The organism is Candidatus Eisenbacteria bacterium (assembly GCA_018831195.1).
In the GTDB taxonomy this organism is placed as follows: domain Bacteria; phylum Eisenbacteria; class RBG-16-71-46; order CAIMUX01; family JAHJDP01; genus JAHJDP01.
In genome coordinates, this window is record JAHJDP010000038.1 from 1 (window position 1) to 44,545 (window position 44,545).

The following is a 44,545-nucleotide window of genomic DNA, read 5'->3' on the forward strand; positions in this document are numbered from 1 at the left end:
AGATTCTTCTGGTTTAATGAAGTCACTCGAAATGCCCTCCTTGGCGGTTTGTTTGTTTCTTGTACAACCAATTTATCGCCTCTGGACGGGCATTTCGAGCTCTTTCTCTTACAAAACCTCCTAAATCGCGCTTATATTGGGCCTAGATAGCGTAATCAAACATCTCGCCCTTGGGGATTCAATCAAACAAAGCCTCCGCAGGTGGCAGAGCTACTTCGCTCGCGCCCGTGAGTCGCTCAAAAAGATCATCGACCTATATCGCAGCAAAGAGAATATCGATTCACGCTTGGAAGGATATGAGTTACTCGATGTCAATAATAATATTCACATCGATCCCATGCTTGCCGAGGCACTCCTTCAATACGGCGATAAAACAGATATTACTATATCAAGGCTTCATCGACCTGGACAGAATACCAACAATTCCCCACTCCATACTTTCCTAGAGGCCATTTCTCATGATGAGAAGGAAGGCTATCTATGCGTAGATATCGCCCGCAGCATCCTCTCGCCATTCGCAAGATATCGGGCATCTAGGTTCTTGCCTGTTGATTCAATTCGCATCAATCCAGCGGCAGTCCGGATACATTCGGGAGAAAAGCCAAATGCCAAGAATGAAATAGTGCCGGCAGGTCTTGATATCGTTATAACATATTGGTGGATCGAGAGTTGGGCCGATGAACTCTTCCGCCTCATTCGCTATCACAACGAAAAGGATTTTTATGATTTGGGATTTCTTGATGTCATTCGTTTTAACATTCCATTGTTTTTCTCAAAACTAAATACGCCCATCAAGCGAAATAAAGATCCAATCCCAGTTATCCGTTTCTTCTACAAGAAACATACTATAAAAAACAATGAAACCAATAACTTAGATAATATTGAAGCAATTGATTTCGTGATCGGCAAATTGAAAAGTGCATCTTCCCGTTTTCCATTCACATCGGAAAATATCAAAGCACTCCGCTCATGCTCTCCTTCTTCTATACACCAGAAGAAACTTGATCGGCCCCCGCAACCAGAATGCGCATTCTATGAAACCGCTGATGGGCTAATCCCAGGCAGTTTTGAGATCCTGGCGATCCTTAATACCTTTCTTGACCTGGAGTAAAACGCTATGTATTCGAACATGGAGCTGGCGCATTTAACAGGCATACCATTGGGCAGAGTTTCTGGATTATGTAATTTGCTTGTGAATAAGGGGATTTTGATCTTTGATGAAGCATCTGTTCAATATTCACTCTCCCCGGATCCCAAAACTCGTCAAATTCTTGAAATTTTGCGGGAACAGCTTCAGGACCCAGCGCAATCCATCGAAATACGATCCAAAATCGAGGATATTCTAGCGCTTGGTAAACCACTGGCTCTATCTCGCCTAATTCATGAAGATACATTTCGTGACATTGGTGTCCCGGGTTTGAATAAAATTCTTGGTCGCGATGACCCACAGATGATTTTTAATAAGGATTTCTCATTAATAGCGGAGGATGGTCTTCCTCGAGGACATTGCTATCTTGTTAAGGGGGCTCCAGGAACTGGAAAAACAACATTGGGTATTCAAATTGCACTCCGCCATGCAAATCGACGAGCCAGATTTCTGACATTTGAAGAGGATGTAACTCAGCTCCTGCACGATATGAAACCCTATATCGCTTCCAATGAAGACGTGAAGTCAGAAAAGGTGCCGATCGGGTGGAATCGACATGATCTTAAGAATATTATACGTCCACTTCGGAAAATTCGGGCTCCTCTTGTGTGGAAGGATCCAGAAGCCGTCATTGATGAGCTCACGGCACTACTCGACCGCGAATTGCCCAAGTTAATAATTGTCGACTCCATCAGCCGCTTTCGGGATCTTGCAGACAAGGAACGTGCGCGCCATGTTCTTCGTAGATTTATTCGTATTCTAAAAGCACGGCGTATTACAGCTATATTTTTAGGTGAAGACAGGGGCGAGGAAAATGCTTTTGAGGATTATGAGGTTGATGGGATTCTCGAACTTGAATGGATTGGAGATATTATCTATTTAACTGTCGCCAAACTTAGGGGTCAAAGATCTTTTAGGGGTCCCCATTCAGCAAAACTAATCAGTGCTGAAGAAATCAAGATGCAACCGCCTTTCCTCATATCTCGAGGCAATCATAATAATCATGGCCCCCACCTGACAGTTGGCTTCAATGTCTTCCCCGATATCTCGGTATATACAGAGCAGTTGAATAATGAGGAGGAAAAAGAAGTCCCCCTAAAGACCATAGATACCGACTGTAATGGCAATCAAAAGAGAAATATACTAGAAATGGTCGTTATTAGTAGCGGCACAGAGGGCCTTGATAAACTTCTACCGGTACGTGTCCCCAAAGGAGGGCCAGATAGTTCCAGGGACAAGAAATCAAATACGCGTCAGGCAAAGGCCACATTAAACCACCCGGAAAATAATAGCCCTGATATTGGAAAGAGTTTCGGTTTCAAGCGTGGTGAAATCGTCTTGCTTGTGGGAAGTGCCGGCTCGGGTAAAACCCTTCTCGGCCTCAACTTCCTCATTTCCAGACCCGACACGAAGAATATCGTGAACAAGATCAATGAAGGAAAGGGGGATATTAATCACAAATCCATCTGGCTCAATCTTGAAGGCAATATTGATACACTTCGATTCGCTGTGGCTGGTTTCGAAGGTCAAATTGGAGAAACTCTAAACAACGCACTCCATGGTGCAACAAATAGTGGCTCACTAGGGCCTTGTATAATTAGACACTATACTCCACTAAATCTGGATCTAAACCGTCTCATTTATGAACTAGAAATACTCACAAACCAAGATGATTACAAAATCGATCGTTTGGTTATTGACTCTGTAACTGAGCTTGAACGAAGTTCTGCCAAAGGCCAACCTGACATTAAAACCTTTCTATCCGGCTTGATTGCCTATCTTCGGGTCAAGAATATTACTACAGTCTTCATCAGCCGTTCCGACACATTTTTCCGATCTATAGACAAAATTGAAGAGCAGGTTTCTTCCTTGGTTGATCTGATTCTCTGTATCCGCAATTTTGATATCCATAATGAAATCCATAGAGGGATTTATGTGCAAAAAGCCAGAGGACGGGTACACACATCCAAGATTATGCGAATGACAATTGATGCACGGAGCGGAATTTCAATTGATGATAGCGGATGGGATCACGAGAATCTCCTTGCCGGAGATACACGTTCCATACAACGACCGGAAATATTCTTCAAACTATTCTATGAGAACAAAGCGGAAGAGAATGTTAATTCAGCGATTATTAAGGATTTTAGATATAATCGATATCCGGGAGGAGAACCCAAATTCACGCTTGTTCGAAAGCCAAGTATCTATACAGAATTCTGGTCCTTTCGCGGGCAATACAGCGCCGGGCATGCAAATACCAGGGTCCTTAGTATTGCAGATTATGTTCTGTCAGCCTTTCGAGACGCCGACCGGCTGGATGGTTTGAAGAACTATGTTAAGGGCGATTTGATCTATCGCATCAAAGGCCAGGATCACTTAAGGCGCCTCTACCTCCCTCCTACAGGCCAAGAAGCACCTCAGAAAGTATCCACTTCCAACACACATAATCCTGACGAATCACTCTTGATTGATGCGATCCCCTGTTATCGTGACTGTGGTTTCATGGCATATAAGAACCCAACATTTTCGGACAATAATCATAATTGCTCGACTAATATCAGAGATTCCATTCAAGAGCTAATCACATTACAGAGTAATATGGATGAAGTTTGCACAGAAATACACGCCCAAAAGAAAGCATCCTGGTACAATACTTCTTATAGTCCCGCAACACTAAAATATTACACCTGGCCGAAACTCCTTAAATGGATTAAAAGCTTTAATAGGTGTTTAAAGGAGATCGAAGGCGAACATGACGAATCAGACAAGACTATTGCCTTCGCTTTCCCACCCCTGGACCATCACTCTGAATTTGTGGCCTTTTTCATGGAACTATTATGGAGTTTTGGCGGCGACATCTTTGAAATCCAGATCAACAACGTTTTCCATAAAACCAATTTCCGAGAGAAATTTCGCAACAAAATCAGAGATACTATAATCATCGACCTTATTGATTACTACGCAAATAAATGCGAAGCAGCATTTAAAAGACCAGATTGCAATGCTAATGGTAGTGACAATAATAGATGGAAAAGCCAGTTATTAGAGACTTTTACGAAGATTCTACAAAATGAAGGAGACGATTCGAAATGCAACAATATGGATGTTTTAAACGATTTGAAGTCCAAATTTAAAGAATACGGATTTCTTGACCGGGGAATTGAATTTAAGGATGTGTGTCACTGGATCGCGACCTTCGTAGAAAGCATACGAGACAAGGAAGAGGAGGATGGCGTTCTAGATTGGGAAAAACTCGCGAACGCCCGTGTTCTAAAGCTTAATGATCCGCCCTTTGTTGAATCTCTCACCTTGATCCTCCAACTGATTGTCGATGCCGGAGTAAAAAATCCCTGCGGTGGGGATTTCCGCGACAGGGCGGTCCTAGCTCGCTACTGGTACAGCCTTCTGCCCAAAAGGGGGGTGCGCAGAGGACTTCGTCAACGAGATAAAAACTACCACATATTGCCCCTGCCATTAGCTCCTATCGATATGAGTCCAACAGTCAAGGAAATTGGAACAATTTACAGAAGTGTAACCTGTGTAACATACTGGTTCCTTGCTATGTTAAAGGGTGCTTTATCTCCTGAAATAGGTGGCAATTTCATCGAATCAATGAGTTCACCGGATTATTACAACCATCGTCTTAGAGAAAACACAGGAATCCCCATTCTCGACTGGGAACTAGAAAAGGAGGAGTATGTACGCCTTGATCCTGAAGCATACAATGTAACAAGAGGGATCATAGACACCGGAATGAGATACGAGGCAACGCTTGAGAATATTTCAAAACACATATTTATGCTGATGAACAAGAGAGATGCACAATCTTCTCCGGAAAATTCTCCTGTTGAAAACCCCATGCAAAATTCGGAGCAAAGTGACAATGATGAATCGAAATCTTACATGCATAAAGTCCTCGATAATGACCCTGCTTGTTTACCTCGCGAATTACGGGAAGCTTTCAGCAACAAGTCGGAGAAGAAACACAAAAAGAGTACGACGAATATCTTAAATTCTCGCAAATACTTCGCCAAGGCTCGGCAGACCAGAATAGCGTTTTATCAAATCGAGCAGGCTCTTCATCACGAGTTGCGCCAATTCTTAGATACAAGCAATCTCGAATCGATAAAAGCCAAGAATGAAAATGCCATCGAAAAGGAAAGTCCTCATAAAAGCAAATTGGAAGAGAAAAAGAGGGCGTTTGAAGGTTGCATAAGCAATCAGAAAAAGGACAATTCAGAGGGAAGGGATTCAGGCGAAGTCGCAAGACATTGGATATTGGATGGTATCGTAAAGGAAACCAGTGACAACTTCCGATTGCATATTATTTTTGAGCTGATTATTTACTTCTACCGCTGGGACCGAGATAAAAGTATAACATCCCCATATATCGGGGGAGATTAATTGAAGGCAGGTAGTGATTATCCAATGGATATAGTACCTTTTACTATTTTTACTTTTAGCAGCACCATTGTCGCTTTTGGAAATGGGGGAGAATCCATCCATCTTGAAGAAGGGACAGAGATGGATTTCTATTGCTGTGACATCTACGGAAACGAGGGTGGAGACTGGGTCGAATTGATTCTGGATTCCTATCTTCTCAACGGCAATATCTCTTACGATCCATTATTCTGCCATCCGGAGAGCGGCAATTTCACGCTTCAAGATTGCTCGCCCTGCCTACCGAATGCATTCCCAGAATCCGGTTGTTATGGATTTATAGGAGCTTGCCCCGAGACCGGGTGCAGCTGCTATGTTCCTGTGGCGCCGACAAGCTGGGGCCGAATCAAGTTGATGTACCAAGATTGAAATAGGACCCATCATGGAGGGCATAGGCCGCCGCAATTCCTGATCCGATCGCCATGGCCGATGCCTCAGTATTGGGATACAGTCCCGTCTCCCGCCCTCTAGAAATTCGATAAAACATCCTGGTCGTCGTCATCATCCAGAGGAATCTCTTCTTCTGGAGTTATTCGCGGCGGCCTACACCTCCGGCTCCTCTCTCTCTCCAGCGATTGGATCAACCGAAGAGGGGGCTGGTCCGTTTCCGGGAGGGTACCCGGGTAGATATTCGTTGTGAGAAAAGCATTGGTTTGGGATATCTCTTTTGTCAATTTATAGCCTTGCACCATCCTTTTCAGTTCTTCCGCTTGGGCCGCCAGCTCTTCAGAAGTACTCGCCGATTCTTCCGCATTGGTCACATTCTGCTGTGTCAGCTGATTCAGCTGATCAACAGCGGAGCTGACCTGTTCGATCCCCATCTTTTGCTGGTTTGAAGCTTCCGCGATTTCCGCAACCACCTCTGTGACTTTATCAATCTGCTCGTTAATCTCTTCGAGGTTTTTTGTGACCTCTTCATTGATCGTGACGCCTTCATCCGCATTCTTTACTGAATCCTCAATCAGCTGAGCCGTTGTCTTGGCCGCTTCGGCGCTGCGCAGAGCCAGATTCCGGACTTCATCAGCGACCACGGCGAAACCCCTTCCGGCATCGCCCGCCCTCGCCGCCTCAACCGCGGCATTGAGCGCCAGCAGATTGGTCTGAAAGGCGATCTCGTCGATGGTTTTCACAATCTTCGCTGTTTTATCGGCTGAACCCTTAATCTTAGCCATCGCACTGGAAAGGTTCTGCATATTGGTTTCTCCCCGTTTTGCCCGGGACCGCGCGCCATCGGCAAGATTGTGGGCTTCCTTGGTGTGGAGCGCGTTTTGTTTTGTGGCGGATGACATCTCTTGGAGGCTGCTGCTGATCTCCTCGAGCGAGCTGGCTTGTTCGGCCGCGCCCTGCGCCGACGCCTGGCTCCCCGCATTGATCTGAGCGGCCGCCGAGGTGACCTGGTCTGACGCCATGGCCACTTGGTACAAGCCCTCATTGAGGTTCTGAACCGCCGTATTCAACGCCTGTTTAATTTTTGCGTAATCACCCTTGTATCGTCCTTTGACGTAGGTGGATAAGTCTCTGGATGCGACCCTGGTTAAAACTTCCGCCGATTCATTAACCGGATTGATGACCGCGTCCAGAGTCTCGTTGATGCTCTGAATCATTTTCGCGTACTCACCTTTGAAATGTGTCGTATCCCCCCGAACATTCAATCGCCCTTCAACCCCCGCTTGAGCCAAGACCGCCATTTCTTGATTCATCATTTTCAGATTCTTAATCATTTCAGACATGGCCTTCCCCAGGCTATCCCGCGCCGACGTGATTGGAACCTCGACGGTCAGGTCACCTTCCGCAATGCGGCGCGCCACATCGGCTTTGCTCTGCAGGGAGGCGCTCATCTCGCGGAAGGCTTCCGCCAGACTCCCCACCTCATCATCCTGTTGAATATCGATTTGCTGCTGGAGATCCCCCTTTGCAATTTTCTGCGCCAAATCTCTTATTTTCGTGATCGGGCCGGAAACATTTGCGGCGATACCAAGGGCGAAAAGAATGAGAGCGCAAATTGTGACAATACCGACAATGACGACGGCGTTTCGGATTTTATGGATAGGTCTTTGAACTTCAGACAAATGAATTTCAGAGATGCTGGCCCATTTCGAGCCCATAATATCAATCGGACTGAAGCAGGTGAGATGGACCATGCCATCATGATGTGTGATGACGGCTTTCCCGGACCTTCCTTTATGGGCCGCCGAAATCGCCTCGGATTCCACTTTGTAGATACCGGCCTTTTCGAATGTCGAAACCTTTTCAGAATACTCCTCATCTTCGAAGTAGGAATTTGAGCGCAGCAACCCATCCGCGCCCACAAGATAGCTCGTTCCGGATTTCCCCATCCCGGTTCTTTCCCGCATGATCAAATCGATTTGTTCCATGGGAAGCTGCATACCGACAACCGCTGTGATCTCCCCGTTGGAATTCCTCAGTGGGGCCCCCATAAAGGCGACGGGTTTCCCTTCTCGCGGTGGATAGGGTCTGAAGTCGACGAAGGATAACTCTTCGGTCTCCAGAACCGTCCGCCAGAGTTCTCCCAATCCACTGCCTTTCAATGGGCCGGTTCGAAGGTTTTGACCGAGGTCGTCATCTCCCCGGGTTGTATACAATACATGGCCGTGTTCGGAACAAATGATAAAGGTGTCATCATAGTGGTAGGTTTCGTTGAAGACTTTTAGGTATTCACCGTAGGTCGTATAGAGGTAGTGATATTCATCCGACTGGATGGGATACGCATTCTCGTAGCCGGCATTCCCCCAATCCTTATGGGCCTCGAAGGCGCGATAGGCGGATTTCACATCGGGATTTCGCGCGAGGAGTGTGAGATCATTCCGGCAACGGTCAATATACTCCTCTATCTGAGCCGATTTGATCTTCTGCACCGTCTCCAGATGTTGGAAAGCCTGCGTCATCATTCCCTTTTCCGCGCGATCCAAACTGAACCACGCAACAACGATCAAGGGCAATAAACCCGCCAGTAGAAACGATCCGATGAGTTTCGGTCTCATCCGAAGATCCTTAAACCTCATCACCGACCTCCATTGATAGCCAAATCTGGGTGCCGACCCTGGCAGCCGACTTTGGCGGCCATACAGAGCAAAACGCACCAAATGAGTACTCTTGTAAACTCTCTTCTTCTCCTTGATCCAATCGGCTAAAGATCATTAGATCTTGAAACGATTCAAGATACCTGGACTTCTCGCGGCTGAGACGGCTGAGTTCGCAAGGCATCAATCCAGCAGGCCTGATTTTGGAAATACCCAAGAAAATCTAATATTCAAATCCTTGCGCCGCCGGGCCGATACTCCTATCGTGCCAAGCTGGTCGTGTGTTCAATCGGATGCCCTTCGCGGCCAACCGCAGGTGGTTTTGGGTCCGGATTTTAACCCGGAGTCGGTATGGAAGAGAAGAGCGGCGCACAAGAGATCCCCTCCGCTAAGGGGATCTATTCAGGCGGATTTCGCGATCTCGTGATCCGCTTTATCCTCTTTATGGCCCTGTGGCTGATCTTGTCCGGCCACTACGACGTGGAGCATATCAGTCTCGGTTTTCTATCCGTGGTCGCCGTGCTGGCGGTCAACGGCCCCGTCCGCCGCTGCCCGGTCGAAGTCGATATGGATGAAGACCGGTGGGAATTCGCACCCACCCTCGTTCACTGGGGCCATCTCCTACTCTATATCCCCTGGCTCATCAAAGAGATTGTCATGGCCAGCCTGCAAGTGGCCCAGCTCGTCCTCTCCCCCAAAATGCCGGTCGATCCGGTGCTGGTCGGGTTCCGTGTCGATCTCCGCAGTCCTCTTGCCCGGACGATGCTCGGCAATTCGATCACTTTAACGCCGGGCACTTTAACGTTGGAAATTCAGGAGGATTGGTTCCTCGTCCACGCGCTTGTGGAATCGTCCGCGGGGAGTCTGATCTCCGGAACGATGCAGAAGCGGGTTGCGGAGGTCTATGGATACGAAAAAGGAATGGTTGGTGAGGCGAAGATCTTTCGCACGATGAAGGAACTGGGCGGATGAACCACTTCTTCACTATTACCGCAATTATTCTCAGCATCGTTATGGTGCTTCCCTTCTACCGTCTTGTAGTGGGACCCACGGTTTTCGATCGTATGCTGGGCGCCGGCGCCATCGGTTCCAAGACACTCGTTCTTCTCACCATTGTGGGGATGCTCTACGGCCGCGTAGAGATGTTCATCGATATCGTCATCGCTTACAGCCTGCTCAACTTCATCGGTGTTCTTGCCGCCGCCAAATATCTCGAGAAAAAGGGAATTGAACCATGAACATTCTGGCGGTCATTCTGATTATCGGTGGTGTCTTCTTCTTGACGGTGGGAAGCCTCGGCGTCATCCGCCTCCCCGATTTTTATTCGCGGACGCATGCTGTCGGCAAATCCGACACATTGGGTCTTCTGCTGGCGATGGCCGGTCTCGCGATCTATCACGGATGGCACATTGACAGCCTAAAAATCCTCCTGGTGGCTGTCTTTGTCGGATTGAGCAATCCGACGGCCAGCCACGCCCTCGCGCGTGCGGCGTTGAGAAAAGGGCTGGCGCCTTGGACCCGGGGAGGCCGCACATGAGCTGGGTTGTCGATTTCGTGCTCTTGACGGCCACACTGGTCACCGGCTTCCTTGCCCTTCGGGTCAAAGATCTTCTGGCGGCGGTCGTGGCCCTCTCCGCCTACTCCTTCTTCATGGCTCTGCTGTACACCGTCTTTGGAGCGGTCGACGTGGGCTTCACGGAGGCCGTGATCGGCGCCGGTATCACCGGCGTTCTCTTCGTTGCGGCCATATTCGTTCTAGGTAGGAGAGCGGCGGATTGAAGATCCTATCCTACATCATCCTCATCGCCTTCGGGCTCCTCATGATCATTACGATCGCCGACATGCCGCCCCGCGGAGATATTCACTCACCGGCGGCGGAACATGTTTCCCCTGATTATATAAAGAATGCCGAGCATGACATGGCCACACCCAATATCGTCACCGCAATCCTGGCCGACTACAGAGGATATGACACGCTGGGTGAAACGACGGTTATTTTCGCGGCGGGCTTGGCCTGCATGCTGATCCTCTATCGGAAAGAGAGGACGATGCAAGAGGGCCGGAAGAAGTGATCAAGAGAACCGACAGCATCATCGTGGCCGTGATGGCCCGGGCCCTGGTTCCTCTGATCCAGCTCTACGCCCTTTATGTGCACTTTCACGGACACTCCAGCCCCGGCGGCGGTTTTCAGGGCGGCGCGCTGCTGGCAGCGAGCATCCTTCTGATCCGGATCACAATGAGCCCGCAATCATCTCATGAGCAATTCCCGGCGGACTGGGGTGTCCGCATGGGAGCCATCGGCACGCTGATCTATGCGGGGACCGGCATTCTCTGCCTCTTGGGCGGCGGCCACTTTCTCGATTACGCCCGAATGATCGGCTTCAGCGGCGAGGCGGCCTCCCTCCGTTCCCTTGGAATTACATTTATCGAAACGGGGGTTCTCTTCGCTGTCATGGGGACAATGGTCACCCTTTTTGACCGGATCATAGCGGAGGCGGAGTGATGAGCGAGGCCTTCTTGGGATACTACGCCTATGCAGCAACTGTCTTGCTGCTGCTGCTCGGCCTTTTTGGGATGCTCATGAAGCGCAATCTTGTCAAGAAGTTGATCGCCATGAACATTCTTCAGACAGCCGTCATCCTGTTTTACATTATCATTTCAACCAAATGGGGATCGACGATACCGATCCTCGAACATGCCGCTCACGGACAGGAACACGCTATCAATCCAGAACATTTCGCCAACCCCCTGCCGCACGCTCTCATGCTGACCGCTATCGTCGTGAGTGTCGCCACAACAGGCGTCTCTCTCGCCCTGCTGATCCTCATCAAGCGGCGCTTCGGCACACTGGAAGAGAATGAGATCTTGGAGAGAAGCTCGTCATGATACAGGGATCGGTGAAGGGGATGGAACGGAATTCCAGAGGGCGGCGCGATGTCTCCTAGCCTGATCCTCTACATCCCCATGACCCTGCTGGTCGGCGGGCTGGTCGTTACGATCTGTGGAACCATCAACCGCAGGCTGGCCTATCCCGTTTTCTGGGTGTTCCTTGCGGGTTCTACAATCGCCGCTCTCCTCGGGCTTCAACAGGTTCTCCGATTCGGCACGCTTCGCTATGAGTTGGGGGGGTGGGCGCCTCCCATTGGAATTGAGTATGTCCTGGATCCCCTCTCCGCCTTCATGGCCGCGCTGATAACCTGTGTCGCCGTTCTTGTGATGATCTATGCCAAGAAAAGCGCCGGCGATGAACTGCCCGGCCGCGACACTTCCTTCTATGGTATGTCGGCCCTCCTCCTTGCGGGTCTGCTCGGCATCGTTGTCACCGGCGATTTGTTCAACCTCTATGTGTTTCTCGAGATCGCCTCACTGGCCGCCTACGCCCTGCTGGCCACAGGCGAGAAACGGGCGCCGCTGGCGGCTTTCCGCTACGTCCTGTTGGGAACGGTCAGCGCCTCCTTCTATCTCATCGGGATCGGCCTTCTTTATTCCAGGACCGGAACCCTGAATATGGCCGATATGGCCGCGCAGATGGGCGGGATTACCTCCTTCCGCTCCGTACAACTCGCCGCGGTTTTTCTAGTCACCGCGATGGGCATCAAGATGGCGCTCTTCCCCCTGCACCTTTGGCTGCCCGACGCCTATACATACGCCCCCTCAACTGTAACCGGATTAATCGCGCCCCTCATGACCAAGGTCGGCGCTTATGCCATGATCCGGCTCTTACTCTTTGTTTTGGGTCCGGCTTTCATACGGGACGACCTCGGAGCCACGGCATGGATCGCCTGGGTTTCCGCCGCCGGGATCCTCGCAGGCTCCATTATGGCTATCGCTCAGAAGGATCTTAAGCGGATGCTGGCTTACAGCAGCGTCAGCCAGGTCGCCTATATCGGATTGGGTATCGGCTTGGGGAATGTCTTCGGATTCATCGGCGCCGTGTTGCACATTTTGAATCACGCCCTGATGAAAGCCTGTCTCTTCCTTGTCGCCGGCATTATCCGGTACAAGCACGGGGCCATCTCCATCCCGCAATTCGCGGGACTGGGGCGCCGCATGCCCCTCACCATGGCGGCCTTTACCATCGCGGCGCTTTCCATGGTCGGGCTTCCCCCCGCGGCCGGCTTCTTCAGCAAGTGGTATCTCGTACTGGGCGGCATCGAATCCCGCCAGTGGATTTTTGTCGCCGTGATCCTGGTTTCAAGTCTTCTAAACGCGGTTTACTTCTTTAACGTTTTGGAAAAGATCTATCTCACGCGGAAGGACGATGGCCAGGAGGATCAAGCCGGATGGGATGAAGCGCCGGTCAGCATGCTGATTCCAACCCTGATACTGGCGGTCGGCATTCTCGCTGCCGGATTGGCCAACGCCGTTATTGTGGAGGGCATCTTGAGAAAAGCCCTCCCGCCTGGAATCTAGGAGGAGTTTTTGATGAGTTGGGCGCCGGCGGCGGCCATCCTGGTTTCATTGATAGCCGCTGTCCTTATCATTTTGAGCCGCCGCCATCCGAATCTGCGGGAGGCGTGGACGCTCATTGCGGCTGTTGCCAAGCTGGCGCTTGTCATCTCCATCCTTCCCTCCATCCTGAGCGGTGGGATCATCGAACTCCGAATTCTCAGGATCGCGTCGGGACTCGATCTCTCGCTTCGCGTCGACCCGCTGGGTATCATCTTCGCCCTGGTCGCATCGAGTCTCTGGCTGCTGACATCCTTCTATTCCATCGGCTATATGAGGGGATCCGGCGAAAAGAAGATGACCCGCTATTTCGCAAGTTTCGCCGTCTGCCTCTCCGCCACCATGGGGATCGCCTTCGCCGGCAATATTCTCACCTTCCTGCTCTTCTATGAAATTCTAACGATCGCGACCTATCCCCTGGTCATCCACAAGGAGACCGAGGAAGCGATCGCGGCCGGCCGAAAGTACTTGGTTTATACATTATCGGCCGGTCTATGTTTTCTGGTGGCGGCCGGGTGGACCTATCATTTGACGGGCACCCTTGATTTCAAGAGCGGCGGATTTCTCAACAGTGTCCTGGAATCAGGCGCGGCGAGTCCCCGACAATTGCTGTTCCTCTTCGGCCTCTTTATCGCCGGGGCGGGAGTCAAGGCCGGCCTTATGCCGCTCCACGCCTGGCTGCCCTCGGCCATGGTGGCGCCGACGCCCGTCAGCGCATTGCTTCACGCCGTCGCCGTCGTGAAGGCGGGTGTCTTTGCGGTGGTGCGGATTGTTGGATTCGTTTTCGGCCCCACCCTCCTGAAGGAAATCGGCGCCTGGCAAATTTTGGCTTGGATTTCAGGTTTAACATTAATCATCGCATCCCTTATAGCGATGGGACAGGACAACCTCAAGCGCCGGCTCGCTTATTCGACGATCGGCCATCTTTCCTATATCGTCTTGGGCGCGGCGCTGCTCAGTCCGGCCTCTTGGACCGGCGCACTGTTGCATATCGTCAATCATGCCACGATGAAGATCACACTCTTCTTCTGCGCCGGCGCGATCTATGTCCAAACGCATAAGACCCAGATCAGCCAGCTCAACGGAATCGGCCGGCAGATGCCGATCACCATGGCGGCCTTTACCATCGGCGCGCTGGGATTGGCGGGAATCCCGCCCATCAATGGTTTTGCCAGCAAGTGGTATCTTGCGAAGGGAACGCTCGAGGCGGACCAGGCTGTTTTCTTGGTGATGCTCCTCTTGAGCGGCGTCATGAACGCGGCCTACTTCTTTCCGATTGTGCATGCCGCCTTCTTCCGCTCGTCGGAGGACCACCAGCGCCGTTCCGAGGCGAGCCTTTGGATGGTGGCGCCGCTTGCGATCACCGCCCTGGTCTCGATCATCCTCGGCGTCTATCCCAACGCGCTTTTCCGATTCCAGTACCTCGCGCAGACCGTCGCGGCCGCCGTCGTGGGAAATGGACCATGAAATTAAAGAAACCGACAACACGGCAATTATCCGTCGGAGGGTTTCTCGCCGCGGCGTTGATACTCGCCGGGTTCCTCATGCCGCCGGGCCATCACGCACAAACGGCGGAAGCGCCCGGGCATGAGATGATGACCCAGACAGAGAATCACAGCCTCGAAGAGGTCCACGCTTCCGGGAATCAGGGCGCCGAAGAAACACCCGGCTCCGAGGATCATGGAGGCGGATGGCTGGAGTTTCCGGCTTTCTTCGCCCTTTTCGGTTTTGTCGGGTGCCTTCTGTTGATCATTGTGGCAAAGAGCTTGGGCGCCTTATTCCTTCAGCAAAAGGAGGATATCTATGACTGATATGCCTCCCGCACTGATTCCCTTGGTCGGGGCCATTCTGCTGCCGTTGCTGCCGAAACGGCTTCGCGGATTTTTCTTCCTGGCGCCGCCTGCACTGTGTCTCTATTTGCTGACACGGCTGCCGCAAGGTTCCAGCGCCACCTGGGAGTTTCTATCTTATACATTGCACCCTCTCGTCGCCGATCGCCTGTCGCTGCTCTTTGGATCGATCTTCAGCATCATCGTTTTTATCGGCGGGGTCTACGGCCTCCACCTCAAAGACCGGTTCCAACAGACGGCGGCCCTCTTATACTATGCCGGCGCCATGGGCGTCACCTTCGCCGGTGATTACTTGACCCTCTACGCTTTCTGGGAACTGATGGCGGTCGGCTCGGTTGTCCTGATTTGGGCGCGGCGAACCGAAGAATCCTCCCGGGCGGGCGGACGGTATATCCTGGTTCATCTCGCCGGCGGCGTGATCCTTCTGGCAGGCATCCTGCTTCAGATCCAGAACAGCGGATCCCTCAGCATCCAATCCTTTCTGCCGGGCTCCGGCGGGACGGCGGCCTGGCTGATCCTGATCGGTTTCGCCCTTAATGCGGCGGTGCCCCCGCTGCATGCCTGGCTGCCCGACGCCTACCCCCGCGGCACGGTCACCGGATCGGTCTTCCTCAGCGCTTTAACAACGAAAACCGCCGTCTATGTCCTCATCCGGTGTTACTCGGGCTGGGAGGTTTTACTCTGGGCCGGCGTCATCATGTCCCTCTACGGCGTGATCTACGCGATTCTCGCGAATGATATCCGCTTGATCCTCGCCTATCACATTGTCAGCCAGGTCGGATTCATGGTGGCCGGAATCGGCCTGGGAACCGAGATGGCCATCAACGGCGCGGCGGCTCACGCCTTCTGCCACATTTTGTACAAAGCTCTGCTCTTCATGGGAGCGGGGACCGTTCTTTATCAAACAGGGCACAGCCGGCTGACGGACCTCGGCGGATTGTCAAAGAGGCTGCCCGTCGTGCTGATTCTCTATATGGTCGGCGCCGTTTCGATCTCAGGCCTGCCCCTCTTCAACGGTTTTATCAGTAAATCGATGACGATCAGTGCAGCCGAGCAGGCGGGTATCATCCCCGCCTTCCTGCTCCTGGAACTGGCCTCGGTCGGAACCTTCCTCAGCGTCGGTCTGAAGCTGCCCTATTTCACCTGGTACAGCTCTCCAAAACAGGGGCCATCAAAAGAAATTGAAATTAATCCGGCGCCGAAAAATATGATTTTGGGGATGAGCCTGGCCGCGGCCGCCTGCTTTCTGTTGGGCGTCGCTCCCGGTCTCCTCTACCGTTTTCTTCCTTATCCTGTCCACTACCAAGCTTACACTCCCGCGCATGTGGTGGGAGCGCTGCAACTTCTCTTTTTCGCCGGTGTCGTCTTCTTCTTCCTCATCCCGAAACTCTCGCCGAAACCGGGCTTCCTTATCGATACCGATTGCGCCTACCGTATGCCGGCGCCCCTGGCGCGTTTGTTGTTTGTGAAATATGTCGTCTCGGCCTTCGAGAATGTTCAAATCGGCGGCAACCGGCTGGCCGCGGCCCTGGCCCGGAGAAGCAGGAATCCCGTGGCTTTTCTCTCGGGTTTTGTCGGCCGCCCGGTGGACAAGACCCAAGCCTTCGATCCCGATCGCCAGCGGCCGCCGATTCAGGTCGCCATCTCCCTGACCCTTCTCTTCGTCGTCGTGATGGCCCTGTGGATCACCCTGCGTTGAAGGGTTTCATCCGCGGCCGTATACAAACCCTCTAACCTTTTATGTAAGTGCTTTTTAAGCCGGCGCCTCATGACAGCGGCCTATAATTGTGCTATCCTTTCTTTACACCTGAGGGTGGCAACCACCCTTCTGTGGCCGTGCACTTCGCTTACCGGAGACACCCTATGGATAGGCATAGCCTTCTTCATCCCTTTCCAAGACATCTCCCCCTCTTCCCGCGGGTGCTGGCGCTTGCGGCGCTGATGCTCGGCCTCTTGCATCCCCCCGCCCTGCAGGCGCTCGAGATGGCCTTGAACTGCGGCGGTAATACTTTTATTTCTGAGACCGGCATCACCTATGTCGCCGATCGCGCCTACACGGTTGAGAACGGATTCGGTTATACAAACGGCGGCGCGGCGTCGAATTGGCATCCCATCGGAGGGGCGGACACCGACTCCGCGCATTACTCCACACTGCGATCGAACTTCATCGAGTATCGATTCGATGTTCCGAACGGCGACTATCTTCTTCGCATCCGCACCGCGGAACATGAAAAACACGGCCCTGGTGAGCGGATCTGGTGGATATGGTCGGAAGGGCATACGGTCATCGATTCGGTTGATATCTTCGCTGAAGTCGGCCGCGATTTCGCCATCGATTACCAATTCCATATGACGGTCACCGACGGGCAGCTCAATGTTTATGGGGGCAGCTACGCAGCGGCGGTGATCCTCTCAGGTATCGCCGTCGTCTCGAGGCAACCGGATTCACAGCCGCCGGCGACCCCCGGGGATTTTCAGATTCTCGATAGTTACCGCGAGATTAATCTCAATTGGGATCCACCGGCCGATGATGATTTGGCGGGGTACAGGATCTATCGCGCCACCGCTCCAGGCGGTCCGTATACACAAATCAAGGAGAGGCTCGATCTCGTCTCGAGATATATCGATCGGGGGTTGGATCCGGCGGAAACCTATTACTATTACATGAAGGCGGTCGACGTTTACGGCAACGTGGGCGCGCCCACCGCTATCCTGTCGATCTCGCCTCTGGACCCGTTCAATTCCGAGCTTCGAACATATGAGCTGACCGTCGATCCCGCCGACATTCTTCTCATGAATCTGAATTTCGCCGAGAACTATTACGTTCCCTGCATCCTGGATTGGGACGGGCAGCAATGGACCGATGTCCGGATCCGCTACAAAGGGAGCTTTGTCCGTTCTCTGTTCAAGAAATCGTATAAGTTGAATTTCACCGATACTAATTTGATGGAGGATCGCGAGCTGGTTCACTTAAATTCCGAGGTTGACGATCCCTATCTCACGCGGAATTACATGACCATCCGCGCGCACAAATTGGCGGGATCGGAGGCGGTTGATTCACAGTTTTTCCTTTGTTTCCTGAACGATCGTTTTCTCGGTCTCTATCATGATCTCGAGCAATACGACGAGCATTACCTTGATAAGCGTCCCTGGCTCGATCGCGGCGCCAACCTCTACAAGGCCGAAGACGGCGCCACCTTGGAATATCTTCCCAACATCAATGACTATGAGATCTATTACGACAAAACGACGAATGAAGCGGAATATGACTGGACCGATCTTTCCGATTTGACCTTTGCTATCGATACGTCACCGGATGAAGACCTCTTCTCGGAATTGGCGGGGTTGATTGATCTGGAGGCGATGTACACTTATTATGCGACCCAATTGATACTCCAAAACCTCAATTTTGAGGATCACAATTATTACCTCTACCATGATCTCGATCTGAATAAGTGGACATTCCTGCCGTGGGACACAAGTTTTACCTGGGGGAACCTCGGCGGCTTCAGTCTGGCGACGACATATCTGCGGCCGCCCTCTTATGGGACACAGGATAATCGTCTCCTGGAACGGATTTTTGACAATGATTTCATGCGCAGACGGTATCTGGACCGGGCTCTTTGGCTGATGAATACGGATCTTTCATCCGCCGTCCGGGACAGCCTTATACTGGATGCTTACAATCAGATTATCGAGGCCGGGCAGCGGGATTGGAACAAGTGGCTATGGGAAAACAATGATGTCTTCGTAAATCAGTTGACCACCATGACGGCATGGTCGGCGAACCGCGAGAATTATCTCCGCTCTCATATTCCAGTTTACCGCCAAGACCCGGAAATTTATGTTAATGAGTTCATGGCGTCGAACAATACAACCATCTCGGATGACTTTGGTGAATTTGACGACTGGATCGAAATTTATAATTCGACGCCGGAACCGATATCACTCCAAGGTTACTACCTTACCGACGACCTGACCTGGGGCTCGAAATGGGCTTTCCCCAATACGATTCTCGAGCCTTACGGCCGCTTAATCCTCTGGGCCGACGGCCAGCCTCAACAGGGCAGCCTGCATACCAATTTCCAGCTTTCCACCTGGGGTGAGGAAATCGGCGTCTTTCACTATGATGTGCAAATGGGACTTCAGCCGGTGGACGCGCTCGGTTTCGGTGAGCAATCCAGCGACATCTCCTATGCGCGCCGATGTGATGGCAGTGTGACTTGGGAATTCCAGGCGGAGCCGACACCCAATGGACCGAATTGCGAAATCAGCGACGCCCCTGAGCCCGCCGCAGGAGCCCTCACCGGGGCCTGCCTGGAAATCGGCGGTCTTCACCCCTTCCTCGAACGGGGAATATTCAGCCTGAATCTGCCCCGCACGACATCGGCGACCTTGGCGATTCATGACGTCACGGGACGGAGAATTCGGACACTGATCGATGGACCCGTGGCGGAGGGACCACAGAAAGTCACCTGGGACGGCCGGAATCAGCAAGGGGCCCAGGTCGCTCCAGGACTCTATTGGGCCCTTCTACAGACACCGGATCGGAGGGAGTCGGTGAAGTTTATCCTTCTGCATCCGTGATGGTTAGAGAGTTGAATGCGTCTCTCTTTGGTTCAGGAAGGTTGGGTGTGCTATAATGAGGATGTTCTGGAGGATGATGGGTGGGGAATTCAGACACCTTGGAATCGGGCCTGCAACAATGGCGGGATTCATGATGAAGAAGATCTCACAGAAGCTCAGACACCCCTTGGCTCTCGCGCTTCTCATCCTCCCCCTTCTCTTTCCCATTCAGGGAGTTTTAGGATTGGATGCCGGGGACCCCGCGCCCTATTTTGTCGTTGAAGATCTGGACGGCAATGTTTACAACCTGGTTCAACTTGAAGATACCGTTGTCCTCCTCTTCTTCTTTGATCCCAGTGACCCCTATTGCGTCACCATTGCCCCTCAACTTGAGCAGGCCATTTGGCAAACCTTCGCCTGGCATGATTTCAAAGTCTTGGGATTGAATATCGGGGATCCCGCGCTGGAAATCGTTGAGAACTTTCGCGATGCGACAGGCGTAACATTCCCATTGATCGCCGACGCCTCGGCTATCGGGCAGGATTACGGCATGCGCAGCAACAGCTTTGTGCTGGTCGACGGACTGGAAATCGTCCGCTATGTCGCTTCCGGTTCCGGAGCCTACAGCGAATCAGAACTCAAGGAGGCCGTCTCAAACTCTCTTGAGGGCGTCGCGCCCCCGAAGGAAGCCACCTGGGGACGGATAAAAAACCTCTTCGGTGAGAAAGCCTACGGCGCTTTAACACCGGCCCAATAATCCACCAGCACCTCCGCCAAGTGCCGGGTTTGGACCCCCTCGGAGTCCAAATGTCTGCGCAACTGCAATAAGCATCCCGGATTGGATGTAACGACAAAGTCGGGATTGGCGCTTTTGAGGATTTCAGCCTTCCGGCGTCCCAGCGCTTCACCTATTTCATATTCAAGGAGATTAGCAATTCCACCGCTCCCGCAGCAGATCTCCGCTTCGGGCACTTCAACAATATCCAAACCACAGATCTCTTGAAGCAGCCGCCGGGGAAATTCATGGCCCCTTTGGACATGGCGCAGATGGCAGGGATCTTGAAAAATAACCTGAATTCCGCAGGGGGTATTTGAGGGCGGCTCTCGGCTCACCAGCCATTCCGAGAGATCCTTCACCCGACTGCTGAACCTTGCAGCCCGCTCGGCATAGACCGGATCATCCTTTAACAATTCGCCATATGATTTCAACGCCGCGCCGCATCCGGCTGCTTCGACCAGAATTGTTAAACCGTTCGGCCCATCAAAGGCGTCGATATTCCTTCTTGCGAGCTCGCGCGCCTTTTTTATATCACCATGATGAAGATGCAGAGCGCCGCAACAAGTTTGCTGGTCGGGATAAACCGGCGTCAAACTCAATCTCTTGACTATTTCATCCATAGAGCGGCTGACGTCGGGCAGCGCCCAGGGCGTGACGCAGCCGGCGAAGAGCAATACCTCGTCCGGTGCGTCCCCGCAGGATCGCCGGCTGTCAGCACACGGCTCAAAAGCCCTGGACAAGGGGGGCGCGAGTTTCGCGGCGGCAAGCAGCCAGGGCAGCTCCTCGGCGACCAGCCGTGAAGATTTTAGAAACTCAAGAATTCCCATCTTTTGAACAATCTTCAAGACACGGGCGGCCCGCTTCAACATCGGCGGATGGGAAACACCATACAGAAAAAACCACTTCAGCAGCCGGGACCAGATAGCCCGCGCGAACGGCGGGGACGCCTCACGGGCCATCCTTTCGCGCGCCGCTTCCATCATCGCGCCGAACGGAACACCCGAGGGGCACATCGCCTCACAGGAACGGCAAAGGAGGCAACTTTCCAGCGGACCTGAGAGGTCGTCGTCCACACGCAGGTGTTGATCCATATGAGCTTCAATAAGACGGAGGCGACCGCGCGGCGAGATCGTCTCATCAGCCCGCAATTTGTATGTCGGACACGATTCCAGACACAGGCCGCAATGGATGCAATCGCGATAAAGATCTCCCGAAGGCACCGGCCTATCGTTCATGGGATTCCCCCCGCGTTTTCTGAACGGCCGGCATAAGACCTGGATTCAAGACATCGCCAGGATCAAAGATCCTCTTCAATCGGCGCCACCACATGAGTTGCCGGCCGGACGCGGCCTCCGGAGAGCCGCCGCTGCTCCATCCGTCCGGAGCTTGAATTCCTTCCAATACCTCCGGCCGCGCCGCGAGGCTCAAGAGGCCGGTGCGAAGATGAAGCTGGATCCTCGCCTCGGATCCACGCAGCCGGCGGCATAGAGCGGCGCATTCGCCCGGGCCCCGCACCGGATCAAGATAAATGCGGCGGTTGAGTTTTGTTCCGCCGGCGCCGGAAGATAACGGACCCCAGCGGCCGCGCAGATCCTCCTCGACCGAGGAGGTATCCCGCCACTCGATACCGGCCGTTCCTTTAACAATAGTCTCCAACTCCTTGCACAATCTGCCATGAATCTCGGGTGAGCCTTCGCAGCCCACCAGCAGGACCGCTTCCGGTTCAAGGTTTCCGGAACCTCCCCCACCGGCGGCCATCACCAGATCGAGATGACTCCATGGAAGGTAGGATCGCAGCAGGATCCCGGCCAGACGTTCGAGGATGAGCCACCGGGCGCAAAGAATCGCCGAGCGCCGGACTGATGGAAAGGGTTCGGCGCGTAGAACCGCTTTGGTAAAAACGCCGAGCGTTCCCATTGAACCGACCAGCATATGAGCCACATCGTAGCCGGCGACATTCTTTGAAACCGCCCGGCCCCAGGTCTGACGGCCGTGACCGGGGACGCAGACTTCCAGGGAGAGAACCCGGTGCCGCAGCGGTCCCCAGCGGCCGCAGCGTTGTCCTGTATAACCCACCGCAAGGATACCGCCGATGGTGGTTCGATCCGGGTCGGGGGCATCCAAAGGGACCCACAGATTGTGCGGGGCCAGCGCCCGGGTCACATCACTCAGGGTCGACCCGCATGACAATTCAACCGTGAGGTCATCCGGTTCGACCTGGCGAATTCCGCGAAGACGGGTGAGGTCCAGTTCAAGATCCGATTCGGGAGATGGATCCATTATAAAATCATTCAAGGGGATGGTTCCGGCGCCAAGAATGCGAATCCTTCTGCCTGCCCTTTGCGCCTCATCCAGGATTTGTTCAACCTCCGCGCCTGTTTCCGGCTGGAAGGATCCTCCGGCGGCTCCTTCCACAGACCGTCGTGGGAAGTCGGCGGCGCCCTCTTCCGGCGGGGGGCCATCGAGCGGGTGTTCTTCGGGCGGGTCTTCATCCGGCGGAAAAATCTTTCTTGGATTACTGAGGCCTTTCGGATTGAAGAGATCCCGAAGCGCCTTCTGAAGATCCATCTGCGCGCCGGTAAAAATCTCTTTCATCAGCCGGCGCTTCTCCAAGCCGACGCCGTGCTCGCCGGTAATGGTGCCCCCGGCCCGGACACAGAGTTTCAGGATCTCCTCCCCCAGCCGCTCGGATCGCTCCACCTCATCAGGATTCTCGATATCGAGAAGGATGGTGGGGTGAACATTTCCATCCCCGGCATGAAAGATATTGGCCGTCTGCAGGCGATACTCCGCGGAGAACCGTTTGATCTCTCTCAAGACCCCGGCCAGCCGGCTTCGCGGCACAACCCCGTCATGCACAAAGTAATTCGATGCAACGCGACCGAGAGCGCCGAAGGTCTTTTTGCGGGCCGCCCACAAGCTCTCGCGTTCGCCGGGCGTTTGGGCGCGCCGGGAATCCAGCGCTCCGGAAGATTGAAAGATCTCTTCAACACGGGACGCCTCAAACGCGACCGCCTCGGCCAGCCCATCCACCTCGACGAGAAGAAAGGCCCGTGCCGCGCTGGGTACCGGCATCGAAAAGGTGCGTGAAACCATATCCAGAACGACATCATCAATCATCTCGACAGCGGCCGGCAGGAATCCCGAGGCGAGGAGTTTTGTGACAGAATCGACGGCGTCATCGATTGATTTAAAATATCCCGATAGCGTCGCTGTCTTCTCCGGAGTCGGCGACAGGCGAACGATAGCACGGGTCACAACACCAAGCGTCCCCTCACTTCCCGTCATGAGGCTGACAAGATCCGGTCCCGGAATATCGACGGGCGGATAGGGCAGCAGATCCTCGAGTCGATCCGCATAGGATGGAAAGACCATGGTGCGGCCATCCGGCAGCACCATCTCCAGCGCGAGAAGATGCGCGCGGGTGACACCATATTTTAATGTGTGGGGACCGCTGGCGTTTTCGGCGATATTCCCGCCGATGGTGCAAACCGTTTCACTCGAAGGATCGGGGGCGAATTCCAATCCCCAGGGAGCCGCGGCCTGTGACAGCGCGATATTGACAACGCCCGATTCCACGACCGCGATCCTTCTCACCGGATCGATCCGATGAATCCGACGGAGCCGGGCGAGACTGAGCACCGCCTCGAACTCGTCCGCCGCCGCGCCGCCGCTGAGACCGGTTCCGGCTCCACGCGGCACGTAGGGTATCCCGGCGTCATGCAGCAATTGTATAAGCGGCGCGACTTGATCATATCGCGAGGGGGAGAGAACCATCTCCGGGACGCCCGCTGCGGCCGGCATGGCGTCGGCCGCGAAGGCGTGACGACGGGGAAGATCGCGGCCGACGCCCTCGGAGCCCAGCAGGCTTGTCAGGCGATCGAGAAGCTCCGCGCCGATCCGAGACGGCATTATTTGGAATCCACCTCTTCGAATCCAGCCCAGCCTTCATCCGGCGTGAGCCCGGTGCCGGGGCCTTCCAGGACCGGTCGCCCCTCCGCATAACTTAGGCCCCGGAAAGGGTCGGCGGCCAAAAAGAGCGCTGCATCGAGATCGACGGCATCAGCGAGCCCGGTGAGATGCACCGCCGCGCCGATGGCCAGAGAGGTTTCAAAATAGCAGCCGATCATCACCTTGAGGCCGAGAGCGCGGGCCGCTCGTATGGTTTCAAGAGACCGCCTCAAACCGCCGCACTTCGCAACTTTCACATTCACCCCGTCGACGCCGCCGTGGCGCCAGACCCGTGCGACATCCGCCGGCCCGGTGATCTCTTCATCCAAATAGATCGGCAGATCGATCTCACGGCGGATCTCCGCGCATAACGCGGATTGCCCGACGGGAAAGGGCTGTTCGCAGAACTCAACGCCGGCCGTCTTGAGCATCTTGAAAAGGTACTCCGCATTATAAACAGTCCAGGCTTGATTGCCGTCGACGCGGATTCTGATTCCGGAACCGACGGCCTCGCGGATTCTGAGCGGCAGTGACGGATCGGTTGCCGTCCCCATCTTCAATTTGAGACATTGAAAACCCCGCTGCACCCATTCGCGGGCCTCCCGGATCACCGCCTCATCGTCATCACCGAGGCTGAGCGTGACCGATGTTATCGGGCCCCCCTTGGGAATCCCCAAAAAGCGGTAAATCGGCAGCCCGAGCTTGCGGGCGAGCGCGTCGTGCAGGGCGATATCGACGGCCGCGCGGGCGGGGAGATCCGCGATCGGCTCCAGGATGGCGTCGAAATCCCAAGGATCCCGCCCCAGGGGGAGATTCCCATCCAGAGCTTTCTCCGCCGCATCGTGCTGCATTGTATAAGCTTCACCCCAGCCGGCCGTATCCCCGATGCGGAGCCGGACAAGGATGTCCCGGTGGGCCAGAATCCGCTTCATATTGGTTCGGAATTCACGACCCAAGCGCACATCCAGCCAGCCCGAACGGGCTTCATCGATCTTCCAATCATTCATGTGAAGGACTCCCCTCTTCGGCATCTGTCTTCCCGGTCATCTTAGCGGGGAAAGCCGGAGGATTCCACCTCCTCCGGAGGGTCGCATAACAATTCCTCAAGAAACGGCTCCGGGCGGTGCGAATATTGTACAAGGGAATCATCCGCCGGGTCATTTGGGGAAAAGACCTGCTGAATCATCGATCGCGGCGCGCGGGGAGGTTTGGCATCGGCGGGGAATGAGAGGTCTTCCAGTGTACGGGAGGCCCATCGCTGCAACGCCGAGGCGGCGGTAAGCCCCGAGTACAACCAATCCCACCCTCCCGCCCATCGGAAGGGATGCGCCCAGGCCATGAAGCCGTCTATAAAATCGACTGCCGGATCGATGGGGATTTGGCTCTCCCGCCCGGCTGCAGGGGATGGATGGGGCGGCCACCATCCCCATTCCCTCAGCGCCGCTTCGAGGACGCCGATTCCTTTCGGCGCCGGAGGAAATCCCCCCTCCCGGAGGCGGGGACCGAGACGCGCCTCGACAGCGGTCCAATCGCTCCGGGCCCATTCATCCACAACCCGGCGCCACAGCGCGCGGCCGCGGAATCCTTCTTTACCGAAAGACTGCAAGGGACCCAGCCGTTTGCTGAAAAGAGGTGTCAGAACGATCGCGGGGACGGTACTTCCCACCGGCAGAATCCACTGGGGCGGCAGCCCTGGATCATCCGCCAGCTTATTTTCCAAAGCGGTGACGGCGTGCGCATACGAGATCATTTGCGGCCCCGCGGTATGGATGATCGGAGCCAATCCCCGGCGGAGCCACAGAACGAGAAGGTGAACCCGGGGATGGAGACGGCCGCCGGCGATCGATGGCGCCACCGACTGAGATGTTAAAGTCTCGCGCCGCCCGCAAGCGCGGCAGACGAATTCCTGCGCATCCGGTTTCTCTGATTTCCGGGTCGCTTGGAGCCGGCCATGGAGTGTACAAGAGGGATCACAGAGGCCCCAAAAGAGAGAATCCGGCCAAGCCCATGCATCACCCAATCCCAGGGAAGCGCGGCGGATGTCATCCCAACTCCCCTGCGGCCAAGGGGCCGATGTCGCCAATAACGATTCCACCTCCGACATAAAACAGACACGAGTCGCCTCAAAACCGCAGAGCTGCAGTAGATTCTTCTGCATCCGGCTCCAGACATGGTCAGCCCGGCCCTGCTCTTTGCGGTCGAAGGCGGCCGACAAGACCGCCTCCATCGCGGCCGCCACCCGAGCGCCGGAAATATTTTGCCGGGGAATATCTTGCAGAAGTGTCTGCCGGATACGATCGCGCCATTGGGCGTCCGGCGGCTGCAGTTCGATGGTCGAGACGACCCGCCGCGAATCTCGGGGCAACCGCGGCCACTTCCATGACCGGCCGCCGAGGTAGAAAAGCCCCGGGCGGTTGATATCTCCCAACGTGTTGTGATCCAAGGGAAGCACAACCGCCGTCGCATCGACGCCAAGCAAACGCAGACGCCGGGCCAATCCCTCCCCCAGAAGGATGCGGCCGAGATTCCAGGGTGAGAGGGTCGCCGCCGCATGGTTTGTCGTGAGGATCAGATGCCCCGTCGGCGGGAGGCCGAGCGCCTTTCTTATCTTTTGTACAACTGGCGGGAGATTCAGCGGCGTGGGAAACTCATTTGCAATACGGCCGGCAAGCCGGTCGATTTCAGATCCGATGGGTTTGAATCGATGAAACAAATTCGAAGGGTTCACCGGAGTCTTAATCGCCGAGGTAGTGGCAACCCGAGTTCTCGGACTCAAAGACGCTGACCCGGTGCAGATAGGGAATTCCGGCCGTGACCCGCTGCCAAATCCAGGCCGAGAGAATCTCGGCCGTTGGATTTTCCAAGCCGGGAATCTCATTGAGAATGGTATGGTCCAGCTCCTTCCGGATGGGATCTAAAACGATCGCGATCTCACCAAAATCAACAAGCCAGCCGGTTTCAGGATTGACGGGGCCGCGAAGCGATACCTCGACCCTGTAAGCATGGCCGTGCATATGCCGGCATTTATGATCTTCGGAAACCTTTGGAAGGTAATGCGCCGCCTGAAATGTAAAAGTCCGGACCAGCTCGACCATCATAACGATTCCCCTTTGCCCATCCCGCCGTTTTCCAGCAGCGGATCGGGACATCCGGCTTCCCGGAATCCCTTCTCCCTCAGCAGACAGCTATCACACCGCCGGCATGGGCGGCCGCCGGAAAGCGGCTCATAGCAGGTGTGTGTTAAACTGTAATCCACACCCAAACTCATCCCCCAACGTATAATCTCCGATTTCGTCTTGTTGGCCAAGGGCGCCCGCAAGGCGGGGGGCCGTCCCTCCACCCCCTGGCGCGTGCCCTGCCGCGCCACCTCTTCGAAAGCGTGTAGAAAACCGGGGCGGCAGTCGGGGTAGCCTGAATAATCAAGGGCGTTGATCCCCAGGAAGATGGCGCCGGCATCCAAGACCTCCGCCCAAGCCAGAGCGAGCGAGAGGAAGATCGTGTTTCTTGCTGGAACATAGGTGGAGGGGATCTCATCGGAAGCGGCCTCCAGATCGCGGTTTTGCGGCACGGCGCCGTCGCCCACCAAGGATGATCCGCCCCAGCTGTGAAGATCCACATCGAGCAGCCGGTGTTCGGTCGCACCGAGCGATTCCGCGACACGCCGGGCGGCGGTGAGCTCATGCTCATGGATCTGGCCGTAGTTGATCGTGAGGGCATGGCACCGCCAACCCTCCGCGACGGCCATGGCGAGAACGGTCGTCGAATCAAGACCGCCGCTCAGCAGCACGACGGCGTTCTTGTTCGCTCTCATCCGGTTCATCTTCATCCCCTCACACCATCGCGACGCTTTCAAACACCCCGCGTTTCCGGATCCCAAATAAATTTGTGAAGCTGCAGATTGAGCCGCACCCGCAGACCATCCTCCAATATCCACCCCGTCAGCTCGCGGGGCGTCACCGCGCCGAAGACCGGTGAGAAATGAACAATATGCCGGTCCTCCAAATCTTTATCCCGAATGAGATCCCGGGACCACTCATAGTCCTTGCGGGAACCGATGACACATTTGATTTCATCCTCATTCTTAAGATGCGCCAGGTTCTCCCAGCGGTTCCGCTCCACCTCACCACTGCCCGGTGTTTTGATATCATAGATGATCACGACCCGCGGATCGACCGGCCGGATATCCTCGCTGCCGCCCGTTTCCAGCAGAACCTTGTAACCGCGATCGGCCAAAACCTGCAACAGGGGAATCGTTCCCTTTTGCGCCAGCGGTTCTCCGCCGGTGACCTGCACCAGGCGGCATTTAAACGGGTCGATGAGCGAGAGGATGCCGTCAATTGTATAGGTCTCCCCACCCTCAAAGGCATAGGCGGTATCGCAATAGGTGCAACGAAGGGGACATCCGGTCAGGCGGATAAAAGCGCACGGCCATCCGGCATAGGATGATTCTCCCTGGATGCTCTGAAAAATCTCCGTTACCCGCAGTGTGATCCGGCCTCTGTCTTTTAAATCCACCATGGCCGTACCTTAGCACGAGATGAGGCCTCCTGTGAAAAGGAGCCACAATTTCGAAAATTCACCACAGGGTTTTTGGCAAAACTCAAACCTCCAAGATTCCCATATCATCTTGTCAATATACCGGTTACAGGACCCGTCCGGAACGGCACACTTCCCGCTTATTTAAGCAAGCGGGATGGAACAGCGGCACAGATGCCGGACCAAACACTTTAGTAAGAGGGCCGGATTAGAGGCCCGCGAAGGAGAATGAAATGAAAGTCAGATGGATATCAATCGCCCCGGTCCTCTTGACGGGATTCCTGATCATGACCGTGTGTATGGGTTGCAGTAAGGATGCCCTCAAACCTGAAGCGACCGGGCCTGTCTCAACTGATCCTGAAGCGCCGGGGCTCCCTCCTGTCGCCTCCATGCAATTCAACTTCGGTCTCTTTGACGCACAGACAGCGGTCGGGATGCCGCTCGAAGAGGCGGAATTCTCAGCGGCGTCGGAATCCCGGTGGAATTGGTTTAATGCGGCGATCCGCGTGGCCATCTTGAATCTTGTCGTGGCGGAGGTCGTCGTACCACCGTCGGTCGCTTTCTTCGCCGCCCTGCATACGATACCGAGTTATATCGGCGATAACACTTTCATGTGGGTCTACACTTGGTTTGAAAATCCTCATCATGAAATTGAGATCCGTCTGCGTGGAACATTACTCGACGATGAAATTGATTGGGAAATGCAGATCAGCGACGACCAGGCGAACCCTCCACTGGATCAGGCCACCTGGTTTTCCGGCCGCTCGCATATCGTTGAGGATCGCGGTTACTGGATCTTGAACAATCTTGAGAATGGAGAAGCGGCACCGGCGATACGAATCGATTGGAAAGTAGAAGCAGAAGATCAAAAGGAGCTGAGTCTCGAGGTGATCGAAGCCGGTAACGAGATCTTTGGCGACACATTGTCTTATCTGCAGGAGGGAGTGATTGTCACGGTGGCGTTTTATGACGCATCCGAAAATGTTACGGCAGATATGACCTGGAACGAAGAGACCGGCGCCGGCAGTCTGCAGGCGCCGGACTACAATGGCGGCGAAAGAGCCTGCTGGGATGAGAACCTGATCGACGCTGAATGCCCGGCGGATGATCCCAGCTAAGCCGGGTGGAGATTGGAAAAGAGCCCGGGTCGAGCTGACCCGGGCCATTTGCAGCAACCTCTTCACCTTTACCTAGATGTTAATTCTTAACATATATGCTATAATATTAACGAGTTAGGGCTTTTCCTCCGCCTCCACTTGGAATGACTCCAAGCTGGAGGTTCATCGTCTAGGGGACCTTTTACTTAGAGGCCGCGTCGTAGGAGATTTCATCTATGATGAACAGCCCCATCCGGTTGCTTTGCGACCGCATGCTTTCCATCGGATCATTGATGGCGGTTTTGTTTACACTCGCTAGCTTTTTGGGTCATCCTGCATGGGGAGAGATCCTTTTCTGGCCAGCCCGTTTGGATTTTCAGGCGGGAGATGGGCCAGGGGCGATGGCCATCGGCGATCTCGACGGGGATGCGATCCCAGATATAGTGACGGCCGACCTCAATTCCGATGACATTGCCGTTCTCCTGGGGCAAGGGGACGGAACCTTCGCCCCCGCCTCCTTCTTTGGCGCGGGGGATGGACCCTGTTCCATCGCCATCGGGGACTTGGATGGGGATACCATTCCCGATCTCGCCATAGCCAATGCCTTCTCAGCCGACATCGCCGTATGCCTCGGAATGGGAGATGGAACCTTCACCGCCCCCATATTCTACGATGAAGGGAACGGACCGCGATCTGTCGCCATCGAGGACCTCGACGGAGACGATATTCCCGATCTCGCCGTCGCCGACGAAGCGTCGGGCGATGTCGCGGTTTTTTTGGGACTCGGAGACGGCGCCTTCGCCGTCCCCGCCTACATCGGCGCTGGGAGTGGTGCGTTTTCGGTCGCCATCGGCGATCTTGACGGCGATACTTTTCCTGATTTGGCGGTAGCGGTCCGGAACCTCGACGCCGTCGCGGTGCTCCTGGGAAATGGAGATGGGACTTTTACGGCCGCCGATTTCTTTTATGTAAACGATGAACCTGTCTTTGTGGCGATCGATGATCTCGACGGTGATGAGATCCCCGATCTCGCCGTCGCGGATTATGCTGCGGACAATATTGCCATACTCATGGGTCAAGGCGATGGGACTTTCACAAATCCCGGTTTCTTTGATGCGGGTATAAACCCCGTTTCCGTCGCCATCCGGGATTTCGATGGGGATGAGATTCCCGATCTTGCCGTCGCCGCCGAAGCCGCAGGCAGCATCGGCGTTCTTCTCGGACTGGGAGACGGCACTTTCTCGGCCGCAACCTTCTATGGCTCCGGTGACGGGACGGCCTTCGTCGCCACCGATGATCTCAACGGAGACCATGTCCCTGACCTTGCAACGGCCAACTCCGGGATAAACACTATCTCTGTCTTTCTCGGGCTTGGGGATGGAACCTTCGCCACAGCGCCTGTCACTACTTCAGGTGATGGATCAATTGCCGTAGCCATCGATGACTTCGATGGAGATGGAATTTCTGATGCCGCGGTGGCCGACTATAATTCCGACAATATCTCGGTGCTCCTGGGAGCGGGCGATGGCTCTTTTACCGTCGCCGGACAGTTTCCTTCAGGGGATGGACCCCATTCCATCGCCGCCCGCGATCTCAACGGGGACACCATCCCCGACCTCGTGACGGCGAATATTTGGGCTCATCAGATAGCGGTGCTGCTGGGATTGGGCGACGGAACCTTTGCAGATGCTGACTTATACAATGCAGGTACATATCCCTCATCCGTAGCCATCGGTGATCTCGATGGGAACAGCACCCCCGACCTCGCCGTGGTGAACCGCAACTCGGACAACATCGCTGTCTTCTCGGGCGTGGGGGATGGGACATTCACACTGACAGCCTATTTCAGCACAGGAGACGGACCGACCTCTATCGCCATCGTGGATCTCAATGGGGATGATTTACCCGATCTTGTGGAAACCAATGTCAACTCCAACAATATCGGGGTGCTGTTGGGACAGGTCCTCGGCGGCTTTGCTCCGGTTGTCTTCTATGCCGCAGGGGACGGGCCTTTTGCCATTGCCGCCGGCGATCTCAACGGAGACACCATCCCCGACATTGTCGCCGCGAACGATTATTCCGGGGATATCGCCGTATTCCTGGGATTGGGGGATGGCTCATTTGAGACGGCGGTCCTCTACCGCACGGGCGATGGACCCTTCTCCGTCGCCATCGGAGATCTCGATGGTGATGAAAATCCGGATCTCGCCGTAGCCTGCGGGCGGTCGGATAACATCCTGATCCTGCAGGGACAGGGGGACGGAACATTCGCCGAGGACGCCTTCTATGGCGGTGGTGATGCCCCCCGCTCCATTGCCATCGGGAATTTTAACGGGGATACCAGCCCCGACCTTGCCGTCGCCAATCTGAACTCGAACAATTTGACGATCCTGTTGGGCGGAAGGCCGGCTTCCAGTGTCGAGAATCCGGCGGATGCCATTGCATTCCCGTTCAACGTTAAAGTATCCCCCAATCCCTTCCGGACACGGGCGGATATAACATTTGAGTTGGGCCGCTCCGCCGAAGTGCAGCTGGCTGTCTACGATATCGCCGGGCGCCGGATCGATTCCCTCCTCAATCGGACACTCCCCGCCGGAGCCCACTCCATTTCATGGCATGGTGTGCGAAATCTTGAAAAGAGAGCTTCGGGGATATATTTCATCACCCTCACCGTGGACAAGCGGATGGCATCGCGCCGCGTCATTTACCTGCGGCCCCATTCATAAAAACCATCCGGCTTTGCGGATGCGAGTTGGTCTTACCGAGCCCGGGTCGAGCTGACCCGGGCTTTCTTTTATCCCCTGCCAAAAAAATCTTCCCAGAGCATAAAAAATCCTACCGACCCCTTTACTTCGTGCCGATTATATGGTACTAATTAGGTACTAGTACTTAATAGGTACTCATTGAGCTCGAGAGAAATGAATGGAGATTGAGAGGTAACACTAACTCATGTTTGGGTTTACAAGAAAAACGGATTATGCCCTTGTGGCCCTTGTGGGCCTTGCCGAGCCCCCCGTCAAGGAGGCCGATCAGCAGAGCGCGCGGCAGATCGCTGAGCGCTTCGACCTGCCGCTGCCGGCTCTCATGGGGATTCTGAAGTGCCTCATGGGGGTCGGATTGGTGCGATCCACCCGGGGACCTCGGGGCGGCTACTCCCTCGCCCGCAAACCCGCCGACATTTCGGTGAACGATGTGGTGTCGGCCATCGAGGGTCCCGTATCGGTCACGAACTGCTGCAACGCATCCGCAACCCGGGGCGCGAGGGTTCCGGGCGACGGATCAACTCATTGCCGGATCCAGGGACGCTGCCCCATCTCGATCTCGGTGCGCGGGCTCAACCGGCAGATCGGCGATTATCTCAGCCATGTCACATTGGCCGACCTCATGCGAAACGATGGGCGGCCGTTCGCATCATCAGAACCGACCTCCCTTCACCCGGCGTCAGGTTCCCTCAAGGAGGAAGCGCAATGACCAGCTCCCAGAAAACCGTCGAGGACTTTGCTCAGCAAAAGTACAAGTACGGTTTTGTCACCGATATCGAGCAGGATTTGCTACCTCCCGGTCTCAACGAGAATATCGTTCGCGAGATTTCACGCCGCAAGGGCGAGCCGGGTTGGCTGCTCGAGTGGCGGCTCTCCGCTTATCAGACGTGGCTTGATATGAAAGAACCGCATTGGCCGAAGCTCACCTACACATCTCCAGATTATCAGGGGATTAGTTATTGGGCGGCGCCGAAGTCGGATAAAAACCGGCCGGCGCGCCTCGATGAAGTGGACCCCAAGCTGCTGGAAACGTACAAGAAGCTCGGTATCCCCCTCAACGAGCAGATGGCGCTTGCCGGTGTCGCCGTCGATGCCGTCTTTGACAGCGTCTCGGTCGCGACCACCTTCAAGGGCAAGCTCGACGAGCTCGGCATTATTTTCTGCCCTTTCTCCGAGGCCGTCCGCAAGCATCCCCACCTCGTCCGCACATACCTCGGTTCGGTCGTTCCCCGCGGCGATAATTTCTTTGCCGCCCTCAATTCTGCTGTTTTCAGCGACGGCTCGTTCGTTTACATCCCCGAAGGTGTCCGCTGTCCGATGGAGCTCTCGACCTATTTTCGGATCAATGCCTCGAAGACAGGACAATTCGAACGGACCCTCATCATCGCCGATAAGGGGGCGCAGGTCAGTTACCTTGAGGGCTGCACCGCGCCCATGCGCGACGAGAACCAGCTTCACGCCGCGGTTGTTGAGCTCGTGGCCCATGAGGATGCGCAGATCAAATACTCAACGATCCAGAATTGGTATCCCGGCGATGAGAACGGCGTCGGCGGCATATACAATTTTGTGACGAAGCGCGGGATGTGCCGGGGTGATCGCAGCCGCATCTCCTGGACCCAGGTGGAAACCGGGTCGGCTATCACCTGGAAGTACCCGAGCTGCGTGCTCAAGGGTGACGACTCGGTCGGCGAATTCCACTCGGTGGCTCTGACGAGCGGCCGCCAGCAGGCCGACACCGGCACGAAGATGATCCACATCGGGAAGAATACCCGTAGCACCATCATTTCTAAGGGGATCAGCGCGGGTCACGGCCAGAACACCTATCGGGGACTTGTCCGCGTCAACCCCGGAGCCGAAAACGCGCGCAACTATACACAATGCGATTCGATGCTAATCGGTGACCGCTGCGGCGCCCACACCTTCCCCGTCATCGATGTTCGCAACGCCTCGGCCCAAGTGGAACATGAGGCGTCGACGGCCAAGATCGGCGAGGACCAGCTCTTTTATTGCCATCAGCGCGGCATTGAAACGGAAGACGCCGTCTCAATGATCGTCAACGGTTTCTGCAAAGAAGTCTTTCGCGAACTCCCAATGGAGTTCGCTGTGGAGGCGCGCAAACTGCTCAGCGTGAGTCTCGAGGGCAGCGTCGGCTAGCAAGAGCATCGGCCAAGACAGGGCCGGTCAGGAAAGGAAGGTTTACGAGAAGATGATTGAGATCCAGAATCTGCACGCCTCCATCGGCGGCAAAGAAATATTAAAGGGAATCGACCTCGTGATCGGTTCCGGTGAGGTTCACTCGATCATGGGGCCGAACGGCTCCGGCAAGAGCACCCTCGCCCAAGTGATCGCTGGACGGGAGACCTATAACGTGACCGCCGGCAGGGTGATTCTCGACGGTAAAAATATACTGGAAATGAGCGCCGACGAGCGGGCCCGGGAGGGCGTCTTCATGGCCTTCCAGTACCCTGTTGAAATCCCCGGCGTCAGTACGCTCGAGTTTCTCAAGGCGGCCTACAACGCTAAACGCGAGCAGCACGGCCAGGAAGAGGCCGACGCCTTCGATTTTCTCTCCCTCGTTCGCGAAAAGCTCGCCGTCGTGAATATGGATGAGTCGCTTCTCCGGCGATCGGTTAATGCCGGTTTCTCCGGCGGCGAGAAGAAGAAACATGAGATCTTCCAGATGGCGGTCCTCGAACCGCGGTTCGCGATCCTTGACGAAACCGATTCAGGTCTCGACATCGACGCCCTGCGGATCGTCTCAGAGGGGATTAACCTTCTGCGCTCGCCCGAACGATCCATCCTCCTCATTACTCATTATCAGAGGCTGCTCGATTATGTAAAACCGGACAGGGTTCATGTGCTCATGGACGGGCGCATTATACAAACAGGCGGACCCGAGCTGGCGCTCGAGCTTGAGAAGTCTGGCTATGCCGGTATTGAAGAAGAAGCGGCGAGCCCGGCTTTGGGGAGTGCGTGATGACGGTCGAAACGAGAACAGCCGAGACTCCCATCGTGAGGACGCAAACCCAGAACGTCTGGCTCGATGCCGCGGATGAGCTCGCGGCCGGCCGCGGCGCCGCCGCGCCGGATTGGATCCGCCGGATCCGGGCCGAAGGGCGCTTGCGCCTGGCCGAAGTGGGCCTGCCGGGACCCCACGACGAGGATTGGCGTTTAACGAATGGTAAACCGATCACGGAAGGCCGTTTCCGCATTCCGTCACCGAAGGCGGTGGCGTCGGGAGCCGACCTTGATCTCTCCCCCTTTAACTTTCCCGGTCTTGATGCCCCTCTGCTCGTCTTTGTCGACGGGATTTTCTCACCAGGGCTGTCGCATATCGACCGCCTTCCGATCGGGGTAACCGTCTCCCCCTTGGCTACCGCCTGGCTCGCATCACCCCATCTTGTGAAGCCGCATCTGGGGCATCTCGCCCAGAGCGGCGGGGAGCCTTTCACGGCCCTCAACGCCGCCCTCTTTGAGAACGGCGCCTTCATCCATGTCACCCCGCGCGTGGCGACAGGCGTTGTGCGTGTGCTTCACGTTGCCACTCAATTTTCAACGGAAGGATCTGAACGGCGGATGACGCCTCCAATGGCGCCTTCAATGGTGCACCCGCGCAGCCTCATTGTCGTTGACGAGAGCAGCGAGATCACCGTCATCGAGGATCGTGTCTCCCTCGGCGCGCAACCCGCCTTGGTCAATGCCGTCACCGAGATTGTTGTCGGCGCGAACGCCCGCGTCCACTATTACAATTTGGCCCGTGAGAACAAGGCGTCACTCGCCGTGGCTTCGGTCTATGCGTCGCAGGCGCGCGACAGCCACTTCGCATCACACACCGCGCTGCTCGGCGGCCGCCTTATCCGCAGCAACATCTACCCTGTACTGAACGGAGAAGGCTGTACCAGCCTGCTCAATGGCTTCTACATTCCGACCGGCTCGCAGCAGCATGATACGAACATGATTGTCCGCCACGCCGCCCCCCACGGCCGGAGCCGCCAATTCTATCGCGGCATCCTTGCCGATCAAAGCCGTGCTGTGTTCAGCGGCCGCATCATTGTTGAAGAAGGGGCCCAGCAGACCGATGCGAGACAAACCGACATGAATTTGCTTCTCTCCAACGAAGCCGTTGTCGACACAAAACCGCAGCTCGAGATTTACACCGACGATGTGAAATGCACCCACGGCGCGACCGTCGGCCAGCTCGACCCCGACGCCGTCTTTTATCTCAAGGCGCGCGGCATTCCCGAGGAACAGGCCCGCGGGCTATTAGTCTTTGCTTTCGTCAACGAGGTCCTTGACCGGATGGAGCTCGGCCCCGTTCGCGACGGCCTCGCCGCCCAGTTGCGCGAGCGGCTTGCGGGTACGGAACAATGAATAAAACCATAAACAAAATTCATAACGAAACCAGGCCTCCCCTCGACATGGCCCGGATCCGCGGGATGTTCCCCATCCTCTCACGAAGGATGGGCGGCCTGCCGCTTATCTATCTCGACTCGGCGGCCACCACCCACAAGCCGCGCCAGGTGATCGATGCGGTCAGCCGCTTCTATGAAGAATCGAACGCCAATGTGCACCGCGGCGTCCACCGGCTCAGCGCTGAAGCGACCGAGGCTTTTGAGACAGCGCGGGAGAAGATCCGCCGCCACCTGGGCGCCCGCGAGGCCGCTGAGGTCATCTGGGTTCGCGGCGCGACCGAAGCCATCAATCTTGTGGCGCAATCCTGGGGCCGCCCGCGACTCGGACCCGGCGACGAGATCCTCGTCACGGAGATGGAGCATCATTCCAATATCGTGCCGTGGCAGATGCTCGGCGAACAGACCGGCGCCGCGCTCAAAGTGGCGCCCATCGCTGATGACGGATCACTGCCGCTCGACGCCTTCAGCCGGATGCTCTCGCAGCGAACCCGGATGGTCGCCGTTGCGCACGCATCGAATGCCCTTGGAACAATCAACCCCATCAGGCGGATGGTTGACCTCGCGCACGCCGTGGGCGCCGTCGTCCTCGTCGACGGCGCGCAGGCGGCGGCCCACCTGCCCATTGATGTGACCGCCCTCGATTGCGATTTCTATGCGATCTCCGCTCACAAGATGTTCGGCCCCACCGGCATCGGAGCGCTCTACGGCAAGCGCAAGCATCTCGAGTCGATGCCGCCGTGGATGGGCGGCGGCGACATGATCAGCAATGTCTCGTTTCAAGGAACGACCTATAATGAGATCCCCTTCAAGTTTGAGGCGGGAACCCCCCATATCGCCGGGGCGATCGGGATGGGCGCCGCCGTCGATTTCATAGAGGAAGTGGGTCTGGATATCATCGCCGCCCATGAACGCGATCTGCTTGAAACCGGCACGCGGGCTCTCGAAAATCTCGATGGTTTAACAATTCTTGGGCGGGCGCCCGAGAAGACGGCCATTCTTTCCTTTGTCATGGATGGAATCCATCCCCACGATGTCGGCACCATCCTCGACGGGCGCGGCATCGCCGTCCGCACGGGCCACCACTGCGCCCAGCCGGTCTTGCAGCATTTCAATGTTCCGGCCACCACCCGCGCTTCGCTTTCAATTTATAATCTTCAGTCGGATCTGGAAGCCCTCGTCGAGGGGCTCCGCGAAGTCCGGGCGCTGTTCAGTTGATCTTTCGGAGGAAGCCATGGATACGGAACTGAGAGAACTCTACCAACAGGTCATTCTCGACCATCACAAGCATCCGCGGAATCACGGCGGCCTCAAGCGCTGCCACCGCCGGGCCGACGGTTACAATCCTCTGTGCGGCGACCGCATCCATGTGGAGCTTGCGCTCGATGGAGACGGCGTGGGAGACCGCGTCGAAGATGTCGGTTTCGCGGGCGAGGGCTGCGCGATCTGCACCGCCTCGGCCTCGATGATGACCGAGTGTCTCAAGGGGAAGACCACCGAGGAAGCGGTTCGTCTTTGCAAGAGGTTTCACGATCTCGTGATGGGCGGCGCACCTGCCGGAAAGGCGGAGAATATGGGAAAGCTCGAAGTATTTTCGGGCGTTCGCGAATTTCCGATGCGCGTCAAATGTGCAACCTTGCCATGGCATACACTTCAAGCGGCCCTCCGGGATGATAACGAAAGCGAGAACGAAGCCCATGCCGTCAGTACCAAATAGCGGCCCGCAAGGTCGTAATTCCGGCCCAATCGACGGCCGCAGATTCAGCACCCGTTTCGAAGGCCGCACCGAGCTTAAAGTTCCGATTGTGAAAGCCCTCAAAACGGTATTCGACCCCGAAATCCCCGTTGATATCTATGAGCTCGGCCTCATCTACAGCGTCCATGTCGACGAGAACGGCCGGACCCGGATTGAGATGACCCTCACTTCCCCCATGTGCCCTGAAGCTGAGAGACTCCCGCTCGAAGTCGAACTCAAAGTCTCGGCGGTCGAAGGCGTGTCAGGCGTCATTGTCGATCTTGTCTGGGATCCACCCTGGTCCCGGGAATTCATGTCCGAAGCGGCGCGGGTCGAGCTGGGGTTCTTCTAAGCCGATTGTCTCATTTTGATCGTACCGGATTTCAAGCGGTTTGTTTCGTTCGCCGGGGAATAAAAAAGAAGAAAAGAAGGATCAGCACGGCCAGGCTGACGGCGTTGGAGATCTTTCGGATGAGGGAGAGACTGGGAACGAGTTCGATCCGGTGTTCTCCTTCCGAGATCGGAATGACCATCGCCCCGAAGGCATCCGGGCGGGCGGGCACCCTGAGACCGTCCACACGGCATAGCAGATGGGGGTAGTAGGCATAAGCCAGCCGGAGAAAACCTTTATCCGGCGTGCGAATGACAAGATTTACCTTTTGACCGGTCCAATCGTGATGGAGACATTCCAATGGGTGAACAGATTCAGACCCGGCTGGATCGCCGCCTGAATCATATAGAGCGGCATCGCGCGGATTCCCTGATTCCCCATACGGATGATAAAAGCTTGCGGCCGATGCGTTGGGGAGATCGATCCGCATGGCATCGATCAACCCGAGAACGAATTCATTCCTCTCATACCGGCGCGGATCGAGTCCCGGGCGGAGGGTGAGTCCGGGAACTCCCTTCCAGAGCCTGGAAACCGAGTCGGGTATCGCGGCGAAATGCTTTGCAAAGAGAGCCGGATAAGTATACCTGAGCCGCAGACCGGGCATTTCCCCAATCCGCTCTGTGTAGAGATTCTCCCCCGCGGGAACCTTTGTATAACCCTTGCGATCCCCGGCGAGGATGAGACCGACATTCAAAAGCGCCAATCCCTCCGCCGACGGGCGATCGACCGCGCCGGTTCCATTGATCGAGAGGGCCGTCTTCATCAGTATCGCATTAGTATAGCGGAATGAAATTGTGCTTCCTTGAATGAAGGGGCCGACAACGGTGGGGATCGACGAGAGCGGGTAATAGCGCCAGGCCGAGAAGCTCATCTGCTCATTGATCAAAGGCCCTTCCGCCACGCGGCCTCCGGCCGGTGGAAGCGTATCACTGAGAACCGCCATCGTCTCATAGTCACGGCTTCTGAGATTCGCATCGGTTGTGTAGGTATTCATCAGGGCGAAGGCCCCTTGATCGATCAGGATGAGGAGCAATATGAAGAGACCGGCCCGGCCCGCGGCGGGCCCCGTGAGGAGAAGGATGCGGTGGATCGCGATACACGCGGGAATGATGAGACCGATGGCGAAGAAGCTCAGCGCCCGGTTTTCCCCTCCCCAAAACCAGTAATTGAGACAGGCGCCGCCGAGGAAAACAACCGCCAGCAGCCGGTCGGTTTTCCTACCCAGGAAAACGCCCAGCAGGGCGAGCGCCGGGAGGATCATCCCCTGGTACATTTGTCCAAGGGGGCTCCATCTCACAAAGTTCAACCAATCCCGTATCGGCGGCCCGACCGGCGTGGTCACAAGACGCGGCATATTCACCCAATCCCCCTCGATCAGGATCGGCAGCATCAAGGAGAGGCTCAAACAGAGGCCTAAAAAATGCGCCCCGGCGAGACGCCTCACGGAAGCGGCATGGAGGTTACCGCTCGATGCGAAATGATAAAGAAGAACCGAGAGGTAGAGAACCCAGATTGGAAGGAACGGCGCCAGCATTCCATAGTGCGCGTGGGGGAGGCATCCGAGGGCGCAGGCTAGCGCGGCGAGGTCTCTTCTATTCGGTCGTTCCATGAGCCTATAGGCGAAGAAAAACGCATAGGGAACGATGGCGAGAAAGAGAGCTCCCGTGATCCTTCCGTCCAGCATCACAATTTTGATGTTTTGGCGGAGGATGCAGGTGGCGAAGAGCGCGAGAACGGCGGGCAGTGATTTCCCCGTCCACGCCCTCAAGAAAAGAAAAATGCCGATCCCTCCGGCAAAATGGCAGATGAAGGCGAGCATTTTCCCGGAAAACATGAGATTGCCGAAGGCCCATGTCAGGGCGGCGAGGAGGACATTCGCCGCCTGTGAGTAGAATAATCCGAACGGGTATCCCATATACCATTGGAAGGCCCAGATCGGAAGCCGTCCCTGCTGAATTTCTTGAAGGAAATACTGCGCCCGATAGAGATGCGTTCCCGTATCCCCCAGGGTCATATCGCCGGGTGCGAGATAGATGGCCCCGGTGACCGCCGCCAGCGCACTCACAAAAAGAATCGGCCGGGACCCTGGACGATCCGCCTCAAAAAGAAACCCGCTTAAGGAACGCCTTCGCCACTCAAAGACGGCGAGAATCACTAAGACGGCAAAACCCGCCGTAACGGGTCCGATGAGGGATGGGGCGAGAATCCGCGCCATCGCCGTCCAATCGAGCATGCGGGCGCCGGATGCGGCGAACCTGCGGGACAATTCCCCTTTGACGGAAGGGATGGCCGCCATATGGAGATAGAGAAAATCCATCGCCAATAGTAAACAACCGGCGATAGCGATTTTGTGTCCGATTCTTCGGATCATTACGATGCCATCCTAGACGTGGCCTATCGAATGATCCAACGCGGTTCGGTCGTCTCCGCGCGCTTGTCCACGATGTACTGGACTCTGACCCGGCCGGTCTGGATCATGAAACTCAATTCTGTAACATTATCCGCTTTGGTATATTCAAAACTCTTCACTTGGCCGTCGGCGAGTTCAAGCTCGAATGAGTCGGTCTTACTCTTATCCCACGGACCTGTGCTGACGCTGAACTCCCCGAGAGCCGCGGGAACCGTGGAGCCTTCCTCGAGATCTCCCGTGAAACGGATTGATAGCCTTTCATATGGATCGTTAAGAGTCCAGCCCTTGGCGCCCGTCGAAAAGTACTCCTCGCGTGTCGCCAGAACGACAGGCTGCTGTCCAACAAATGTCATCTCCAAAGATGCCTCGCCGCCTTCCCCGGTCCCGGCAACAATCAGGTCGGGGCGCATCTCCCCGGCAAGCGTGAAACTGACCGGCGCGCTATAGGTGCATGCGGTGGACTCTTTCAAAGCTTTGCCACCCTTGTAGGGTATGACGAATAGATTGAACGGTTTGTCAAAGGCCTCTTCGCTCTTGACCCTAACCTCAACGCCTTCGCGAATGAGTACCTGCATCTCATGGCCGGGTCCCATCAGGCTGGAGAGCTTCACCTTGACCCGTCTTGTTTTTTGCCATGCTTCAGTCTTCGCCGTTAGATCAGGATCCGCCTCCCCCCGCATGGCGACCGCTTCCCAAGTGGACTTCTCGAAATCCGCGGGAACCTGGAACATGGATTCGCCTATCGGTTCTTCTTTGATCCCGCTGAGTTCGGTGTATGTATCCTCCTGCATGAGCATTTTGATTTTAAGAGGGAATCCAAGTTTATCGCAAACCCACCGATTCATAATCTGCGACTCGCTGTATTCGCTTTTGGAGAGAATGAGCTGCTTGGTGCATTTGTATCCCGCAATTGTCTCGCTTCCCATTTCCTCGAGTGAATAATTCGCAATCATGAATTCGGCGGCTTGGAATGGATCATTCATTAGGCTCATCTGATCGCTGCTGGGCATTTCTATATACGCTTTGTACATTGGAATTAATACTTTTGTCATCTTGGCGGTCTGATCCACAATCACAACAACATCCGGCCCGATTGGTGTCTGCAGATCCATGCGGTACCGCGCATCGTCGACATACACTCGGCCCGTCGTTATCATGAGATCCATGCTCTGGATTAAATCGGCTGAAAATTGGGCGGCATGGAGCTTTCCGGCACAAACTCCGGCCAGAAGCGGGAATGAGACAACAAGTCCGCCCACCAGATGAAACCACCTTCTTGTTTTCATCGGTTTTCTCCTAGTTCCCCGAGACCAGTTTGCCGATCAAATCAAAGTCGATCGCCTCCGCGTAGGCCAGCAATTCGCTCTCATCGACATTCGAGCCTTTCACCGTAATCATAACAACATTGTGTGCGACCAGGATGATTTCACCCGAGCGGTCTTCCGGATTGTACTCCCAGGCCGCCTTTTGCCCCTTGATTTGCTTTAGTTTCTTTCCACTGCTGGACATGACCATCGGATTGTTGAACATCATCATTATCCCTTGAAGCATCGGGGACTCACTAATGAGTTGGATATTTACTTCCGCGTCATCTTTTGTATAGGTACGCTCCGCAGAGATCCCGCCGCCGAACATCGCTCCTGACATCGACGACGTCTCAGCCTCTTCAGCCTGCCATCCCGGCAATGCCGCCGGAAGAGCCTCGGCGGCCCGGGCGGCCTGCAACTCACGAATTTGCATCGCGGCGAAATCCAGGCCCGAAACGGCCCCGCTGTAGTCACCCTGCTTGTACAATTCCATTGCTTCATTAATCTGGTCGAGTATCTCGTCGGCCGTCGCCGTACCAAGCGCGAAGAACAATCCGCACGCAAGGATCCCGATCAACATCAGCCCTGTAAATCTCTTCATCTGTAGCCTCCTTATGTTGGCCGGCTGACCTGCCGGCCTCATTGCCTGCCATCCACGCCAGATACTGAATAGGATCGTCGGGCTGCACAACCCCCAAGTGCCGGGCCCACCACCGACCAGCAACCGATCCAACCACACTGAAAATCCTCTAATGCATCTCAGACAAAATACTAATGGCCTTTGTTGAAAAAGCACAGAAAATTATCTTCTTGGATCTTGTGCGCACGCCCCGGGAATTCTAGACTCCGCTGGATTGTGCCCGACTCAGCTGTTTACCAAGCGCCAGGCATCCGCCTCGCACTCAATTCACCGAAACAGCCGTCGATTTAAATGCGTTCACCGACCTTCGAGGCCGGCAGCCCGGTATGTGCTTTGTCTGATGAGGTTCCAAAGGAGGATTTGAAATGTTAGCGTGTTACCAGAGAGTGTATTGTATAATTGCATGTCTCCTCGGAGTCTTGATAACGGGATGCGGTGACGATGGGGGCACCTCTCCAACGGATACGGCGCCGCCGGCGACGATTTCAAACCTGACAGTCCAGACAATCACACAGACCACGGCCACTCTCACTTGGACGGCCCCTGGGGACGACGGAACCAGCGGCCAGGCGGCAAGTTACGATCTACGCTATTCTCCTGTACTTGGCGCAGCCTTCCAGTGGGATCAAGCGATCCAGGCCACCGGGGAGCCATCTCCACATGCGGCCGGATCTCAAGAAACATTTATCATCAATGGCTTGACTGCGGATACAGACTATACATTCGCCGTGAAGGCAGCTGACGAAAAGCAGAATTGGTCCGGTTTGTCGAACCTTGCCCAAGCACATGCGCCGGCGGGCGGTGTAGTTTGTGCCGTGGAACCAACGGCACTCATTTTCGGTCAAGTAAACCTTGGTTCGACGGCGGATCTTTCCTTCTCGATTACGAACAACGGCACGGGAACGCTGTCGGGTTCCGTCAGCGAAAGCTGCAGTCTCTTCAGCATCGTCTCGGGAAGCGGCGCTTATGCTCTGGCAACCGGGCAGTCCCAAACGGTGACGGTGCGCTACGCTCCCACCGAGGCCGGCAACCA

37 protein-coding genes are annotated in these 44,545 nt (G+C 55.5%); 26 read left to right on the plus strand and 11 right to left on the minus strand.

Annotation, left to right across the window (positions count from 1 at the left end; all coding sequences use genetic code 11):
* Positions 1–136 precede the first annotated feature (136 nt).
* From KJ970_07855 to KJ970_07865, 3 genes are read left to right on the plus strand one after another with little or no spacing between them, the layout of a single operon-like run.
* Positions 137–1,111 carry a hypothetical protein gene (locus KJ970_07855; GenBank protein ID MBU2690830.1) on the plus strand — a complete coding sequence of 325 codons (975 nt, stop codon included), beginning with the start codon at positions 137–139 and terminating at the stop codon, positions 1,109–1,111.
* Between the two features lie 6 nt (positions 1,112–1,117).
* Positions 1,118–5,554: an AAA family ATPase gene (locus KJ970_07860; GenBank protein ID MBU2690831.1), complete on the plus strand. Its 4,437-nt coding sequence runs from the start codon at positions 1,118–1,120 to the stop codon at positions 5,552–5,554.
* Positions 5,555–5,959 (plus strand): hypothetical protein, encoded by a 405-nt coding sequence (locus tag KJ970_07865; GenBank protein MBU2690832.1) that lies wholly within the window; start codon positions 5,555–5,557, stop codon positions 5,957–5,959.
* A gap of 98 nt (positions 5,960–6,057) precedes the next feature.
* On the opposite strand, the gene KJ970_07870 is transcribed toward KJ970_07865, so the two are convergent.
* Positions 6,058–8,613 carry a HAMP domain-containing protein gene (locus KJ970_07870; protein MBU2690833.1) on the minus strand — a complete coding sequence of 852 codons (2,556 nt, stop codon included), beginning with the start codon at positions 8,611–8,613 and terminating at the stop codon, positions 6,058–6,060.
* A gap of 369 nt (positions 8,614–8,982) precedes the next feature.
* On the opposite strand from KJ970_07870, the gene KJ970_07875 reads away from it, so the two are divergent.
* The 13 genes from KJ970_07875 to KJ970_07935 all read left to right on the plus strand — a co-directional run bounded on the left by KJ970_07875 (position 8,983) and on the right by KJ970_07935 (position 20,253).
* Complete coding sequence (locus KJ970_07875; GenBank protein MBU2690834.1) at positions 8,983–9,603, plus strand: Na+/H+ antiporter subunit E; 621 nt, start codon at positions 8,983–8,985, stop codon at positions 9,601–9,603.
* Positions 9,600–9,869 (plus strand): pH regulation protein F, encoded by a 270-nt coding sequence (locus tag KJ970_07880; GenBank protein MBU2690835.1) that lies wholly within the window; start codon positions 9,600–9,602, stop codon positions 9,867–9,869. Before KJ970_07875 ends, KJ970_07880 begins: the two co-directional genes overlap by 4 nt.
* Positions 9,866–10,168 carry a monovalent cation/H(+) antiporter subunit G gene (gene mnhG / locus KJ970_07885; GenBank protein MBU2690836.1) on the plus strand — a complete coding sequence of 101 codons (303 nt, stop codon included), beginning with the start codon at positions 9,866–9,868 and terminating at the stop codon, positions 10,166–10,168. The genes KJ970_07880 and mnhG overlap by 4 nt, the downstream gene beginning before the upstream one ends.
* The gene (locus tag KJ970_07890) at positions 10,165–10,410 is read left to right on the plus strand and encodes a DUF4040 domain-containing protein (protein MBU2690837.1); all 246 of its coding nucleotides are present in this window, start codon (positions 10,165–10,167) and stop codon (positions 10,408–10,410) included. Before mnhG ends, KJ970_07890 begins: the two co-directional genes overlap by 4 nt.
* On the plus strand, positions 10,407–10,703 hold the full coding sequence (locus KJ970_07895) for a hypothetical protein (protein MBU2690838.1): 297 nt from the start codon (positions 10,407–10,409) through the stop codon (positions 10,701–10,703). Before KJ970_07890 ends, KJ970_07895 begins: the two co-directional genes overlap by 4 nt.
* The gene (locus KJ970_07900) at positions 10,700–11,134 is read left to right on the plus strand and encodes a sodium:proton antiporter (protein ID MBU2690839.1); all 435 of its coding nucleotides are present in this window, start codon (positions 10,700–10,702) and stop codon (positions 11,132–11,134) included. Before KJ970_07895 ends, KJ970_07900 begins: the two co-directional genes overlap by 4 nt.
* Positions 11,134–11,517, plus strand: coding sequence for a cation:proton antiporter subunit C (locus tag KJ970_07905; protein MBU2690840.1), 384 nt, complete (start codon positions 11,134–11,136; stop codon positions 11,515–11,517). The genes KJ970_07900 and KJ970_07905 overlap by 1 nt, the downstream gene beginning before the upstream one ends.
* Positions 11,518–11,565: 48 nt before the next feature.
* A complete protein-coding gene (locus tag KJ970_07910) occupies positions 11,566–13,044 on the plus strand; it encodes a monovalent cation/H+ antiporter subunit D family protein (protein MBU2690841.1) in 1,479 nt (492 codons plus the stop codon).
* Between the two features lie 12 nt (positions 13,045–13,056).
* A complete protein-coding gene (locus KJ970_07915; GenBank protein MBU2690842.1) occupies positions 13,057–14,547 on the plus strand; it encodes a monovalent cation/H+ antiporter subunit D family protein in 1,491 nt (496 codons plus the stop codon).
* Positions 14,544–14,891 (plus strand): hypothetical protein, encoded by a 348-nt coding sequence (locus KJ970_07920; protein MBU2690843.1) that lies wholly within the window; start codon positions 14,544–14,546, stop codon positions 14,889–14,891. The genes KJ970_07915 and KJ970_07920 overlap by 4 nt, the downstream gene beginning before the upstream one ends.
* A 1-nt stretch (position 14,892) precedes the next feature.
* Positions 14,893–16,629: a Na(+)/H(+) antiporter subunit D gene (locus KJ970_07925; protein ID MBU2690844.1), complete on the plus strand. Its 1,737-nt coding sequence runs from the start codon at positions 14,893–14,895 to the stop codon at positions 16,627–16,629.
* Between the two features lie 164 nt (positions 16,630–16,793).
* Positions 16,794–19,517, plus strand: coding sequence for a CotH kinase family protein (locus KJ970_07930; protein MBU2690845.1), 2,724 nt, complete (start codon positions 16,794–16,796; stop codon positions 19,515–19,517).
* 130 nt (positions 19,518–19,647) lie between these two features.
* Positions 19,648–20,253: a peroxiredoxin family protein gene (locus KJ970_07935; GenBank protein ID MBU2690846.1), complete on the plus strand. Its 606-nt coding sequence runs from the start codon at positions 19,648–19,650 to the stop codon at positions 20,251–20,253.
* Here the strand turns inward: KJ970_07935 and KJ970_07940 are convergent.
* From KJ970_07940 to queE, 7 genes are read right to left on the minus strand one after another with little or no spacing between them, the layout of a single operon-like run.
* Positions 20,226–21,509 carry a (Fe-S)-binding protein gene (locus KJ970_07940; GenBank protein MBU2690847.1) on the minus strand — a complete coding sequence of 428 codons (1,284 nt, stop codon included), beginning with the start codon at positions 21,507–21,509 and terminating at the stop codon, positions 20,226–20,228. The genes KJ970_07935 and KJ970_07940 overlap by 28 nt on opposite strands.
* Entirely contained in the window at positions 21,499–24,186 is a 2,688-nt protein-coding gene (locus KJ970_07945) for an FAD-binding oxidoreductase (protein MBU2690848.1), read from the minus strand. Before KJ970_07945 ends, KJ970_07940 begins: the two co-directional genes overlap by 11 nt.
* Positions 24,186–25,232, minus strand: a complete 1,047-nt coding sequence (locus tag KJ970_07950; GenBank protein MBU2690849.1) for a dipeptide epimerase — start codon at positions 25,230–25,232, stop codon at positions 24,186–24,188. Before KJ970_07950 ends, KJ970_07945 begins: the two co-directional genes overlap by 1 nt.
* 41 nt (positions 25,233–25,273) lie before the next feature.
* Positions 25,274–26,953 (minus strand): hypothetical protein, encoded by a 1,680-nt coding sequence (locus KJ970_07955; protein MBU2690850.1) that lies wholly within the window; start codon positions 26,951–26,953, stop codon positions 25,274–25,276.
* Positions 26,954–26,960: 7 nt separating this feature from the next.
* Complete coding sequence (gene queD, locus KJ970_07960; GenBank protein ID MBU2690851.1) at positions 26,961–27,323, minus strand: 6-carboxytetrahydropterin synthase QueD; 363 nt, start codon at positions 27,321–27,323, stop codon at positions 26,961–26,963.
* Positions 27,320–28,036, minus strand: coding sequence for a 7-cyano-7-deazaguanine synthase QueC (gene queC / locus KJ970_07965; GenBank protein MBU2690852.1), 717 nt, complete (start codon positions 28,034–28,036; stop codon positions 27,320–27,322). Before queC ends, queD begins: the two co-directional genes overlap by 4 nt.
* 38 nt (positions 28,037–28,074) lie before the next feature.
* The gene (queE, locus tag KJ970_07970; protein ID MBU2690853.1) at positions 28,075–28,743 is read right to left on the minus strand and encodes a 7-carboxy-7-deazaguanine synthase QueE; all 669 of its coding nucleotides are present in this window, start codon (positions 28,741–28,743) and stop codon (positions 28,075–28,077) included.
* A gap of 251 nt (positions 28,744–28,994) precedes the next feature.
* On the opposite strand from queE, the gene KJ970_07975 reads away from it, so the two are divergent.
* The 9 genes from KJ970_07975 to KJ970_08015 all read left to right on the plus strand — a co-directional run bounded on the left by KJ970_07975 (position 28,995) and on the right by KJ970_08015 (position 39,116).
* Entirely contained in the window at positions 28,995–29,879 is an 885-nt protein-coding gene (locus KJ970_07975; protein MBU2690854.1) for a hypothetical protein, read from the plus strand.
* 215 nt (positions 29,880–30,094) lie between these two features.
* Complete coding sequence (locus KJ970_07980) at positions 30,095–32,584, plus strand: T9SS type A sorting domain-containing protein (GenBank protein ID MBU2690855.1); 2,490 nt, start codon at positions 30,095–30,097, stop codon at positions 32,582–32,584.
* A gap of 223 nt (positions 32,585–32,807) precedes the next feature.
* Entirely contained in the window at positions 32,808–33,329 is a 522-nt protein-coding gene (locus tag KJ970_07985) for an Rrf2 family transcriptional regulator (GenBank protein ID MBU2690856.1), read from the plus strand.
* Positions 33,326–34,774, plus strand: coding sequence for a Fe-S cluster assembly protein SufB (gene sufB / locus KJ970_07990; GenBank protein ID MBU2690857.1), 1,449 nt, complete (start codon positions 33,326–33,328; stop codon positions 34,772–34,774). Before KJ970_07985 ends, sufB begins: the two co-directional genes overlap by 4 nt.
* 52 nt (positions 34,775–34,826) lie before the next feature.
* Entirely contained in the window at positions 34,827–35,597 is a 771-nt protein-coding gene (gene sufC / locus KJ970_07995; GenBank protein ID MBU2690858.1) for a Fe-S cluster assembly ATPase SufC, read from the plus strand.
* Positions 35,597–36,991, plus strand: coding sequence for a Fe-S cluster assembly protein SufD (sufD, locus tag KJ970_08000; protein ID MBU2690859.1), 1,395 nt, complete (start codon positions 35,597–35,599; stop codon positions 36,989–36,991). The genes sufC and sufD overlap by 1 nt, the downstream gene beginning before the upstream one ends.
* The gene (locus tag KJ970_08005; GenBank protein ID MBU2690860.1) at positions 36,988–38,247 is read left to right on the plus strand and encodes a cysteine desulfurase; all 1,260 of its coding nucleotides are present in this window, start codon (positions 36,988–36,990) and stop codon (positions 38,245–38,247) included. Before sufD ends, KJ970_08005 begins: the two co-directional genes overlap by 4 nt.
* A gap of 16 nt (positions 38,248–38,263) precedes the next feature.
* Positions 38,264–38,746: an SUF system NifU family Fe-S cluster assembly protein gene (locus tag KJ970_08010; protein ID MBU2690861.1), complete on the plus strand. Its 483-nt coding sequence runs from the start codon at positions 38,264–38,266 to the stop codon at positions 38,744–38,746.
* Complete coding sequence (locus tag KJ970_08015; protein ID MBU2690862.1) at positions 38,727–39,116, plus strand: DUF59 domain-containing protein; 390 nt, start codon at positions 38,727–38,729, stop codon at positions 39,114–39,116. Before KJ970_08010 ends, KJ970_08015 begins: the two co-directional genes overlap by 20 nt.
* Before the next feature lie 31 nt (positions 39,117–39,147).
* On the opposite strand, the gene KJ970_08020 is transcribed toward KJ970_08015, so the two are convergent.
* Genes KJ970_08020 through KJ970_08030 form a run of 3 tightly spaced genes read right to left on the minus strand, consistent with a single transcriptional unit; the run spans position 39,148 to position 43,473 of the window.
* Positions 39,148–41,526: a hypothetical protein gene (locus KJ970_08020; protein ID MBU2690863.1), complete on the minus strand. Its 2,379-nt coding sequence runs from the start codon at positions 41,524–41,526 to the stop codon at positions 39,148–39,150.
* 23 nt (positions 41,527–41,549) lie between these two features.
* Positions 41,550–42,851 (minus strand): DUF4412 domain-containing protein, encoded by a 1,302-nt coding sequence (locus KJ970_08025; protein MBU2690864.1) that lies wholly within the window; start codon positions 42,849–42,851, stop codon positions 41,550–41,552.
* A gap of 10 nt (positions 42,852–42,861) precedes the next feature.
* Positions 42,862–43,473 (minus strand): hypothetical protein, encoded by a 612-nt coding sequence (locus KJ970_08030; GenBank protein MBU2690865.1) that lies wholly within the window; start codon positions 43,471–43,473, stop codon positions 42,862–42,864.
* Between the two features lie 404 nt (positions 43,474–43,877).
* On the opposite strand from KJ970_08030, the gene KJ970_08035 reads away from it, so the two are divergent.
* Positions 43,878–44,545: fibronectin type III domain-containing protein (locus tag KJ970_08035; GenBank protein ID MBU2690866.1), on the plus strand; the 668-nt coding region annotated here is incomplete at its 3' end.

Coding starts and splice junctions, on each gene's coding strand:
- KJ970_08030 (MBU2690865.1), bottom strand. CDS start 43,473: ATGAAGAGATTTACAGGGCTGATGTTGATCGGGATCCTTGCGTGCGGA.
- queC (MBU2690852.1), bottom strand. CDS start 28,036: ATGAGAGCGAACAAGAACGCCGTCGTGCTGCTGAGCGGCGGTCTTGAT.
- sufB (MBU2690857.1), top strand. CDS start 33,326: ATGACCAGCTCCCAGAAAACCGTCGAGGACTTTGCTCAGCAAAAGTAC.
- sufD (MBU2690859.1), top strand. CDS start 35,597: ATGACGGTCGAAACGAGAACAGCCGAGACTCCCATCGTGAGGACGCAA.
- KJ970_07905 (MBU2690840.1), top strand. CDS start 11,134: ATGAGCGAGGCCTTCTTGGGATACTACGCCTATGCAGCAACTGTCTTG.
- queD (MBU2690851.1), bottom strand. CDS start 27,323: ATGATGGTCGAGCTGGTCCGGACTTTTACATTTCAGGCGGCGCATTAC.
- KJ970_08010 (MBU2690861.1), top strand. CDS start 38,264: ATGGATACGGAACTGAGAGAACTCTACCAACAGGTCATTCTCGACCAT.
- KJ970_07985 (MBU2690856.1), top strand. CDS start 32,808: ATGTTTGGGTTTACAAGAAAAACGGATTATGCCCTTGTGGCCCTTGTG.
- KJ970_08025 (MBU2690864.1), bottom strand. CDS start 42,851: ATGAAAACAAGAAGGTGGTTTCATCTGGTGGGCGGACTTGTTGTCTCA.
- KJ970_07945 (MBU2690848.1), bottom strand. CDS start 24,186: ATGCCGTCTCGGATCGGCGCGGAGCTTCTCGATCGCCTGACAAGCCTG.
- KJ970_07950 (MBU2690849.1), bottom strand. CDS start 25,232: ATGAATGATTGGAAGATCGATGAAGCCCGTTCGGGCTGGCTGGATGTG.
- queE (MBU2690853.1), bottom strand. CDS start 28,743: ATGGTGGATTTAAAAGACAGAGGCCGGATCACACTGCGGGTAACGGAG.
- KJ970_07925 (MBU2690844.1), top strand. CDS start 14,893: ATGCCTCCCGCACTGATTCCCTTGGTCGGGGCCATTCTGCTGCCGTTG.
- KJ970_07870 (MBU2690833.1), bottom strand. CDS start 8,613: ATGAGGTTTAAGGATCTTCGGATGAGACCGAAACTCATCGGATCGTTT.
- KJ970_07980 (MBU2690855.1), top strand. CDS start 30,095: ATGATGAACAGCCCCATCCGGTTGCTTTGCGACCGCATGCTTTCCATC.
- KJ970_07920 (MBU2690843.1), top strand. CDS start 14,544: ATGAAATTAAAGAAACCGACAACACGGCAATTATCCGTCGGAGGGTTT.
- KJ970_07880 (MBU2690835.1), top strand. CDS start 9,600: ATGAACCACTTCTTCACTATTACCGCAATTATTCTCAGCATCGTTATG.
- KJ970_07930 (MBU2690845.1), top strand. CDS start 16,794: ATGGATAGGCATAGCCTTCTTCATCCCTTTCCAAGACATCTCCCCCTC.
- mnhG (MBU2690836.1), top strand. CDS start 9,866: ATGAACATTCTGGCGGTCATTCTGATTATCGGTGGTGTCTTCTTCTTG.
- sufC (MBU2690858.1), top strand. CDS start 34,827: ATGATTGAGATCCAGAATCTGCACGCCTCCATCGGCGGCAAAGAAATA.
- KJ970_07890 (MBU2690837.1), top strand. CDS start 10,165: ATGAGCTGGGTTGTCGATTTCGTGCTCTTGACGGCCACACTGGTCACC.
- KJ970_07935 (MBU2690846.1), top strand. CDS start 19,648: ATGATGAAGAAGATCTCACAGAAGCTCAGACACCCCTTGGCTCTCGCG.
- KJ970_07940 (MBU2690847.1), bottom strand. CDS start 21,509: ATGAACGATAGGCCGGTGCCTTCGGGAGATCTTTATCGCGATTGCATC.
- KJ970_08020 (MBU2690863.1), bottom strand. CDS start 41,526: ATGATCCGAAGAATCGGACACAAAATCGCTATCGCCGGTTGTTTACTA.
- KJ970_07975 (MBU2690854.1), top strand. CDS start 28,995: ATGAAAGTCAGATGGATATCAATCGCCCCGGTCCTCTTGACGGGATTC.
- KJ970_07910 (MBU2690841.1), top strand. CDS start 11,566: ATGTCTCCTAGCCTGATCCTCTACATCCCCATGACCCTGCTGGTCGGC.
- KJ970_07875 (MBU2690834.1), top strand. CDS start 8,983: ATGGAAGAGAAGAGCGGCGCACAAGAGATCCCCTCCGCTAAGGGGATC.
- KJ970_07860 (MBU2690831.1), top strand. CDS start 1,118: ATGTATTCGAACATGGAGCTGGCGCATTTAACAGGCATACCATTGGGC.
- KJ970_07915 (MBU2690842.1), top strand. CDS start 13,057: ATGAGTTGGGCGCCGGCGGCGGCCATCCTGGTTTCATTGATAGCCGCT.
- KJ970_08015 (MBU2690862.1), top strand. CDS start 38,727: ATGCCGTCAGTACCAAATAGCGGCCCGCAAGGTCGTAATTCCGGCCCA.
- KJ970_08005 (MBU2690860.1), top strand. CDS start 36,988: ATGAATAAAACCATAAACAAAATTCATAACGAAACCAGGCCTCCCCTC.